At 56.7% G+C, this 42,993-nt stretch carries 33 protein-coding genes, 7 pseudogenes and 1 riboswitch; of the genes and pseudogenes, 6 read left to right on the top strand and 34 right to left on the bottom strand.

Annotated features, from left to right (window positions below; genetic code table 11):
• Positions 1-275 precede the first annotated feature (275 nt).
• Positions 276-912, top strand: a pseudogene (locus tag HJC00_RS29780) (SDR family NAD(P)-dependent oxidoreductase).
• Positions 913-1,103: 191 nt separating this feature from the next.
• On the opposite strand, the pseudogene rpsU reads toward HJC00_RS29780, so the two are convergent.
• The 8 genes and pseudogenes from rpsU to HJC00_RS29740 form a co-directional block, all read right to left on the bottom strand.
• Positions 1,104-1,344 (bottom strand): annotated as a pseudogene (rpsU, locus tag HJC00_RS29775) (30S ribosomal protein S21).
• Between the two features lie 284 nt (positions 1,345-1,628).
• Positions 1,629-2,249, bottom strand: coding sequence for a thiamine phosphate synthase (locus HJC00_RS29770; RefSeq protein ID WP_168302349.1), 621 nt, complete (start codon positions 2,247-2,249; stop codon positions 1,629-1,631).
• Positions 2,246-3,019, bottom strand: a complete 774-nt coding sequence (locus HJC00_RS29765) for a thiazole synthase (protein ID WP_168302350.1) — start codon at positions 3,017-3,019, stop codon at positions 2,246-2,248. The genes HJC00_RS29770 and HJC00_RS29765 overlap by 4 nt, the downstream gene beginning before the upstream one ends.
• Before the next feature lie 3 nt (positions 3,020-3,022).
• The gene (gene thiS / locus HJC00_RS29760) at positions 3,023-3,220 is read right to left on the bottom strand and encodes a sulfur carrier protein ThiS (protein ID WP_128412792.1); all 198 of its coding nucleotides are present in this window, start codon (positions 3,218-3,220) and stop codon (positions 3,023-3,025) included.
• The gene (gene thiO, locus HJC00_RS29755; protein ID WP_168302351.1) at positions 3,217-4,188 is read right to left on the bottom strand and encodes a glycine oxidase ThiO; all 972 of its coding nucleotides are present in this window, start codon (positions 4,186-4,188) and stop codon (positions 3,217-3,219) included. Before thiO ends, thiS begins: the two co-directional genes overlap by 4 nt.
• 1 nt (position 4,189) lies before the next feature.
• Positions 4,190-6,016 carry a phosphomethylpyrimidine synthase ThiC gene (gene thiC, locus HJC00_RS29750; RefSeq protein WP_168302352.1) on the bottom strand — a complete coding sequence of 609 codons (1,827 nt, stop codon included), beginning with the start codon at positions 6,014-6,016 and terminating at the stop codon, positions 4,190-4,192.
• 93 nt (positions 6,017-6,109) lie between these two features.
• A riboswitch (TPP riboswitch) is annotated at positions 6,110-6,221 on the bottom strand.
• A 197-nt stretch (positions 6,222-6,418) separates the two neighbouring features.
• Positions 6,419-7,129, bottom strand: coding sequence for a hypothetical protein (locus HJC00_RS29745; protein ID WP_168302353.1), 711 nt, complete (start codon positions 7,127-7,129; stop codon positions 6,419-6,421).
• 409 nt (positions 7,130-7,538) lie between these two features.
• Positions 7,539-7,850: a hypothetical protein gene (locus HJC00_RS29740; RefSeq protein ID WP_168302354.1), complete on the bottom strand. Its 312-nt coding sequence runs from the start codon at positions 7,848-7,850 to the stop codon at positions 7,539-7,541.
• Between the two features lie 208 nt (positions 7,851-8,058).
• On the opposite strand from HJC00_RS29740, the pseudogene HJC00_RS33230 reads away from it, so the two are divergent.
• Positions 8,059-8,252, top strand: a pseudogene (locus tag HJC00_RS33230) (IS5/IS1182 family transposase); the annotation flags it as partial.
• A gap of 318 nt (positions 8,253-8,570) precedes the next feature.
• Here the strand turns inward: HJC00_RS33230 and HJC00_RS29730 are convergent.
• Positions 8,571-8,804, bottom strand: a pseudogene (locus HJC00_RS29730) (ornithine cyclodeaminase); the annotation flags it as partial.
• A gap of 368 nt (positions 8,805-9,172) precedes the next feature.
• On the opposite strand from HJC00_RS29730, the gene HJC00_RS29725 reads away from it, so the two are divergent.
• Positions 9,173-9,907, top strand: coding sequence for an aspartate/glutamate racemase family protein (locus tag HJC00_RS29725; RefSeq protein WP_221165055.1), 735 nt, complete (start codon positions 9,173-9,175; stop codon positions 9,905-9,907).
• A 179-nt stretch (positions 9,908-10,086) separates the two neighbouring features.
• On the opposite strand, the gene HJC00_RS29720 is transcribed toward HJC00_RS29725, so the two are convergent.
• Positions 10,087-10,410 carry a transposase gene (locus tag HJC00_RS29720; RefSeq protein ID WP_168301779.1) on the bottom strand — a complete coding sequence of 108 codons (324 nt, stop codon included), beginning with the start codon at positions 10,408-10,410 and terminating at the stop codon, positions 10,087-10,089.
• A 647-nt stretch (positions 10,411-11,057) separates the two neighbouring features.
• Between HJC00_RS29720 and HJC00_RS29715 the strand changes: the two genes are divergently transcribed.
• From HJC00_RS29715 to HJC00_RS29705, 3 genes are all read left to right on the top strand, one after another.
• Positions 11,058-11,798: a LuxR family transcriptional regulator gene (locus tag HJC00_RS29715; protein WP_168301778.1), complete on the top strand. Its 741-nt coding sequence runs from the start codon at positions 11,058-11,060 to the stop codon at positions 11,796-11,798.
• 286 nt (positions 11,799-12,084) lie between these two features.
• Positions 12,085-12,780, top strand: a complete 696-nt coding sequence (locus HJC00_RS29710) for a response regulator (protein WP_221114696.1) — start codon at positions 12,085-12,087, stop codon at positions 12,778-12,780.
• A 25-nt stretch (positions 12,781-12,805) separates the two neighbouring features.
• A complete protein-coding gene (locus HJC00_RS29705; RefSeq protein ID WP_246638701.1) occupies positions 12,806-13,864 on the top strand; it encodes a HAMP domain-containing sensor histidine kinase in 1,059 nt (352 codons plus the stop codon).
• 394 nt (positions 13,865-14,258) lie between these two features.
• Here the strand turns inward: HJC00_RS29705 and HJC00_RS33090 are convergent.
• The 24 genes and pseudogenes from HJC00_RS33090 to nifH form a co-directional block, all read right to left on the bottom strand.
• Positions 14,259-14,755, bottom strand: a pseudogene (locus HJC00_RS33090) (transposase); the annotation flags it as partial.
• A gap of 424 nt (positions 14,756-15,179) precedes the next feature.
• Entirely contained in the window at positions 15,180-15,506 is a 327-nt protein-coding gene (gene trxA / locus HJC00_RS29700) for a thioredoxin (protein WP_168301775.1), read from the bottom strand.
• A gap of 563 nt (positions 15,507-16,069) precedes the next feature.
• Entirely contained in the window at positions 16,070-17,272 is a 1,203-nt protein-coding gene (locus tag HJC00_RS29695; protein ID WP_168301774.1) for a cytochrome P450, read from the bottom strand.
• Between the two features lie 96 nt (positions 17,273-17,368).
• Positions 17,369-17,824, bottom strand: coding sequence for a hypothetical protein (locus HJC00_RS29690; RefSeq protein WP_205919223.1), 456 nt, complete (start codon positions 17,822-17,824; stop codon positions 17,369-17,371).
• Positions 17,825-18,597: 773 nt separating this feature from the next.
• Complete coding sequence (locus tag HJC00_RS29685; protein WP_168301773.1) at positions 18,598-19,161, bottom strand: hypothetical protein; 564 nt, start codon at positions 19,159-19,161, stop codon at positions 18,598-18,600.
• 130 nt (positions 19,162-19,291) lie between these two features.
• Positions 19,292-19,954: a transcriptional regulator gene (locus HJC00_RS29680; protein ID WP_168301782.1), complete on the bottom strand. Its 663-nt coding sequence runs from the start codon at positions 19,952-19,954 to the stop codon at positions 19,292-19,294.
• A gap of 846 nt (positions 19,955-20,800) precedes the next feature.
• On the bottom strand, positions 20,801-22,357 hold the full coding sequence (rpoN, locus tag HJC00_RS29675) for an RNA polymerase factor sigma-54 (RefSeq protein WP_168301772.1): 1,557 nt from the start codon (positions 22,355-22,357) through the stop codon (positions 20,801-20,803).
• Positions 22,358-22,674: 317 nt separating this feature from the next.
• Complete coding sequence (ccoS, locus tag HJC00_RS29670; RefSeq protein WP_011649551.1) at positions 22,675-22,833, bottom strand: cbb3-type cytochrome oxidase assembly protein CcoS; 159 nt, start codon at positions 22,831-22,833, stop codon at positions 22,675-22,677.
• Positions 22,830-25,115 carry a cation-translocating P-type ATPase gene (locus HJC00_RS29665; protein ID WP_168301771.1) on the bottom strand — a complete coding sequence of 762 codons (2,286 nt, stop codon included), beginning with the start codon at positions 25,113-25,115 and terminating at the stop codon, positions 22,830-22,832. Before HJC00_RS29665 ends, ccoS begins: the two co-directional genes overlap by 4 nt.
• Positions 25,112-25,597, bottom strand: a complete 486-nt coding sequence (locus tag HJC00_RS29660) for a FixH family protein (RefSeq protein ID WP_097544498.1) — start codon at positions 25,595-25,597, stop codon at positions 25,112-25,114. The genes HJC00_RS29665 and HJC00_RS29660 overlap by 4 nt, the downstream gene beginning before the upstream one ends.
• A pseudogene (gene ccoG / locus HJC00_RS29655) lies at positions 25,594-27,161 on the bottom strand (cytochrome c oxidase accessory protein CcoG). Before ccoG ends, HJC00_RS29660 begins: the two are co-directional and overlap by 4 nt.
• 166 nt (positions 27,162-27,327) lie before the next feature.
• Positions 27,328-27,517, bottom strand: a pseudogene (locus HJC00_RS32890) (hypothetical protein).
• Positions 27,518-27,527: 10 nt separating this feature from the next.
• On the bottom strand, positions 27,528-28,391 hold the full coding sequence (ccoP, locus tag HJC00_RS29650) for a cytochrome-c oxidase, cbb3-type subunit III (protein WP_168301769.1): 864 nt from the start codon (positions 28,389-28,391) through the stop codon (positions 27,528-27,530).
• Position 28,392: 1 nt separating this feature from the next.
• Entirely contained in the window at positions 28,393-28,545 is a 153-nt protein-coding gene (locus HJC00_RS29645; RefSeq protein WP_003568501.1) for a CcoQ/FixQ family Cbb3-type cytochrome c oxidase assembly chaperone, read from the bottom strand.
• An 8-nt stretch (positions 28,546-28,553) separates the two neighbouring features.
• Complete coding sequence (gene ccoO, locus HJC00_RS29640; protein WP_168301768.1) at positions 28,554-29,288, bottom strand: cytochrome-c oxidase, cbb3-type subunit II; 735 nt, start codon at positions 29,286-29,288, stop codon at positions 28,554-28,556.
• A gap of 8 nt (positions 29,289-29,296) precedes the next feature.
• Entirely contained in the window at positions 29,297-30,919 is a 1,623-nt protein-coding gene (ccoN, locus tag HJC00_RS29635) for a cytochrome-c oxidase, cbb3-type subunit I (RefSeq protein ID WP_221114697.1), read from the bottom strand.
• A gap of 1,229 nt (positions 30,920-32,148) precedes the next feature.
• Positions 32,149-33,249: an aspartate kinase gene (locus HJC00_RS29630; RefSeq protein ID WP_221165054.1), complete on the bottom strand. Its 1,101-nt coding sequence runs from the start codon at positions 33,247-33,249 to the stop codon at positions 32,149-32,151.
• Positions 33,246-34,271, bottom strand: a complete 1,026-nt coding sequence (locus HJC00_RS29625) for an aspartate-semialdehyde dehydrogenase (protein ID WP_168301765.1) — start codon at positions 34,269-34,271, stop codon at positions 33,246-33,248. Before HJC00_RS29625 ends, HJC00_RS29630 begins: the two co-directional genes overlap by 4 nt.
• A gap of 326 nt (positions 34,272-34,597) precedes the next feature.
• On the bottom strand, positions 34,598-34,921 hold the full coding sequence (fdxB, locus tag HJC00_RS29620) for a ferredoxin III, nif-specific (protein ID WP_168301764.1): 324 nt from the start codon (positions 34,919-34,921) through the stop codon (positions 34,598-34,600).
• 380 nt (positions 34,922-35,301) lie between these two features.
• Positions 35,302-36,621 carry a nitrogenase iron-molybdenum cofactor biosynthesis protein NifN gene (nifN, locus tag HJC00_RS29615; protein WP_168301763.1) on the bottom strand — a complete coding sequence of 440 codons (1,320 nt, stop codon included), beginning with the start codon at positions 36,619-36,621 and terminating at the stop codon, positions 35,302-35,304.
• A 77-nt stretch (positions 36,622-36,698) separates the two neighbouring features.
• Complete coding sequence (nifE, locus tag HJC00_RS29610; RefSeq protein WP_168301762.1) at positions 36,699-38,096, bottom strand: nitrogenase iron-molybdenum cofactor biosynthesis protein NifE; 1,398 nt, start codon at positions 38,094-38,096, stop codon at positions 36,699-36,701.
• A 54-nt stretch (positions 38,097-38,150) separates the two neighbouring features.
• Positions 38,151-39,692: a nitrogenase molybdenum-iron protein subunit beta gene (nifK, locus tag HJC00_RS29605; protein WP_168301761.1), complete on the bottom strand. Its 1,542-nt coding sequence runs from the start codon at positions 39,690-39,692 to the stop codon at positions 38,151-38,153.
• Positions 39,693-39,786: 94 nt separating this feature from the next.
• Positions 39,787-41,271: a nitrogenase molybdenum-iron protein alpha chain gene (nifD, locus tag HJC00_RS29600; RefSeq protein ID WP_168301760.1), complete on the bottom strand. Its 1,485-nt coding sequence runs from the start codon at positions 41,269-41,271 to the stop codon at positions 39,787-39,789.
• Between the two features lie 95 nt (positions 41,272-41,366).
• On the bottom strand, positions 41,367-42,260 hold the full coding sequence (nifH, locus tag HJC00_RS29595) for a nitrogenase iron protein (RefSeq protein ID WP_003551759.1): 894 nt from the start codon (positions 42,258-42,260) through the stop codon (positions 41,367-41,369).
• Between the last annotated feature and the right edge of the window lie 733 nt (positions 42,261-42,993).

Here is a 42,993-nt window from a genome sequence, read left to right as displayed (position 1 = left end):
TCGCGGCCAACAAGCCGCACCTGCAGTTTAGGAGCATCGTCCATGATTTGGTGTCCACCTGTTTTTGGTGGACACTTCATGCATCAGAGCACTCCGCTTCAAAAGGCGCATAGAAATTCGCGCTTACAGACGCTTTCTCATTTATGAGGCATCATATATCTAGATGTATGAGGGTCTTATGGCAACCGGATATATGCTGTTGACAGGCGCAAGCCGCGGGATTGGCCACGCAACCGTAAAGTTTATTTCAGGAGAAAGGCTGGCGCATCCTCACAGTGTCGCGACAGCCATTTTCAGAGGAATGCGCCTGGCCGACAGCAAAGGAGAGTCACATACAGGCTGATCTTGCAGATCTCTCTCAGGTCGGCACGCTAGTCGCAGCGGTTAGGGAGCGTCTTCCTGATGGGAAGCTTCACGCACTGGTCAACAATGCCGGCATTTCGCCCAAAGGCCCGGGCGGATCAAGGCTGGGCGTTCGCGGAACCGATGCTGAAACCTGGACGAAAGTGCTGAACGTCAATCTGATCTCGACGGCGCTGCTCGCGCGGGCACTCCTGCCGGAGCTTGAGGCGGCCAAGGGTCTCATTGTCAATGTGACCTCGATCGCGGGCTCGCGCGTTCATCCTTTTGCGGGCGTTGCGTATGCGGCGTCAAAAGCAGGCCTCGCTTCCTTGACCCGCGAACTCGCCCATGAGTTCGGCCCGCGTGGTGTGCGTGCAAACGCGATCGCTCCAGGCGAAATCGAAACCAATCCTGTCGCCGGGCACCAACGCATTTGTCGAGCAAGAAGTCCCGATGGCTCGGCTTGGAACGCCCCGCGAAGTGGCAGAAACAATATACTTTTTATGCAGTGACGCCTCCTCGTACATCAATGGCGCCGAAATCCACATCAACGGCGGACAGCATGTCTGATCTGCCGAGGGGAGGGGCGGTCGTGGAATGCGATCGGCGGGCACCGTAAACTTAACGCTGTTCGCAGATAGCCGTATTGGCGCGGAGCCCCCAAGCGAGCGGGAATTGGGTGGAGGCCGGATCACGGTCGATAACGTACGGCCTCGGCCGTCATACCTTCGACAGACGAAACATCCGTCACTCGATCCCCACTAGCGACCAGAAGCTCTCGCCTTCTTTGGGGCCGAAATACCGCTTTCCCGTTCAAGCTTTTTGCGAGCGAGTTTACGGACGCGCCTGATACCCTCGGCCTTCTCACGAGCACGTTTTTTCGAACGGCTTTTCAAAACGCTCCCGAAGTCGCGCCTCCCGGAAAACGCCCTCGCGCTGCAACTTCTTTTTCAAAAAACGGAGCGCTTGCTCAACGTTATTATCACGTACCAAAACTTGCATTCTAAACTCCCTAGGATCACTGACGCGCCTCATTAGATCCATGTGCTTTTACGAGCAAGGCTTGGAAGACCGTTTGCCTAAATTCTTTGTCGTCACTGTTTCATGGCACGATCGCGAATGGGCTAGAGGTAAACTTTGCCAGCGGTTGATGGGTCAGAAGTTCATATCCTTTGAAGACCGATGAGCTTTCGGTGTCCATATTGTTCAAACTCCGATTTTTTGATGGTGCCATTTCCGTGGCGATCTGCTGATTTACAATCCATTGCCAATGGCTTCCTGAGGACCTATTGAAGATTGCGGATTCTCGCCTGCGCTGTCGCGACGATCCATTGCTTTGTCCTCAGTTCCGGATTTTCATGCACCATGACGTCGGTCACGACCGCGACGCTATCCGCCCCGTGAGCAAGGACGTCTTCGATCCGTTCGACATTCAACCCGCCGATGGCGACCAGAGGCAGATCGCCGATGCGCGATTTCCATTCGCTCAGCCGCGTCAGTCCTTGCGGTGCCCATTTCATCTGCTTGAGAATCGTCGTGTAGACCGGGCCGAGTGCGATATAATCAGGCTTTGCTGCCAGTGCGGTTTCCAACTCACGTTCGTCGTGCGTTGAGAGGCCGAGTTTCAGGCCGCTCGCTCGGATCGCGTCGAGGTCCGCTGTCGCGAGGTCCTCCTGGCCGAGGTGTACGAAGCCGCAACCTTCCTCGATCGCAAGCCGCCAGTAGTCATTGACGATCAACTGACATTGATGTTTAGCGCAGACTGCTACTGCGCGACGGATCTCGGCGCATAGTTCAGTCTCCGGACGATCCTTGATGCGCAACTGCACCAGCTTGACACCGAGGGGTACCAGCCGGGCAATCCATTCGGCGCTGTCGACGATCAGGTAGAACGGATCAAGCTTCATGTGAATACCGCCTTTCCGATCACCGGCGTGGAGGGGACGGCCATGTCGCGTGGCTCCAGCATGCCGGCGTGAAAGGCTTGATTGCCGGCGGCGATTGCCGCGGCAAAGGCGGCTGCCATCGCCGCGGGATCTCCGGCGCCGGCAACGGCGGTGTTGAGCAGAACCGCATCGAAACCAAGCTCCATGACCGCAGTTGCGTGCGACGGCCGGCCGATGCCGGCATCGACGATCAGCGACACGTCGGGGAAATGCGCCCGCATTGCTCTGAGCGCTGTCGGATTGAGCGGCCCGGCAGCACTGCCAATCGGTGCGCACCAAGGCATGAGCACCTTGCAGCCGGCCTCCAGCAGTCGTTCGGCCACGACCAGATCGTCGGTCGTGTACGGGAAGACTTCGAAACCTTCGCTGACAAGTGTGCGAGCCGCCTCGACGAGACCGAAGACGTTCGGCTGTAGCGTATCATGGTTGCCGATGACCTCGAGCTTGATCCAGTCGGTGGCGAACAGCTCGCGTGCCATCTTTGCGGTCAGCACCGCTTCCGCGACGCTGTGGCAACCTGCAGTGTTGGGAAGGATACGAACGCCGAGCGCGCGGATCATCTCGAAGAAGGCACCACCGCTGCGGCCCCCCGACATCTCACGACGAAGAGAGACGGTGACGATTTCCGTCGCCGACTGCCAGACGGCCTCGGAGAGGACGGCAGGAGAGGGGTATTGCGCTGTGCCGAGCAGCAGACGGGAGTTTATTTCGGCCCCATAGAGCGTCAGCATCCGTCAGCCTCCCTGCATCGGCGACAGGATTTCGATCCTGTCATTGTCGTTGAGCGAACGATCGAAGCGGTCTTCGCGATGGACAAGCTCACCGTTGACGGCTGTCGCCAGCCAGTCACCCTCGTATTCCATCAGGACTAAAAGCTCCGACAGCGTCTCAGCCGCGACATCCTGGGCCTCGCCATTAACGATCACTTTCATGAGGCATTCCTTCCCGTGGTATGTTGGTTGAAGACAAGTTCAGCCGCCTCGGCCGCCATGGCTGGCGCGAGCAGAAAGCCGTGGCGGAAGAGGCCGTTGAGCGAGATCACCTTTCCCTGACGGCTTGCGCGTGGAAGATTGTCTGGAAAGGCTGGGCGGATTCCGACACCCGTTTCGATTATGGTTGCATCGGCAAAGGCCGGAAATAGCGTGTATGCAGAGTTGAGCAGTTCCATCAGTGAGCGGGCGACTATAGGCCCGTCGAATTCCGTCTCGATCATCGTCGCGCCGACCATGAACAGACCGTTTCCTCGCGGGACGATGTAGACGGGGATACGCGGATGGAGCAGGCGGACCGGCCGGGAGAGATCCACGTCGAAGCTTCTAAGGTAAAGCATTTCGCCGCGGACGCCGCGCAATTCCTTTACCTCGCCGATCTGCGCTGCGCCCGTGCAATCGACGACACTGTCGAAGCTCTCGTGCGGCCTCTCGCCCACGAAGGTGACCCCCTGATCCGTCAGCTTGGTGCGCAGCAGACACAACACTCGCCGAGGATCGAGATGGGCTTCGCGGCGAAAGAACAGCCCGTGCCGGAACCGCCCGGCAAGGGAGGGTTCCAGCGCCGCGATCGCCGGCTCGTCCAGCCATTCATAACCCGTCGTGCGGCAGGCAAAGCGTCGCAGTTCACCAAGATCGCGAGCAGAGGCGACCACGAGCGTTCCGTTTCGTCGCACCTCTCCCGGCACCATTGCTTCCCATTTGTCGGCGGCGGTGAGACCGCGCGTGAGTACTGCGTCATCAGTACTCTCCCGCTCGCACCAAGGCGCCAACATTCCGCCCGCGAGCCACGAAGCAGCACGCAGGAAACCGTCATATGGATCCAGCACGGTGACCTCGGCATCTCGAGCGCGCAGTTCATGCGCCACCGTCAGGCCGGCGACGCCGGCCCCTTTGACAAGCACACGCATCTCATTCGCCCGAATGTTGCAGGGTTTGAACTGGCATATAGAGGTCGCCGCCCTCGCGATAACGCGCTGCCATCGCGTCTAGCCCCTCCTTCTGCGCTTCGGCGCGGATATCGTGCGAAATCCGCATGGAGCAGAATTTCGGGCCGCACATGGAGCAGAAATGGGTCACCTTTTGGGCTTCCTTCGGCAACGTCTCGTCGTGGAAGCTGCGGGCGGTTTCGGGGTCCAGCGAGAGGTTGAACTGATCCTCCCAGCCGAATTCGAAACGGGCACGCGAGAGCGCGTCATCGCGCAGCTGTGCTGCCGGATGCCCCTTGGCGAGATCAGCCGCGTGGGCCGCGATCTTGTAGGTGATGACGCCTACCTTCACGTCGTTGCGGTCGGGAAGCCCCAGGTGCTCCTTGGGCGTGACGTAGCAGAGCATCGCCGTACCGAACCAGCCGATCATTGCTGCGCCGATGCCGGAGGTGATGTGATCGTAACCCGGTGCGATATCCGTCGTCAGCGGTCCAAGCGTATAGAAGGGCGCCTCGCCGCAGACCTTGAGCTGCTTGTCCATGTTTTCCTTGATCTTGTGCATCGGCACATGGCCGGGGCCTTCGATCATCACCTGGCAGTCTTTCGCCCAGGCGATCTTGGTCAACTCTCCCAGTGTTTCCAGTTCGGCGAATTGCGCTGCATCGTTGGCATCGGCGATGGAGCCAGGACGCAGGCCGTCGCCGAGCGAGAAGGAAACGTCATAGGCGCGGCAGATATCGCAGATCTCCTCGAAATGCTCGTAGAGGAAGCTCTCGCGATGATGATGGAGACACCACTTGGCCATGATCGAGCCGCCGCGCGAGACGATGCCGGTGACGCGGTTGACGGTGAGCGGGATGTAGTGAAGCCGCACGCCGGCATGGATGGTGAAATAGTCGACGCCCTGTTCGGCCTGCTCGATCAGCGTGTCGCGATACACCTCCCAGGTCAGGTTCTCGGCAATGCCCTCGACCTTCTCCAGCGCCTGGTAGAGCGGCACGGTACCGATTGGTAGCGGCGAATTGCGGATGATCCATTCGCGGATGTTGTGAATGTTGCGGCCGGTGGAAAGGTCCATGACGGTGTCGGCACCCCAGCGCGCCGCCCAGAGCATCTTCTCGACCTCTTCGGCCATCGACGACGTGATGGCCGAATTGCCGATATTGGCGTTGATCTTCACCAGGAAATTGCGGCCGATGATCATCGGCTCGGCTTCGGGATGATTGATGTTGGCGGGGATGATCGCTCGTCCCGCCGCCACTTCCTGCCGGACGAATTCCGCCGTCACATGGTCCGGAATATGAGCGCCGAAGCTCTCGCCGTCTCGAACCATTGCCTCCTCCTGCGCCTTGCGGCCGAGGTTTTCGCGGATGGCTATGAATTCCATCTCGGGCGTGACGATGCCGGCGCGCGCATAAGAGAGCTGGGTGACTGCACTGCCATCCTTTGCGCGCAGCGGCTGGCGTAGCGCGGGGAATTCGGGCGTCAGCCTTTCGCCGCTGGCAAAGCCGTTGTCTTCGGGACGGACATGGCGGCCCTTATAGGCCTCGACGTCGCCGCGGGCGAGAACCCAGTCACGTCGCAGTGAGGGCAGCCCCTGTTCGACACGGATCTCGGTGCCCTCGATCGTATAGGGGCCGGACGAGTCGTAGACGACAACGGGCGGCTCGCCCGATGTCGGATGAAGGCTGATTTCGCGCATCGGCACGCAAATGTCGGGATGGATGTCCCCCCGACTGTAGATCTTCCTGGATGTCGGCAAGGGGCCGGTGGTGACGGTTGGGGTGATATTCTTTGCGGCGATGTTCACGGTTTGAGGCTCCAAGTTTGAGTTTGGAGACCCAGTCCTCAGCCGGAATGATGGAAAGACGCCGGCACGGATTCCACGCGTGAATCCGAAACCTCTCGAGCGCTTGCACCGTCCCTACGCCAGTATGAACTGGATCAGGTTCAACGGGTCACTGCGCGCGATAGCAGTATCTCAGCCCCTTGCCGGGACCCCCCTGGTGAATGCCAAAAAGGGTAGAGGCTTGCCGAGGGGACTGTCAAGTGACCATCTGCGATGGCTCAGGATCGTGCGTCGCCGCGATCAACGAATCGACAAGTCAGTCGCCCGACGGCACGCTTCCGCAAGGCAGGCGCTTTTGTCGCATGCAGTGGCTGTCGATTTTTATCCCGCGCAATTCAGCAAGTATGCTGAGCTACCGAAGCGCTATTGAGAAAGCAGGCGCGGAACTGGAAAGTCTAGTACTTTGTCCGTGTAGCTTTCGACCAAGGCGCTAAACGGCGTGCCGTCTCGAAGTTTCAGTACGGCACGATGTTCGAGCAGGAACGGCGGCAGGCTGAGGGAACTTGTTTCATGCGCTGTTAAGCCGTCCATGTCCCAGCCTTCGGATAGAGGGGACCAGAGCAACTTGGCAGACAGGTTTGTGCGAGTGAAATTAAGAGCCTGAACGGCTCTGCCAAACGCGATATCGCTGGTCTTCAAAGCCTGATTCATCTCTGCAGTTAATTTTGCGGGTACATACCAGTTGTCGGCTTCCGACAAGACGCGGTCGCCGCAGACCAGGCGGACGCGGCGATAAGCGATCAGCTCACCGGGTCCGACGGTCAGAAGTTCACGGATGTGCTCATCGGCCGGCTTGTCTTGCCCGCCCACACGCTGAGCTACAATCTTAGAACCTTCCGGTGCGAGCTTGTGCGCGGCGCACCAGCGATCAAGGGTCAACGTAGCACTGGCGTTACTCAGGAGATTGGCATTCAAGGTCTGAAGGACCGCAAGCGCTTCCACTCGAGATGTTGGCGAGTTCAGCCACTGAGACCCTATAGACGGTTCTTGCGCAATTGCGATCTGGGTGCCCAGCACGATGGCAGTCGCTGCAAGTGCGGCGATGCGAATGCGTTTCGAAGAACAAAATGACACGGAGAACGAATCCTTTCTGCGGTGAATTTGATGGGCGAACCCTGCGCGTCAAATTTCCTTGATTTTGGCAGGCGAGCGCGCGTTGTCAGCGTATTTGATGCCAGCAGCAAGATTTGAACTGCGCCTTGCGGGTACCGTTTAACGGTCGGGTTCCCGATAGACTTTCTTACCATCTTCCGATGTTCCTGCCGTGCTGGTTCACACCTGTTGAAGCCTGTGTGCCCGAGCCGTCCTTTGCTTGCGTCGCATCAAGGTCGTCCATGATATCCTCCATCCGCTCGCCGACTTGTTGTTGGAGTTTGCAAGCGTTGGCGACTGAGCCGATGCTTCCATCCCGGAATATGGAAACTCAATAGACGTGGATTTCAAAGGAGGAACGTGGCGGCCGGTCCAAATTCTCCCAATTCACTTAACGGTTTAGCGCCTTTGTCGTCCTCTCGCTCGTTGCGAGATGTTCATATAGCTGGATCGGATAAAATAGCTCGCAACCGAAAGCAAAATCCAGGAGCCATTGTTGGAAAAAGGTCTTCTTCGTCGACCCGGAGCCCTCCTGCCGCTCGAGTGACAATTGCAGACCAGGCAGCGACACACCGTCGATGGTTGCCAACTGCAGATGCGAGGAGCCAAGGCGCTTGTCTGATTGCTTTTTCTGATGCATGTCATCGTGCTCCTTGTGCAAGCCTCCCGACGATGATGTCGCCGGCAAGATTTCAGCATTCATAGGAAGTAATCTTCCTGCACTGTGCTGTCGTAGCTCCTATTCAGGACAATTCATGAAATACGTCAGCAACGCAACAGATGAGACGGATATATCTTATAGTATATCGTTTTCGTTCGAGACATGGCAAATATCCGTGTGAAAAGTTCGTGAGTGATATGGTATATTATTGCATATATACTTACATATATTGATTTTCACAGCTTTGGGTGGCTGGATGGAATGGCAGGTCTTTGAAGGCCACGGCAGACGCCCGCTGGTCGAAATGGCAATCGGACGATACAAGGCTATCATCGGGCGGCGTCTGCGGGCCAGGTCGCCCCTAGTCAGCAGATCAACTGCGCCCTTCTCAGGCATGCTTGGCTTTGCGCCCGAAATCCATTCGCCGCACGGCACAATCAGCCGTTCCAAAGATTCGCAAGGACAGCTCGTCGTCGTCGGCGGCGCTCGAAGCTCCACAAGACGTTTAACGGCCAAGCAACAGCGCCCGGCGGATTTCTTACACGGTCTGGCCAAACGTGCGGGCCATGAGCGTATCACGCCGCGGCAATGCTTGGATGTTTGTCTATCGCTCCCCGCTTGGGAATGATCGGTGCATCGCTCCCATGAGCTTCCCTGCCGGGGGTGAACGCTCCTGCCAGATCGGAAGCTGCTTGTGGGCCGTCGCGAGTTGCGCCGCAGTTGGGAGCGGGTTTACTTCCCGTCGGCTGCCATGCAAGGTGTAATGCGGGTCTGTGGCGGATATTCCACAAAGAGGAGGATATCCTTGCTCAGTTCCCTCTTGCCGGGGCATTTGCCACCTACCGCGTTGATGTGGATTCCAGGTCCGACATGGTTATCCGACAGCATGGTCGCGCACTATTTGTCAGCCGTCCCTGTGGTGAAGATGTCGGCTCCGGCTTCTTCGACTGACGAGCACTGCTCGATCGTAAAGCCACGACCAGCGAGATTACGGGCTCATTTCGGCATCGTAGAGCCGATCCCTCCGGCCACCGCGGCTGATCGTCGGAACGCTCGATTGATGGCCGCCCCCAAAGGCTGTCACCTGCCGCAGGGCTATAAAACGTGCAGGCGCTCGCCTCGGTACGCGCCCGCCCCGGACCGCTCGTCCATGATCGCTCCATCAAACGTCCACGGGGCTTGAACTCACTAAGTACATACAGACGGAAACAAGGAGACAACGATGATGACTCACATGGCCTTGAGCTGCCGAGACCAACTAAGAGAAGTTCCGTGGTGACTGGTGAAGAAAAACTTCGATTGCAGTCGCCCACGGTGCCCTCATGTCGTACCAAATCCATTCTACGGCAAGATGAGATGTTCTGATGTCTGATATCAACCCGCAAGCAGATGCCCGTCCTCCCCACATAATTGGGTTAAAAAAGCCGCTTGGAGTGGTAGGGGGAATGGGAAGTCTAGCAACAGCGAAATTTCTGCAGGCTTTGGCTCAAAAAAGTGGCGCGGACACAGATCAAGACCACGTCCCATTTATTACTCTGTCACTTCCAAACATTTCTGATCAAACACACGCGATATCGACCGGTAGCAATGCGCCTTTGGGACAAATTCTGGAACGCGCAAAGTGGCTCGAAACCGTTGGATGTGGAGCTATAGCCATCCCCTGCAATACCGCGCATTTTTGGTCTTCTGAAATTGCAAACGCACTAACAATAAAGTTCATTAGTATAGTTGAGGTGACCCGCGACTTTATTCGTCAGAATAACGGAACCGCTATAGATAACCTGCGAACAATTGTCTTGGGAATGAAGGCATGTATTCAACGCAAATTATATGGAAATTTAACGGCAGGCTGGTGTGTCGAATCGATTCAACGAGACGCAGTAAGTGTCATTGATGAAGTCAAGAATGGAAATATAGGCCGCGCAAGATTTAAAATGGCGTTATTGATAGCGCGAACACGGAGCTTCAAGCCGGACGCTATTATACTTGGGTGCAGTGAGCTTTCTCTCGCATCCAGAGATATTTTCAAAGGTACAGATGTTATAGATCCGGTAGATATTCTTGTGGATGCGTGCATTTCATGGTTTCGCGAAACGTAGGCATCAACAAGCTTAGGAGCGATAGAAAGGGTGGCAAAGGTCGGAACTTCTACCTGGAGTATTGGATCGCTCAATGGCGCCGTCAGTTCACATGCTTTCGGACCAGTGTGCCACAATCGGCCCTCCCCAATCTCAGAGCAGGATTTTGCGGCAACTAGCGACTTCTCAAAATTGCTCGGTCAGATACCTTTAAAGGGCGACACGACGACTGCTGGTGCAAACATCGGATCTTCCCCGAGCACAGAAAGAACCTCAGCTCGCTTTCGGGCGAGCCGTCGCCACGTGAATAATTGCTGCGGCGTCAGCCCATGCCGCCGCGCCACAGAGCACATCGTCACGCCAGGTTCGCAACTCTCCGCAATGACACGCGCCTTCTGATCGTCGCTCCATTCGCTACGGCCATTGCCAATCAACACCTCAAACCGGCGTACCGGCTCATCCTTCGATTTAAGTGTAAGCTCTGAAATCGAGATATGTCCAAGCCCTCTTTCGAGGTTGAACATTAATGATCAAGTGATGATCCGGAAGGTGGATCAGCACAGCGTCTCTGATGTCCTATGTCAAGGTGTCGGCCATGAGGAATCCCACGCTCCAAAGTACGTCCAACCAGGATGATCGAATGGATGGAGGCGGAACTCAAGGACGTCGGTGATCAAGCTCTGATGCGCGTGCTGGATACCGCATTCCCGATAATCTGTCCGGGGCTGTTCCTATCTCACTACGGGCGTCGGTCGGTACCGGCCACAAAGCGGCTGACGGATACCTCCCGCTTCCAATCAGGTCTTAGAGCTTCCGCAAATGACGTCCTGCATCATATCGCGGTCCAGCGTCAGATCTGCGACGATCCGTTTCAAGCGACCTCAATTTGCTCTGTATGCATGAAAACTCCATGCAGCCTCCACGGAATCTCCACCCGTACGCGAGAGATAGGCCTTGTTGAGGAGACACTGATGCGGATTCGGGGCCTTAAGCTGGTTTATGGCCGCACCACTTTAGCATGCTGGTCCAATGCTGCCGTGCAATCCGCGACACCATCCGCGTGCCACCCAAAGGCTTCGCGAACAACCGACGGCGCGATCGCGATCAGTGTGCCCAACCTCGGGCAGAAGGCTCCGGTCGGCTTAGCTCGATACCGAGAGAGATTGCTCAAATGACGACGCAAGCTGATGCTGATTTGGCCTTTGGTACTTTTTTTCACCAGATGGACGCTCTCTTCCGTGTTGAACAGATGTTCGAGTGTCTATCTGATTTCGCGAAAATCTTGGGTCACCCTTTGGTTGCCTATAGCGCTTCGACGTACGTCCATAATCCACTTAGAAAAAGCGGAAGCAAATTGCAAACAATGTCGAATTATCCAGCGGCTTGGCAGGAGCATTGTTTAAAAGAAGGCTATGACAGGCTTGGCCCAATCGTAGCGAGCCGATCTCAGTCGTTGCCGCTGCGCTGGGACGAAGTGTATGCCGATCCAAAAACCACGGATAGAGAACGACGCATCTTCGATGACGCTAAAAATTTTGGTTTGAAGGCGGGCGTTACTGTTCCCCTCCGCGGGCAGGGCGGCTTTTTCTCGACCATGAGTTTTGTTCAAAAAGAAGCGAATGGACTGAAGGACTTTGAAATCAACTACCTCCAATTCGCCGCGTGGTTATTTCATTTGAAGATCGTGAACACTTTTGACTGCAACGACGAACGTCCCAGCCTGACCGCACGTGAAAAGGAGTGTCTTTCATGGGTCGCAGAGGGAAAGTCCTCTTGGGACATCTCAGGTATACTCGGAATTTCCGCAAATACAATCAATTACCATATCAAAAACGCTATGAGGAAGCTGAAGACTGGGAATAGAATAGTTGCGGTATTGAGAGCAGCAAGATTCGGATTGATTGAGGTGTAGCAGTAGTAGATTTGAGAGAAAAACCGTTCACATAATCTTCCGTGTGAAGCATATGTGATAAAAAATGTATTTAAGAGTCATTAGCGGTGCCTGCGGAAGTATTATATAGTAAAAGATATTCACGGGGAGGCGAAGTCGTCGCCATTCTTCCTCCCTGGGTTGGTGTCCACTTTATGACCGGTCACATAAGCTAACTGCTCAATAATGTTGCAGCGATTCGAATTTATGGTTTGACGCGAGGCGTCGCGAAAACCTCTTTCGCATCACTACTTTTAGGGGGCACGCCATGCGCAATGAATTGATTCTTATCATCGAGGACGATCGGGAAATTCGTGCTTTGTTAAAAACTTACCTTGAGAGAGAAGGTTATCGAACAGTGGAGGCTTCCGATGGAGAAATAGGCCTTGCGCACCATATGAAGCTGAAACCGGATCTCGTCATTCTCGACATCTCGTTGCCCCGCCGGGACGGCTTTGAAGTATTGGCTGAAATCAGGCGCCGCGGCGATACGCCAGTGATTATGGTGACTGGCCGGGGCAAGCTTATTGAACAACTGCAGGGCTATCGATGCGAAGTAGATGTTTACATTGCCAAACCGTTCGAACCGGACTTGGTGGTGGCCCATACCAACGCGGTGCTACGGAGGGTCGGTGGTCGCACCGCCAATAGGCCAATCCGCCTTGGAAAACTGACTATCGATAAGTCAGCACATGCCGCATGGGCAGATCAACAGACTGGACGAAAAGACCTGAAGCTAACTCCAACGGAGTTCAGGCTTATCTCTCGTATGGCTAGTTCCCCCGGCCGCGTGTTCGAGCGTGCTGAACTGATTGACGAGTGTTTTCCACAAGATTTGCCGCTCGAGCGGACCATTGATTCTCATATGTCCAATCTGAGATCCAAACTAGACGCGGCAGACCTTCGCGGCATGTTGGTCTCCCTCAGGGGCATTGGATACCGAATGGACAACCCAGATGGTTAGATACCGGACCAGAAATTTGAAAACGATGATCGTTCGGGCTTTGAGCGTGCAAACCTTCATATCTTTAGCGGCATTTAACTTTGGAGTTACAATATTTTTCACGATACTGGATCGATTGCAGTCTTTGGGCTATTTTCGGGAAACCAATTACTACTCGTCCTGGATGGATGTCGCGGTACTCAGTTTAATAGTAACAATGGGTCTTATTCCCGCCGTCATTGTCGGCCGTCGGCTAGCCCAAGGCATAGTGGGCGCTCTGCCACCAATTGCAGCTGCAACCCGTTCTATAGCCGCCGGTGACTATTCAGTGCGTGTCACGGCGCCCCCGAACTCGTTCGAGGAGACCTATGCACTTACTGCCGATATTAACGCTATGGCCGAACGTTTGGAGGAGTTGGAAGCAGATCTCAGGTACCGGAATTCAGCGATCGCGCATGAATTCCGCACGTCCCTGACCGTGCTATTTGGCAATCTGCGTGGACTTTCGACTGGAGCCATCGAACCAAGTCGGGAGCTCTTCGCTCGCATGATTCCCCATGTCAGCTGTCTTGTTCCTATGGCCGACGACTTAGAAAATCTTCGATTATCGAGCGCCAACAAGCTCGCTCTTAACATGAAAGAGATCGACCTGGCGGTGGAAGCTGAGACGCTGACCGCCTCGATGGAGCACGATTTAATCGCCGCCAGCATCACAATTGAGCGACAGTTCGATCGTGCAGTTTGCATCGCCGATCCTACGGGAATGCACCTTGTGCTGCGCGCGCTGCTCGATAACTGCCGCCGCTACGCAACGGGGAGTACCGTGACCATCCAGACCTATCAGGATGAAGATTCGGCCATGATACTTTGCGAGGACACAGGTCCTGGCTTGCCGGCCGACGTGGCAGATAAAGTCTTCGATACCTTCTGGCGCGGCAATGACTCGCAAGAGCGCGTTCCCGAAGGCAGCGGTCTTGGCCTTACAATTGTAAAGAGGATAGTAAGTGCCCATCACGGCGAAGTCGCCATAGATACTGATTGCGGACGAGGCTTCAAAGTCAAGGTCCGGCTGCCAAAGAACGCCTCCAACGTAAAGAGGATTTAGTGTTGGTGGACGTGAACTGAAGTGACGGGCCGGTGGGTACTTTCCTCCAGATTTTATTAGAATCCGGCCTGCTGAAGTACGGACAATGAAGGAGGAGAGATTTACGGAAGAGCAGATCATTGCGGTGCTGAAGGAACAGGAAGCTGGAGCGTAGCGGTTGATGTTTGCTCAAAGCAAATTTAGAAAGCGACCTCTCACATTTTGGAAACCCAGATATGGCGGCATGAAAGTTTGCGAGGCGAAGCTTCTGAAGGCGCTCAAGAGGACAACGCCAAGCTGAAGAAGCCAATCGCCGAGCAGATGCTGGTGCCGCCGCACTCTGCGAGCGTCCTGCAAAAATGTATGTCCACCTCGTCCGCGCAAGGGTTCGCGACAGGCGAAAGATGCGCGTCGGATTGACGAGCCATCCGTCACGCTTGAGCAGCACGTGCACGCGGCGGTAGCCGTAGCGCACCTGTGTTTGGCAGACGTCCTTGCTTCTCAGCTTCAGTTCGGCCTGCTCGCCGCGGCTGGACTTGTAGACATAAAGCGACCGCTCGATCTTCAACACCGAGCATGCGCGCCGAATCGAGACCTTCCAGTCCGCCTGACCGTGTCGACAAGCTTGCGCTTGCGGGTAGGCCTCCGAGCTTTTTTGATAGGACGTTCTGAAGCATGGCCTTGTCCAACGACGGGTCGGCGACGATCCGCTTCAGCTTGACATTCTCGTCCTCGAGTTGGCGAAGTCGCTTCATCTCCGGAGGGCATGAGACTGGCGTATTTTCTTGCGCCAATTGTAAGAGGTCGCGTCTGAAATTCCCCCTTGCGGCAGACCTCACCGATCGGCGTATCGTCCTCTGTCTGCTTCAACACGAATGCTATTTGCGGTTCCGAAAAGGTCGAGGCCTTCACGGGGTTCTCCTCTTCTTCCCCGCGGGGATCATAAGTGGATGCTTCAATTCCAAATGGCCTAGTTTGACGGGGTACGTCAGTGCAGGAGACGCTGAAGAGCGATACGCATAGCGGCTAATTGTTCAGCTTTCGACGGCGTCAAGGCGGGTGATTAAGGTGATCTGGCACGACGGCCAGGGCGCCAGCCTGTTCACGAATGACCGCCGTTCATACTGCATCTCTTTCCTCAGCAGTTGATGTTCTTGCTGGGTTTGGATAAGCGGTATCGGTGTTGAGGAGATTGCTGAGTTGCGGCGGTATAGTTGGTATTTCGTCGAGGCTCTGCAGGTAGGATGCGCTTGGAGGGCGGCCGCTTGTGCTCTATCGCCCCAGGGTAGCAGGGGCGAGAGCGCAATCGACGCTTTCCGACCCCTGTCCTATTTTGTCATTTAGCCAACGCTTGATGTATCCAGTTTAAGATAGCGGTCTTCGGCTTGGCGCCGACAGAGATGCTGGCCACTTCGCCCACCTCGAAGATCACGAGCGTCGGGATCGAGAGGACGCCGAATCGCCGGGCGATCTCCGGATTTTCGTCGATATTCAGCTTGGCCACCTTGACCTTTCCTTCCATCTCAACCTCGATTTCTTCGAGGCTCGGAGCAATCGTTTTGCACGGAGCGCACCACTCAGCCCAGAAATCGACGACTACCGGCACTATGGATTCCAGAACTTCCGACTGGAAATTGCTGACATCGACCTTCTTAACGCTCACGGTTGCTCCTCATTGAAATTGTGGGTAGCGCAGCAGCCAATTGTGGTTCGGCTGCCATTGCGTACTGTCATACTGGCGATAGGTATTGGAATTGAGGGTTCCTCCTCTTCGTCTCCCCCGCCAGAGGTGTTGGCGAGGTCAAAATTAATTAGTAACTATTCGTGTTCTCGATCGAATAGGATCAAATATCGATGGTAGCACGTAAGATCCCAAACGCTGGTCCGGTTTCCGTGCAACAGCCGAACGCATCTGCGGATCATGTCTCACTGAAATCTGTCCTACCATTTTCAACAGAGCACGAAACCTACAATGTCGAGTAGGGTGGCGCATTCGCATGTGGCGCACGAAAGCGTTGATACAGGGCAAAGCGTGGTCGCATTGATCGTCGGAAGAGGAGTTACCCTTCAGGCCGGCGACGCTAGTTCGGCTAAGACGTCTCGGCATGTTGTCGTGATTTCTTGCACGTTCATCTTGGTTACCTCTTGGTTGGCTGATTTGAACGGTGCGAGACAGGAAGGCCGGCAAATGCGGAAGAGCTCGCGATACCCGGTATTGTCCACGCATCACCAGAGCACCGGAAACTCCTCGAACCCGCCAGTGATAATCTCTTTGCGCAACTTCAGTTCTTCGGGCGCCACGGCCAGGCGTAGAGCAGGAAAGCGCTGGAAGATCGAACTGAACACCACTTTGAGTTCCACTCTGGCCAGCCCCACGCCGATGCAGTAGTGCGGCCCGTATGAGAAAGCCAAGTGCGGCTTTCTGTCGCGTTCGATGTCGAAGATTTCCGGGTCGTCAAAATGGCGGGGGTCGAATGACGTCGCCGGCAAGCCGACCAGCACCTTGCTCTCCGCGGGAATATGCATGCCCGCGATCGTCACGTCGGTCCTCGGATAGCGCATGATGCCGTCCCAGCCCGAGCCCGGCGGGTACATTCGCAGGATTTCCTCCACCGCCTTGTCCACCAGGGATGGATCGCTGCCGAGGCGTTCGCGCTCTTGCGGATGGCGGAACATGGCCAGCAGGCCGAATTCGATCTGCGCGACGGTCGTCTCATGCCCGGCCACCAGCATGCCGGCCGCCAGGCCGACCGCCTCTTCCTCGGTCGCTTTGCCTTGGTCAACCGCTGTGAGCAGATCCGTCAGCAGGTTGCCACCCGGATCCTGCCGCTTGTCTCGTATCTTGCCGCGAATGTAGCTGCGCAATTCTTCCCAGGCCGAGCGCGCCGCGTTACGCGGGCCGCTTTCATGTTGGTGCGTCATAACCTCGTCGGACAGCCTGGCGAAAAAGGCGTGATCCTCGTAGAGCACCCCCATCAGCGCGCTGATGACCATGGCCGGAAGGGGAAACGAGAGATGGCGGCGCAGGTCCGCAGGCTGGGGCTGGGCCGCCAGCGTTTCGAACAACTGTGCGGCGATCGCCTCGACCTGCTGCGCGAGCAGCTTCAGCCTTCTGCTGCTGAACGCCGGCGCCACGATCGTGCGTAAGCGGGCATGCTCGCTCCCCTCGTGCGAGCCGAGCCACCCCGGGGAACCGAGAATTACCGTGGCCGGGGTGACTGCCTCCGGAGGCATCCCCGAAGGCCTAAACGCCGGATCGGACAGGACCGCCTTGGCCTCGTCGTAGCCTGTCACCCACCAGCCTTCGTGCCCCGAGGGGAAGCGCACGCGGTGGATCGGACCGTTAGCGCATAGCGTCAACATTTCGGGTGAGGGCTCGATGTGATCGACGCGCCACATCGGCAGCGTCGGCAATGATTGTTCGGACATGGTGGCAACTCACTCTTTACGCGATGAAGGGGCGGAACGTGACACCGGCAGGCGCTGCCGGCAGCGAAATGACTTAAGAGGCATGTAGAAGACTTCTCAGCGGCGATTGTCAGTCCGCAATACTTTACCGCACGAACAGCGGGGGAAGGTGCCGGCGTGAAGCACTGGACGCCTTGCAAGCGTCAGCAGCAACCGCAATCGCCTTGCTCGATGATGTGACTTTTTCCAGTTTCTCATATCCATCGAGGGGCTGCGCTCTGATTCAGCGAGAGAAAAGACTACCTCAACGTCCTCGCCTGAGACGAGCGACCCGGCTTCCCTAGTAATCCTCCGTTGGGCGAGACGGCGCACCATTTCCTTGATGTAAGCGGCGCTGCCGCCCTTTGAACGCGAGACGGCTTCGGCCAAAGCTTCGCCCTGAAATTTCAGCGCATGACCGAATCGTTCAATCAACCGCTTGCGGCAATCGTCATCAGGGAGCGGAATATCGACAGCCACATCTATCCCCGTCGCGACAGAAAGACGCCGGGCCATGATGCAGATGGAAGTCATTCAAGAATTCCTGTTAGTCGTGAACACCGATTATGCTCCTCCGCGTTAGACGCCGCGGGGTTGTGCAAGCGACGCTTGTAAGTCAGGTGCCGGAGGTTTAGCCTCTTCGCAATTGCGGTTCCGAACTGGCGCCGGGTCGCCCTATCGGAGCACCACTCGTGCCAATTAGGTTGCGCCGGTAAGCCTTCCAGATTGCACATCATTCGTTGTCACTATTCGGAGGTTCCGTAGGGTTGTCGACATATAGGGTCGCAATCCGCCCGCGATCACTACCACGTTGGAGAGGGCGGTCCGATAGGCTCTAGATCGGATATGGGGGCGAGGTGATCGTTCTCACGATGGGGCCGCCCGTGGCGGAGCAAGCGCAACGCAAAGCTACTCCTATGGCTAAGATCGCGGCGGACGATTACAAAGATCCGGTCGCACGCATTGCTTGGACACCAGACCCAGGAAGACGATGCCGGGCCGGCTGCCACTGGATCAAACGCTAGGCGCGGGCCCCCCTTAGTCAAGACGAACGACTCTCTGCGCCCGAATTGCTTCACCATATTGCGTTTCATCTCCAGACAGAAATGGACGTGAATTCGGATGGGAACTAGGTCGATTCGAAAGGGTCCAGATCATACTGTTGATAGCTGGAGTTCGAGTGTAGGCGCGGTTTGCTCCTTACGCGGCACTTCACCGGGCGCCAAGTGCGTTTTGGTCGAGCTTAGCATCAAAATGTGTTGACACGCTGCTCAAGCCCGCCGTCCGTTGGTCGTGCTTGGACACGTTCAGCGTTCGAACCGCTCCAGCATACGCTTCAAGTGCGCATTTTGCATTCGAAGCCTGCGCGCCAACTGATCCCGGAGCAGCCTGATCTCGCCATCGAGGCTGATTGCATCGTCAGAAGCAGTGGGAACGCTTGGAGGCCGTGGGAGAACGGCCGCAATAGTTTTCGCCTTCTTGCCCCGCGTGCTGCGCTTTCCCGTTTGACCTTCACCAAGTTGTCGAAAGGCACTTGGTGCGGCATGCGCAGCTGTGGCGGCTTCATCGGACAAAGCTGGATCAACTGCTTCCTCCGGCCTCGTGCCTTCGATATCTGCGGGACCATCAACAGCGCTTTCCGCCTCGTCGGCATGATCTGGGTCGACTGCCACCGCCGCGGAATGATCGTGAAAAACTGCCGTATCGTCCATAGGACGGTCTGTGGCGCCCAACTCCTTTTTGGCTGCAGTTTCAGATGGCTCGGCGATGGCCAATGCGTCCGACTTCACGTCATCGGTCGAGCGGTGCTCTTGCCTCTGCTGCCGTTGCGGAGACACCAGCCGGGCAAGAAGTTTCCATGCAGACGCCATTTTATTCGACCTCGAATTCTACCCCGTATGCAAACTACGCACAAAAGTGTTGGCGGCAGAACGAACCGCCGCCAAAATCTTCACTTCAATAAGCATGAGAATGCGGCCAGCGCTTGACCGTCTGCTGCGATCAACCGAGGTTGAGTCGCTTTCGCAGATCGGCATTTTCAGCACGGAGCTTCTCCGCCAGCAGCTTGCGCAGCCTCTGGTTTTCCTCTTCGAGCTGCAGAAGATCCGCAAACTCGTCGACTGCAGCCACCGACGGTGCCGTCGCTGCCTGCACCGCCCTCGGAGCACGCTTGATAGGTGCCCGTCTGGCGCTTGTCGCGCTTTCGTCAGACTTTGCTTTGCGTCCTCTCTTCTGCTTTCCGGCGGTGGCATTCGAAGCCAATGCTGGCTGCACAGAAACCGGGGCGGGGGCCGTTTCAGGGACTGCCTTCTTAGCGCGAGGTTTGCGCACTTTCTTAGATACATCGGACGCGGTGGCGGCCGGCGTTTCAGCATTGATCATCGTATCGTTTTCGTCGGCCATTGTGATCTCCTGTAAAGCCGATGCATTTGTCTCCTGCTCGATCGGCAGTGTCAATAAAGACCCGGCCTGTTCTTCTCCGGATACAAGCATCTCGCTGCTTTTTGCCTGAGGAGTTAATGACATAAATGGCATTGCCTCGTCCTGCAGATCTTGAGCAACGGACTTGAGATCGGTGTCGCCCCAGATTGAGTTCGGTTTGAAATCGAGTTTTCGGCGACCGGATTTATATTCGACGGCAAAGCTGCGTTGGACTTTTTTCATCTTCAAGAAGCCTCGGGTGTCTGATTCGAAGGTTCGGCGACGTCTTCAGCATCGCAAGCCTTTCAGATAGCGACTGCAGTCCATCCGGTCTATATTTTTTGAATTTTGGCTCACTGGGTCCAATCGAAAACAAGCAACAGCTGGGATATAGTTACGTTGGCGCCGCTCGACGATTGCGAGCCGATCTTCGCTGGTGTGGCCCTTTGACGTGGCAATACGGCCTTATCGGATGTTCGTATTGCGCGTAACCGTCGCATAGACGACGACCAATAGCTGACGCGCCGAACCCGATCACGGTTGTGCTAATGTCGGCCGAATAGGCGAATGTTACGCGCAATTGGCCGGCTTTCTGCGCCAGCGCAAGTTCATCGTCCGTCAAGCGAAAATGATCGAGCCCAATCAGGTCATGGTCCTCCGCAATCAGGGTATAGCCCACGGCCGCGGCCTAAGCGGCTCGGGTAGGCATATCCGGCAATGCCTTCTCCTCGATCAAACGTTGGTTCTGCGGTCTATCAGTTGCGCCGCCATAGTAAAGCCGCAACAATTTTGACTTGATCTACGGCGCTTCAAATTCAGACGGTCAGCGCTGCCTCAAGACCGCGGGAGCTGCCGCCATGCGCCCATTCGGGTTTCCGCGTTTGGCTGCGCACTCGGGCGGTGATGGCGTTCCGCTGCCAAAATCCCAGAGCAGCGGTTTTGTGGTCCGTTCCGCAGTCAGATGGATTCGCAGCGGATCAGTGCAACCTTTGAGGATCAAGGCGAGGGCGTGACCCACGAAGAACTAGCTTTCAGAAAGAACTCGCGGCCGCTTGGAGCAGGACAATTCGATCCGGGTTGAAGACAGCTTCAGAAGCCCGCGACCTTGGCGAGTGCCCGCTTCTCGCGGCGGCGCTGGACCGAAGAGGCGATGTTCATCTGCTGCCGGTATTTCGCAACCGTGCGGCGGGCGAGATCGACGCCGCCCTTCTTCAGCATCTCAACGATATCGTCATCGGAAAGTATCGCCTCCGGGCTCTCCTGCAGGGTCAGTTCACGGATCTTGTGACGCACCGCCTCGGCCGAATGGCTGTCGCCGCCGGCGACGGCGCTGATCGAGACGGTGAAGAAATATTTGAGTTCGAACAGGCCGCGCGGCGTCAGCATATATTTGTTCGACGTGACGCGGCTGACGGTGGATTCATGCATCTTGATCGCCTCGGCGACCGTTTTCAGGTTCAGCGGGCGCAGGCGATCGACGCCGTGCAGCAGGAAGGCGTCCTGCTGGCGGACGATTTCGATTGCCACCTTCATGATGGTTTTTTCCCGCTCGTCGAGGCTGCGCATCAGCCAACTGACCTTCTCCTCGTAACCGGCAAGGAAGGCGCGAGCTTCGTCGTTCTTTTTCACCAGGGAAGAATAGGACTTGTTGACCAGCGGGCGCGGCATCGCATCCGGATTGAGCTCGACCAGCCAGCCGCCATCCGAGGAGGCTCTGACGACCACATCGGGTATGATCGCTTCGGAAACAGCTGCCTCGAAATCGCTGCAGGGCTTGGGATTGAGCTGACGGATCTCGCCGAGCATGTCGAGAAGATCTTCTTCGTCGACGCCGCAGAGCCGCTTCAACGAGATGAAATCGCGCCGAGCAAGCAGTTCGAGGTTTTCGACCAGAGCCTGCATGGCCGGATCGTAGCGGTCCTTCTGCCTGAGCTGGATGGCAAAGCATTCGGCGAGGCTGCGGGCGAAAATACCCGGCGGATCGAGGCTCTGCAGGGTGGCAAGCACGCGCTCGGCCTGCGCGAGGCTCGTGCCAAGCCTCTCGCTTGCCTCGACAATATCGGCCTGCAGATAACCGCAGTCGTCGAGCTGGTCGACCAAATTCTGCGCGATCAGCCGGTCGGCCGTGTCAGGCAGGGCGAAGCGGATCTGCTGGGCGAGATCATCGCGCAGCGACACCTGGCTGGCGCCGAAATCGTCGATATCGTAGTCGGCGCCATCGCCGCTGCCCGGCATCGACTTCCATTGGCTGACGAGCTCCGGCGCGTCGAGGCGCTGCGGGGCCGCGTTGTCAAGAGAGAAATCGGTGTAGTTGGTGTCGAGCTCGTCGTTCAGTCGGCTGGTGCTGGCGCTGCCGCCATTGTCATTCCAGTCGGTGGAGAGCGCCTGGTCACGATTGTCATAACCATCGTCCCCGCCGGCATCCTCCGGTTGATGAGCATACTCACCATCTTGGGTTTCGCCGCATTCGCCACCCGCCACGTTGTCGTCCTGAAATTCGAGCAGAGGATTCTGTTCCACTTCTTGAGCGATAAACTGGCTGAGTTCGAAATGATTCATTTGCAGCAACTGGATGGATTGAATCTGTTGCGGTGATATCACCAGGGACTGGGTCTGACGCAGGATAAGATTGGCGGAAGGTTTCATGATAAAGTTCCACTTAATTCTCGGATCCATGCCCGATCATGACCTCAGGGCACGAGATCGATGCCATCACGTGAAATTGGCACGTGCTTGGCATCATGAACCACTTGGGGCAACTTGGAAGCCCCGTCGCTTAGTAGCTTTCAAGAAAGCCCTCCAAATCATCGAGTGAATTCCGAAAAGAATATTCTTAAGTTTTAGTTATTTTGGCGAGCCGTGAACTCGGTTAGGAAAGGGCATTTGTCGCGGAGCCGACAAACGACGACAGTGCAGATTGTCGCAATTCTGTATCTACATTTCCTTTTTGGACCAGTGTTTGGTCAGGGTTTTCGTTGATCGGTTTCGTCCTCGGCGAGGATTCGCCAGGCGGCGCCTTGAAGGTCGTCGTACTGGCCGCTCTTCAGCGACCAAAGGAATGCCAGGAGTCCTATTCCTCCCATCAGCAGCGCGATCGGTATGAGATAGATCAACATGTTCATGCGGCTTTGACCTCCGCGCTCCTGCCGATCCGCCCTCGAATGTGCATACCCGGACGCTTGCTGAAGGCGTTCAGGCGCAGTGCGTTCGTCACGACGATGATCGAAGATGTCGACATTGCCACCGCCGCTATCAGCGGCGTCGCTAATCCGGCGATGGCGATCGGCACCGCCAGCACATTATAACCAATCGCCAGAACAAAGTTCTGCCGGATCAGCGTGGCAGATCTTCTCGCAATGGCGATCGCTTCCGGAACAGCGTCAAGGTGATCGTTGAAGAAAACCAGGTCGGCTGCCTGTCTGCCAATATCGGAGGCAGTGGCCGGCGCCATCGAGACATGCGCGGCTGCAAGCGCCGGGGCGTCGTTGATCCCGTCGCCGACCATGAGCACGCGACGACCTTCGCCATTCAGCCTCTGGCATTCCTCGACCTTCTGTTTCGGCGTCAGAGAGCCCAAAGCCCTCCCGATGCCCAGAGCATGCGCCGTATTGTCGACGACGATCTGACGGTCGCCGGACACGATCAGCGTTTCAAGGCCGGCTGCGTCGAGCTGGCCGATGGCCTCGCGAGCGCCCGGGCGAAGCGTGTCATCGAAGAAGAAGCGGGCAAGATCGACGCCGTTCTGCGACAAGACCACTTCCGAGAACGGACTATCGGCGGTGCGGGGCACGAAGCTGGTTCCGCAGGCAAACGCCGTGTTGCCCAATCGATAGACGTCAGCGCCCTTCCTGGCTTCCAGTCCCCCGCCGGGGATTTCCGTGACGCTGTCGAAGGAGATGGGGGCGGTTTCGGTGCCCCGCACCAGAGCCTGAGAAAGAGGATGCCGTGAATGCACGGCCAATCCGCGGGCGATTGCCGTGGTGTTCTCTTCCATGGCGTCCACCTCGACAAGGCGCAGCCTGCCCATCGTCAAGGTGCCCGTCTTGTCAAAGGCCACGGTGTCGGTCTCGGCCAGTCTTTCGAGTGCTGAGCCGTCCTTCACCATGATGCCCTTCCGGAAAAGCTCCCCCGCGGCGACGACCTGGACCACGGGCACGGCAAGGCCCAATGCGCATGGGCAGGTAATGATCAGGACCGCTACCGCGACCAGCATTGCCTGTTTCCAGTCTCCGCCGAGGAGGCCCCAGGCAAGAAAGGAGACCAGCGCCAACAGATGCACGGCCGGCGAATAGAGCGCCGCAGCGCGATCGGCGATCCTGCGATAGCGAGCTCTTCCACCCTCGGCGGCTTCCATCAGGCCGATGATCTCCGAAAGAAGCGAATTCTTGGCAATGCGCGTCGCGCGCAGGACGAGCGAGCCGGTCAGGTTCATCGCGCCCGAACTCACCTCGCTGTTACCGGCGACGGCGACGGGGCTGCTCTCGCCGGTGACGATGGAGAGATCCACGTCGCTTTCTCCGCTGACGACTACGCCATCGACGGGAACCCTTTCGCCTGCCGCTATCGAGATTTCATCTCCCACCGCGATCTCTTCTACCGCAATGTAACGTCGGGACCCGTCCGGATTGATCAGCAAGGCTCCGCGCGGCGCCAGCCTTGCAAGTCCGTTGATCGCCGCCCGAGCCTTTTCCCGCATGATATGATCGAGGGTCCTGCCGATCAGCAGGAAGAAGAGCAGCGAAACCGACGCGTCGAACCATGCATGTTCACCGTGATGGATGGTCTCCCACAGTGAAACGGCATAGGAGAGCGTCACGGCGAGAGAGATCGGAACGTCCATGTTGGTGCGCCCGTGGCGGAGCGCATTCCAGGCCGATTTGAAGAAGAAACGCCCGGCATAAACCAGCGCGGGCGCTGCTATCATCGCCGAGATCCAATGAAACATGTCGCGTGTTGCGGCATCTGCGCCAGACCAGACCGATACCGAGAGCAACATGATGTTGGCGGCCGCAAAGCCGGAAACGCCGATCGCCAGGAGAAGCTGATTTCTGGTTCTGTCGTTTTCGGCGGCCGAGGGGGTAAACAGATGCGCGCGATATCCGGCCGAGTTGATCGCTGCGAGGATCTCGGACGGATCGGCGGCATGTGTCTCCATCTCCTCCTGGTAGACGCAGGTTACCCTTCGAGCCGTAAGATTGACGCGCGCCGTCTTGACGAAAGGAAGTGTCAGTAACGCCCCTTCTATGGTCGAAATGCAGCCACCGCAGTGAATATCAGGAACGCTCAAGTCCAACTGGCGCAGTCCGCCGCCGAGCGGCTGGCTGGCAAGGCGGACCTCTTCGGCACTGGATGACGTCATGCTGAGAGCAAGCATGCTTTCCGCGTCCATGGTGCAGCAGGTCATCGGTCCAACTCCTTGGTATCGATGCGTTTGGCCTCATGCATGACGACCAAGCCGTCGTTTCGCGAGATGGCCTCGACGATCCAGTCACCCTCGGCCAGGTTGTGATCTGCTTCGAACCGTCCCTCGGCTGTTTTTCTGAGCGTGAGGTGGAAGTCTTCGTGATCTCCGACGGGTCGCTTGAAATTCAGCACGACGTCGTCGACGGCCGCAGGCGCGCCGCTCTTGTCGTGAATGTCGTAGCGGATCTGATGCCCTCTTATGGAGAGATCGCCCGCGACGCCGGAAGCGGCCATTGCCTTCATCGCCGCCGCTTTGCGGTTGAACTCCTGACTGGCGACATAGGTATTTTCCACGACCAGACCGCTCCAGCTGGAGGAAGCATAGAAGGCCATGGTGACATTCACCGCGATCACAACAGCGAAGAAAGTCGAGGTCGCAACCAGCATGTGCAGGCCTGTAAAACCTTGGGCAGAGGTCTTCATTTGGTGTCTCCCGGTGCATTGAACGCCGCGCGGTAGGCTGCCCGATCGGCATGATCGGTATCTTCGATAACGAACAGAAATTCATTGATCGGGGCTCCGGTAGGCTTGCGCGTAACGAAGACCTTGAGCGTCGTGGCCGCGTCGGGTTCGGCATAGACTGTAAAGCTGCGAGCGTCTTCCTTGCCGAACTCGGGAATACGCATCGTCGCCCCCTCCAGCCCGACCAGGCTTATGTTCACATCCCTGGGCTTCGGCACCATGTTCAGGATACGAAGCGTGTAACCATTCCGCAGCGAGCCGTCGCTTTCCAGAACATACTGGGGGTTTCGGTCGTGAACGACGTTGAGTTCAAGGCGCTCCCGAAAGGTGAGATGGACGAGCATGGCCACGCCGACCGACGCCCAGGCGACTGCGTAAAACACGGTTATCGGACGAAAGATGATGCGCCAGTTGAAGTGCCGGATCGCCGGAACGAAAGTCCCATCATCGTTTCGAACCCTCGACGGCTGGACGGCTGTTCTCCCTACCCTGGTGGCAAGCGACATGTTGCTCGAGTATTCGCTCAGGGTGGCGTAGGCTATCAGGCCGCGAGGCTTCCCGCGCTTCTCCATACGACCGTCGCAGGCGTCGATGCAAAGCGCGCATGTGATGCACTCCATCTGCTGCCCGTTGCGAATGTCAATTCCCATCGGACACACGGCCACGCAGGCATTGCAATCGACGCAATCCCCGACCGGGATGCCCCTGGCTCGCGCGCTCTTGGGATACCGCGACCGCTGCTCGCCCCTCCAGGCATTGTAGGTGACGACGAGAGAATTTTCGTCGAGCATCGCACCCTGGATGCGTGGCCAAGGGCACATATAGGTGCACACCTGCTCTCGCATGAGACCGCCTAGCACATAGGTGGTTGCGGTAAGGATGGCGACGGTCGTGTAGGCGGCTGCAGGAGCGTGGCCGGTGAACAGCGAAACAAGCAGGCTCGGCGCGTCGGCAAAATAAAAGATCCACGCTACCCCCGTGACTACGCCTATCAGCAGCCAGATCGAATGCTTGACGACGCGCTTTCTCAGCTTGGCAAAGCTCATTGGCCTAGCGTCAAGCTTCATTCGCGCGTTTCGATCGCCTTCGATCGCACGCTCGACGACGAGAAAAAGATCAACCCAGACCGTCTGCGGACAAGCGTAGCCGCACCATGCGCGGCCAACCGCGGAAGTGACGAGAAACAGGCCGAGGCCCGCCATGACGAGGAGACCCGCTACATAGTAAAATTCCTGAGGCCAGATTTCGATGAAGAAAAAGAAGAAGCGCCGTGAGGAAAGGTCGATGAGGATTGCCTGGTCAGGCGCGTAAGGCCCGCGATCCCAGCGAATCCATGGCGCGAGATAGTAGATGCCGAGCGTAACCAGCATGACGATCCACTTGAACCGACGGAACCGTCCCTCTGCACGCTTGGGAAAGACCTTCTTCCGAGGAGCGTAGAGAAGCTGCCGGTTGCGACGGGCGTTGACTGGCTCGCCACTGAGCCTTTTGATGTATCGGGATCTGGTGCGGTGCGGAGGTTCATGGGGCCTAGCGGACTTCATCTGCCGTTGTCCCATCTGCTGCGCATCTGCCCTTGATGCAGATCAAGAGACAAGGCCTTCCCGCGAAAGGAAAACGCCATGGAGAGAGGGCGTGGCTTTGGGGGGCTGCGGGGAACAAGCAACCACGCTGGAACGTCCTCGACAAGGCTATTGCAACCGGCTTGTCTGCTCGTGGTCTTTGAGGCAGGTCCAACTGATGATCGACCTGCCGATCTTTGCCGGATCTTCCTGATTGGAAGGGGGCGGCGTGGCCTTGCCGCGTCGTGCCGCGTGATCGTATCGTGGCGCGCGGCGTGCCATAGAGATCGAGGATCGGGTTGTGGCCGTGAGCTGTCATGGTTTTCTCCTCACGTCCCGCCGCCGAGCGAATGGACGAAAATCGTAAGTTCCTTGACCGTCGTATCGCCGAGGCGCCCTTCCCAGGCAGGCATGACGCCATGCTTGGGAGCGGCCACCTGACGGATGATCGCATCCTCGCCGCGTGCCTTCAGCCAGATCGCATCGGCGAGATCCGGCGCGCCCATTTCGGCTTTTCCTTTGGCGTCGTCGCCGTGACATGCGGCACAGTTATCGACGAAGACCTGTTTTCCGGCCTCTGCGAGACCGGGGTCCGACGGTGTATTGGTCAGTCCCCAGACGTAAGCCGCGACCTGCCTTGTCTGGAGGGGATCCAGAACATCGGCAAAGGGCGGCATCTCGGAAGCATGAGTGTCCGTATCCTCGTTGAAGCGAATTCCATGCGCGATCGTCGCTTGGATGGCATCCAGGTCTCCACCCCACAGCCAATCGTCGTCGTTGAGGTTCGGAAATCCCGGGCCGCCGCTTGCTCCCGAGCCATGGCACGGCGCGCAGTTCACCTTGAATGCAGATGCGCCGCCGGCGACCGCGAATTCGCGAAGAGCAGAATCGGAATCGATCTCGTGCACCGTCTTGGCGGCGATCAGATCACGCAGCGTCGTCTGCGATGCTTTGGCCTGATCCAGGTTCTGCTGCAACTCGGCGCGGCTGGAGAAACCCAGCATGCCCTTGGTGGCGTCGGTAACCATCGGGATCGCGGGATATGCGATCGCATAACCCAAGGCCCAGACGATGGTGGCGTAGAAGGTCCACACCCACCAGCGGGGCATCGGATTGTTGAGTTCGCGGATGCCGTCCCATTCATGTCCGGTCGTTTCGACGCCGCTAAATTCATCGATATGTTTTTCCGACATCTCAATCGTCCTTCAAGGGAATATCGGCGGCTTCTTTCGCCGTTTGCTTGCTGCCTGGGCGAAGGGTGAACACAACCGCGCCGACGAAGAATGCCGCCATTGCCAAAAGGCCCCAGCTGTCAGCGAAGTGTCTCATTGCAGTGTAGGTTTCCATGGATCACCTCATCGGTAGCCGGTCGCGTCGTCGTAGGTCGAGAAATCGACCAACGTTCCGAGCATCTGCAGGTAGGACACCAGGGCATCCATTTCGGTCAGCGCAGCAGGATCGCCGTCGAAATCGCCGGTCTTCGCCTTCGGATAGCGGGCAAGCAGGGTCGTCCTATCTGCGTTCGGATCGGCTTGGGCCTTCATGTCGGCCTCCGCATTCGCCAGCATGTCGTCGTTGTAAGGCACGCCCACGTCCTCGTTGGCCTTTAGGTCCATTCCCACGTCCTTGACCGTCACCCTCTGCTCTTTGAGGAAGGCGTAACTCGGCATGATCGACTCCGGCACGACCGCCCGTGGATCCGCGAGATGCTGGACATGCCATTCGTTGGAGTAACGTGCACCGACACGCGCCAGATCCGGCCCGGTTCGCTTGGATCCCCATTGGAAAGGATGATCGTACATGGACTCGGCCGCGAGCGAATAATGGCCGTAACGTTCGACCTCGTCGCGGAACGGCCTGATCATCTGGCTGTGGCAGAGGTAGCAGCCTTCGCGGATGTAGATGTTCCGGCCGGCCAATTCGAGCGGCGTATACGGCCGCATGCCTTCCACCTTTTCAATCGTATTCTGCAGGTAGAACAGCGGTGCGATTTCGACGATGCCGCCGATGCTCACGACGAGCAGCGAGCCGACGAGAAGAAGCGTCGCGTTCTTCTCGAGGATCTGATGTTTATCTAGTATCGATGCCATGTCTCACCTCATTCGGCAGGCTGTGGTTGGGGCACGAAAGTGGTTGGGATTGCAGCTTCGTCGCGCAAGTGGCCGCGGATCGTCATGAACACGTTCCAGGCCATGACGAGACCGCCTGCCAGGTAAAGCGTTCCGCCGATCGCGCGCAGCACGTAGTAGGGGAACATCGCCGCGACTGTCTCCGCGAAGGAATAGACGAGGAAGCCCTGAGAATTGTACTCGCGCCACATCAGCCCCTGCTGGATGCCGGCAACCCAAAGCACGGCGGCGTAGACGACGATCCCGAGGGTTGCGAGCCAGAAGTGCCAGTTGACCATCCGCAGGCTGTAGAGACGCTCGCGTCCCCATAGCTTCGGCGTCAGATAGTAGATCGCCCCGAAGGTGATCATACCCACCCAGCCGAGGGCGCCGGAATGCACGTGGCCGATCGTCCATTCGGTATAGTGGCTGAGCGAATTGACGGTTTTCACCGACATCATCGGGCCTTCGAAGGTCGACATGCCATAAAAGGCAATGGCGACGACCATCATACGGATGATCGGATCGGTGCGGATCTTGTCCCAGGCGCCCGAAAGGGTCATGAGGCCGTTGATCATGCCGCCCCAGGAGGGCATCCAGAGCATGATCGAGAAGACCATGCCGAGCGTCTGGGCCCAGTCGGGCAGTGCCGTGTAGTGCAGATGATGCGGGCCGGCCCAGATGTACATGAAGATCAGCGCCCAGAAGTGGATGATCGAAAGCCGGTATGAATAGACCGGTCGGTTGGCCTGCTTCGGCACGAAATAATACATCATTCCCAGGAAGCCGGCGGTGAGAAAGAAGCCGACGGCGTTGTGGCCGTACCACCATTGGGTCAGCGCGTCCTGGACACCCGAGGAGACAGAATAGCTCTTGGAGCCAAGGAACGAGGTGGGAACCGCTAGGTTGTTGACCACGTGCAGCATGGCGATGGTGATGATGAAGGCAAGGTAGAACCAGTTTGCTACATAAATGTGCGGCTCTTTGCGCTTCAGGATCGTCCCAAAATACACAGCTAGGTAGGCCACCCAAACGATGGTCAGCCAGAGGTCGACGTACCACTCAGGTTCGGCATATTCACGGCCTTGGGTGATTCCGAGAACGTATCCGGTCGCAGCCATCACAATAAAAAGCTGGTAGCCCCAGAATACGTACCAAGCCAGGCTGCCGCCGAAAAGACGTGCGCGACAGGTGCGTTGCACCACGTAGAACGATGTCATGATGAGCGCGTTGCCGCCGAAGGCGAAGATGACCGCCGACGTATGAACGGGCCGCAGCCTCCCGAAATTGAGATAAGGGGCGATGTTGAGGTCGGGATAGGCAAGTTGCAGCGCGATGATCACGCCAACCAGGAAGCCGACCACGCCCCAGAATACCGTGGCGATCAAGCCATACCGTATCACCTCGTCGAAGTAGCCGGACTTATCGGCGTTACGCTGTTGGCCTGCCGGCGAAAATTCAACCTTGCTGACCATCAGCACAGCCCCCATAACGAGGCAGAGGCAAAGTATGCCCATATGAACCGCAAAGAGATGATCATGCGCGAATGCGGCTAGTAGCAGCGCTAGAAACGCCGCGACCGCGATCACCATCGTTTCCGTTGTGTAATTCATGATGTCGTCCCCAGTACGCCGACGACCGCGTCGCGGCCGTCTTTCTCGCCAGGACTGTCATGAAGCCGCGAATTGCGCCTTGATCTGCGTCAACGAGAGGTCGGGAAAACGGGACTGCGCTACGATTATAATACAATGGGTCGTTTAGTCGTTCGGCACATTGCAACTGTCCTGACATCACGCTGGGTGTGTTAGATCACGTTTTTGTGGTGGATCAGTTCTCCCGGATTGGCGGAACGCGTGATGGGCCAGGTGTTATAGACGAGCGCACGACGACAGATGCAGCCCATCAAACAATGTCAGAGTTTGCTGACGCGCTATAGGATCAACCTGAGGAAGGTGGCCGGAAGAAAAATTATGTTTTTGGCCGACATGCCGTAGGAAACGCCGAATTTAGGGCGCTGCACCCTTGAGGTGAGATGTCCAGAAGGAGGGCTTAGGAAATCGTTGCTAACATCGGCTGGGATACATGTTTCGAGCGGCAACTTGTCGACGGCGTGCAAGCCCGGCGTATAATCAATGAAACACGAGCCGATTGGAAGCAAGCTGCGCGCTTCGCTCGATCGTGTCAGAAACGCCGCTACGGGTGAGCGGCATTATTGTTCCTCTCTATGTTGGTTGTCTGGTCAAAAAGGGGGCCGCCAACACCTGGTTCGCCAAGATAGGTGGAAGTCTCCGATTCGATCAGAGCGTTCCGCAGGGAGCGTTCTCCTCTCGTCGTACAGGGCTGCGCGAGTCGTCCGGCGGCTGGAAGTTGCGCCGAAGACCAACCGCAATGCCATCAAATGGAGGCGCTAGTCATATGCCACCGCGGCGCGGACTGCCGCCAGCCGCATCAATGACCGCGAATGCGAGCTCAATACCTTGCGATGGGTTCTGGCGACCAGCAAGCACTTCATGATCGAGCCTGAGTCAGACAACGATATGCTGGCGCACCGGAGTCGAAGGCTATCAACGTCAGCCGCATTGGACTGCCTCGTCTTCAATAACGGGAAAGCGCCGATCCGGAACCTACAACCCTATCCGTATTCACCGGTCGGGTCTGTCCGCGCCCTGTCCGTGCGATGAAGACTGCATGTTGAACTCGACGATGTGCTGGGTTATCAGAGCGGTGGAACAGGCGATCGCCGCCAGCGATCAAATGGCTACCAAGTCGACGCGTCCCTGGGCGATGGCCAGATCAAGCGATTTCGCCGCCGCCTCCATTCGGGCGTCGCTTGTGGCGCTGTTTAGTCGTTCTCTATCACAAGATCGCCAATGGCTGCAGGATGCATTTGTTCGTGGATGTTTTGCGCATGTGCCATGGCGCTCTCGTAGTCAACGTGAAGGTGGACGCGCGACATCGCGCCATTAAGCTCGGTCACCACGACCTTTGATCCGATGGCGACGGCGCGCGTGCCTCCCGTTTCGACGAGGCGCATCGCGAAATCGATGTCGGTTATGATGCAAAGGCAGGGCCTGCCGTCCTCTTCAAAGCATATCGAGCTAATATCGTGTTGATCAAGAAAGACACAGAGAGCATCGCGTTCTGCAACACTCGCGACAGCTAATACTGCTGTGTCGCGTGCTACTGTCACGGATCTGGAGTATTCGTGGCCTGTGATGACTGTGCCCGTCGCCGCTCCGTTATTAGTCAGTGCTTTGCACACTATGGTGACTGCGTGCTTATTAGCATAATCCACTGCCCTGTGGTGCAGCACCTTTGCGCCCTGTCGCGACATCTGCGCGATTGTCCCATACCCAATCTTCGGGATTAATCGTGCCCCTGGTACAAGATGAGGATCTGCCGTGTAGACGCCCTTAACATCTGAATATATTTCGCACACTTGCCCTCCCAACATAGCCGCGATCACGACCGCTGTCAGATCGGAGCTGTTTCTGCCGAGAAACGTTAGTCTGCCAGACTCATCAACTGCCTGACCACCCGCGACAACGACAATGTCATGCTCCTGAAGTGCAGCCCTGATTGGCTGAGGATCGACGCTTTCAACTGAGGCGCGACCGAAGTCCGAATTTGTGCGTATCCCTAGGACATAGCCGTTCAACGACGTTACGGGAATCCCAAGGCGACTGACCGCAGCTTCCAACAGGCACGCACTCAGCATCTCGCCGATAGCAAGCGTCGCATCGAGATTCGATGGCGTTGCTTCCCTATTGACGCCAAGCACGGTTGATTTCAGCTCGTCGGTCATTCCAGACATTGCGCTGACCACGGCAACTATCTTGCTTCCTCCTTCAGCTCGCAGCTCAGCTAAATACCGAGCAACTCGGGCATAATGGCAAGGGTCTCGAAAACTCGAGCCCCCGAATTTGACAATAGTCGTCTTCATGATTCACCGATCAAATTTTTGGCGATCGCAAGCTGTGCGATGAGGAGTGCGTTGAGTGCGGCCCCAACCTGAACGTTGTCGGCTACAACCCACATCCACAGCCCGCGCGGGTTCTCTGGATTAACTCGGACCCGTCCGACGTGAACATCTGCAGGATCTCCCAGATAGCGCGGCGTTGGATATCCGTCAGCATAAAGTCGAACACCTGGTTCATTTGCCAGGAGCTCATGGACCTGTTCTAGTCGAACATGTTCGTCAAACTCGACGTATACCGCCTCGGAATGACCCGTCTTTACCGGCACTCTGACGCAGGTGGCGGCTAACTGCAGATGAGGCATACCGAAGATCTTCCGTGACTCTTGAACCAGCTTGCGTTCCTCAAGAGCCACGCCTTCGCGGGAAATCTGTCCGATCTGCGGTATGACGTTGAATGCAAGAGGGACAGGGAAGCTCTCCGCAGCGGGTCCGGTGCTCCCCTCGAGCCAGGCTTTGACACCGTCTTCCAGCTCCTTAATCCCGCGCAGGCCAACTCCTGAGGCGGCTTGAAAGGTGGTCAAAAGAACCTGGCTAATGCCGAACGTCGCTATCAACGGTCGCAGTGCCCGAACCAGCTGTATCGTGGAGCAATTTGGATTTGCTACTATTCCAGACGGTGGACGAACCGTAAGTGAACACGCGTTAACTTGTGGTACGATGAGGGGTACGTCAGGCCTCATTCGAAAGGCATTCGAGTTATCAATCACCAAGGCTCCTTGGGATGCGAACCGAGGTATCCATACGCCGCTTACGTCGCCGCCTGCAGAGAAGAATGCAATGTCGGTTTTGGTATCACCGATATCGCTAATGTCGCGGAGTGCCTCAACCTGGTATGTTTGGTCTCGAAACTTGAATTGGCGCGCACCCGAACTGGAGGCGAACATCCGCAGTCGGTTGACCTTAATCTCACTTTTTTCCAATAACTTGATCAGGGCCGTTCCGACCGCCCCGGTTGCTCCAACGATAGAAATATCTAATGGTCTCATGAGTACCTCATTTAGACGCTCGTGGTTGGATCTTGCTTTCAATATTCGAAGCTCGCTTCGGCCGCCCAAGGATGTAACTGGAAGTCTGTCGTCGCGGCTTGATGCACAGTTCAATGCCTCCTCTCTTCAGATCGTTGGACTTTCGACCTGGTGTTTCCTGCAATAATTGCCTCCGAATGGCAGATTGGACGCCTAGAAAGGTCTTCGCGTCGCCAGCCGGATTTGCTTTCAGGAAGCTGCCATGCGGCCTTCTCCACGTCTTCGAACCGATGCGATAGTCTCGCAATTTGGACGGTGCCGGCGGCTTCTAGCGCTCGGAACGGAATTCAAGATTCGTGCGGTGAAAGATGATCAACGGCGATATGAGTCTGGCAGTTCTTTGGACAGACGCGGGCGCACGCTCCGCAGCCGATACAGCGGCCGGGATAATCAATGACCATGATGACCCGACTGAGTTCACCATTAAAGTCGTCCTCGCCATCGCAGGCACCGAGCATGTCGCCTGCTTCATCGATGCCGTAGGGATGCATGACCTCGCGTGAGCAGACCTTGAAGCAGCGACCGCAGCCAATGCAGGTCGCAGGGTTGATCGAATTCAAATATTCCGGCATCCATTGGGATCCGTCGCGAGTCACGCATGAGCTTGTCATAGATTCCTCCAATTTAGCGAGTTCTGCCGATGGCAAATGTGACAGCCGAAGGCCCCCCGATTGCCAGACAAAAACGAGTTGGCAGCTGTCTACAATCTTTGCCCAGCGCAGCCTCACCTTCGCTTCGATGTCTTTCGATCTTGTCGGAGATATTCTCGATCCCGGCGGCTTCCACGAAGGTCCGCGTGTCGCTTGTCTCGTCGTAGGTGGCAAATAGTCTGACCGATGCAAACCGCGCTGTCAGTCCCTTCATATCTTGCGTGACGATCGCAATTCGCAGAGCGCCTGCCGGCAGTTTCGGCCGCTGTTGCTGGAGTCTCCCATTGAAGAGTGAGAGGCGACGAATTGATCTCATTTGCGATTCCCGCCTGTCGGTTGGGTCAACTGGACCGTGGGTTCGGAGGGTGGTTGGCCTGAATGATGTTTGCGAGGTCAAAGATCACATCGCGGGTTCCCCGGTATAATATTGTAAGCTTTTGCTGGCTGCCGACGCGGTCGAAAATTGGCAAACCAAGCCGCATCAGCGGAACGCCGAGGCGTTTGGCAGCTTCCCGGCCGTGCGAGTGTGTGGCGATAAGATCGGCCGTTGCGGCGAGACTCTCCAGATCGCTGAGATCACCGACTTTGACGGTGTTCGCCGGTACCATCTCGAGTGCCTTCGAAGTGCCGGTCGTGGCGACTGCGACCGCAATTTCCGCACCCATGGCAGTAAAAAGATTGGAGAACTGGAAAAGCTGATCCGGCTCGGAGGCGATTGCGATCTTCTTGCCTGCCATATGGAAATGTCCGTCGAGCATCGCATCCTGCAGCTGCATTCGATTGCGGCGGACGTTGAGCGGCGCCTGTTTCCGTGACAGAGCGGCAAGCACGCGAATAAAGCGATCGACGTTCTCTAGGCCCGTTAGCGATCTAAACAGGACGTATGGGACGCGGGTCAGTCTCTGTAGCGCTTCAGCCGGTCGCCGCATATGCTCACCGATTGCGATACACTGCATCGCAGTACCAAGATCGCGGATTTCCTGCACTTTCGTGCCGCCATATGTGGTCGGCATCCATTCTTCGGGGATGGACCCGTCGAGCGCTCCCGACACATCGGGAAGGATAACCGGATCGAGCCCGAAGCTTACGGCCGTCTCGCGCAAATGTTCAATATCAGCAACTGTTAAGTTGCAGCCAGGCAAGATCGCGATCTTGCCTGCATCTCGATACTGCTTTTCAGGTCGTGTTATTGCCTCGATCATGGCGGTAACAGCTTTAGACCAACCTTCCTCTATGGCGCCGTCAAAGTCCGGCGTGTTGGCGAGTACCACTTCGGTGCCCACAAGTTCTATCGCCCGCTTGCGTTTTATGTTTTCGACGTCACCGGCGACATCCTCGTCGCGGGCCTCTACCGATGCGGTCGTGCATATCCCGATCAGTCGTGGTCTTGTGCGGGCTTTGAGGCTGAGAATTGCCTCTTCGAGACGATCCGCGCCGCCGACGATTATCGCGGTTTCGTTCATCGCCGTCGTTTGCAGCGGGATCGCTTCATTGAAATGCCTCACGAGCAGTGCGAGCGCGAAGCTCGTACATCCCTGGCTGCCATGGAGCAGAGGTATTGCGCCGTCGACGCCGAGAAAGGCGAAGGCAGCACCAAGCGGCTGAGACGACTTCAGGGGGTTGACCGCCGCCGACTTATTTTGAGATACGACGCGTGCCATAGTACGACCTCAACATTTTTTGCGAGTGATCTCGCGGTTTTGGTTCGACGCGCTTACGCTTCTCTTTTAGCTCGTTTTTAAACGACCAAGGCCGGCTCCCATGGCGCCGGCTCGCGCACCTGCGGCCACATCGGATTGTGGATTGCCAGGTCAATTTGTCGAGCAAGTTGCACCATTCCCTCATAGCCAGCGTAAGCGTGATGACGCTCCTGGTTGATGTCGAGCCAGGGCAGTTTTGCCTTTAGCGCTATATACTGGGTGCGTCCGCCCGACAGCATGATGTCAGCCTTTCTCTCGAGTAGAAGCGAGAAAAGTTCGCGCGGCGACATCGAATCGAACAGGAGGTTCTCCTCCTTCAGGGTCTGTTTCACTCGCTCTCTATCTTCGAGCGTCGATTTCTTGACTGATGTGCCGACGATCTCCATGCCGATCTCCATCAAGGCATGGACGACCGACCATGATTTCACGCCGCCTGTATTTAGAAGCACGCGCTTGCCCTCAAGGCGAGGTCGGTAGGCTTCCAGCCTCTTCCACACTTTTTCCTCTTCTTCCGCTACAAGGATTTCCGTGCGACGCAAAAGCGAGGGGTCGGCACCTTTCCTTACAAGCAGATCGGCGATCCGCCGGAGCGCCTCCGAGGTGCCGGAAATGCCATAGAAGGAGCCCTCAAAAAATGGAATGTCCCAGCGTTCCTGCATCTTACGTGCCAAAGCAACGAACGCTGTCGAACACACCGTCATCGCTGCGCGTGAGCGGTGGGCGGAGGCGACGTGCAGGTATCGCGCGTCTCCCGGGATACAGGCGCGGACGCGGATGCCGAGCTTATCCAAGAGCGGCTTCACCAGCCAGAACTCACCCGAGAGGTTAAATTCGCCGAGTATGTTGATATCGCAAACGCTTGGTTCATCGGCCTCCACGGTACCAATGACATGCTTTAGTAGCGCCTCGCCCGCTAGCTTGTTGCCGAGGTTCTTAGATCCGAGGAAGCCTGGCGCATTGACCGGCACCACTGGTAACGCAAATTCGTCCGACGCTCGCTTGCAAAGAACCTCGATGTCGTCGCCGATCATCGCCGTTATGCAGGTTGAATAGACGAAGATTGCCGCGGGCGCATACCCCTCCTTGATTTCCCGGATTGCTTTAAAGAGCTTCCGTTCACTGTGGCCCATTACGATGTCGATTTCCGTAAGATCAGTCGTGAAGCTCGTGCGCCAAAGTGTTGGACCTGACGAGGCAGTGCCACGGTTGTCCCAGGAATTTCCCTCGCAGGCGAGCGGTCCGTGAATCAGATGCGCGACATCGGTAATCGGCTGCAGTGCGACCTTGGCGCCGTCGAAAGCGCAACCGCCGACAGCCGTTCCCGGGGCCATTGGCCTCGCGCAATTCTTTCGGCGCGCCTTAGGACCCTTGCCGCCGCTCCTTTCACTCGCTAGCTCGTGGAAGGCATCTTTGATTTTGGCGTTGGGCGAGGACATTCGTCTGCCTTCATATCTGGTTTGAGAGATAGGCCGCCTGGCCGGCCGCCGCTCTTAGCGAGTGAGGTCATACGAATAGTCTGTCACACCGGCGTGCATTGTTTCGCGATCGAGGTTGTCGAAGATCTTGTCGAGGATCGCGGTCAAAAGACGCAGTCCGCCCTGGTAGCCCATGAGGGGGAATCGATGATGATGGTGCCGGTCAAAAATTGGAAAGGTCAGCCGAACCAGTGGGGTACCGGTGTCCCGTTCGAGATACTTCCCATAAGAATTGCCTATCAGGAGATCCACGGGCTCAGTGAAAAGTAGCGAGCGCAGTGCCCAGAGATCTTTGCCTGGCCAAACCTGTGCATTCTTCCCGAAGGGCGAGGATGCGAGGAGTTCCTTCATCTCGTCCTCCCAAGCTGAGGTGCCGTTAGTGGCAAGGCAGTGGGTTGGCTCGCCGCCGGTTTCCATGATGAAGCGCGCCATCCCATAGACGAAATCTGGATCGCCGTAGATCGCGTATTTTTTTCCATACAGCCAAGCTTGGCTGTCCGCCATCGCGTCGATGAGTCGCCCGCGCTCCAGACGGATCACCTCGGGAATTTCTCTCGTGGAAATGTCAGATATCGCCATCAGGAGTTCGTCGGTAGCTTCGACGCCAAGAGGATAGCGGAAGGAGGTCGTCGCTTGTCCAACGGCTCTGCAGTAATCCAGCGTCTTGCGAGTGTTGTAATATTGCAGGGACAACGTCCCCTCCGCGTTCAACGCCGCCTTCACGTCATTGATTTTGGTCCCCCCGTCATACATACGAAAGTTACCATCGGAGGGGGTATCGAACTGATCTGATGCGTCCTGGATGAACATGTAAGTCACTTGCATCAAGTCGAGCAGGCGTTTTAATTCGCGATTGTTCCCAACGCAGAAGCCATCAAATCCAGGAATGATGTTAATAGAAGCGGTGGCTTCACTTCGCGCGGTGCCCTTCCAGAAATTCTCCAGCACACCTTTTACCATGCTGTCGTAGCCATCGACATGGCTGCCGACAAAGGCTGGTGTGTGGGCAAAGGGGACATCGAAATCGCGCGGGACCGAACCTTCACTTTTGGCATTTTCGATAAAACCATGCAGGTCATCTCCGATGACCTCTGCCATACATGTGGTCGACACCGCGATCATCTTCGGGTTATAGAGCTTGTACGTGTTGGCGAGACCGTCGACCATATTTTTCAGGCCACCAAAAACAGCCGCGTCTTCTGTCATCGATGACGAGACCACCGATGACGGCTCCTTGAAATGGCGCGATAGGTGCGATCTGTAGTAGGCAACGCAACCTTGGCTGCCATGGACGAACGACATCGTTCGCTCGAATCCCGCCGCTGCGAACACCGCACCGAGGGGCTGGCAGGCTTTGGCTGGATTGACGACAAGGGCTTGGCGGGCCAAGTTTTTCTCTCGGTATTCCCAGCTCTTCGTGAATTCGCGCTGGTCCGACACGACCTGATCCGGGTGTGGGCACTCGAATTTCAGCTTTTTTTTGGCCAACATCTTCCTGTATTCCGGCTCGCAGAATAGGGGCGCGTGGTCGAGAGTTTTCTCAGCTGACTGCGGCATAGGGTCACCTCTTTCGATCTGGCCGCGGCTCAAGGGCGGTCCAGAAACATGCGTCGTTTAAGCCGTTGCGCGTTTACGCGCGAACGCTATGTTCTCACCCAGCAACCGCCGCCAAAATGCGGTCATTTTTCCAGGGCGCGTCGTAGAGACCCCAAACTGGATTGTTGATGGCCATGTCCATGTCCCGAGCGAAAATTGCGAAGCCGTCATAACCGTGATACGGACCAGAATAGTCCCAGGAGTGCATCTGACGGAATGGAATGCCCATTTTCTGCACCGGGTATTTTTCTTTAACGCCGGACCCGACGAGATCGGGCCGAATTCCCTCAATGAATTTCTCAAGTTCATAGCCAGTCACATCGTCGTAGATCAGCGTGCCATCTTTTACATAATGGCCAGTGCGCTGATAGTCGTCGCCGTGACCGAATTCGTAACCGGTTCCTACGATTTCCATCCCGAGGTCCTCATAGGCGGTGACGACGTGACGAGGACGCAATCCCCCGACGTAGAGCATCACCCGTTTGCCGGAAAGGCGCTGCCAGTATTTGTCGATTACGGCCCAAACGAGGGGTTGGTATTTGGCTATGACCTTTTCGGCTTTTTCTTGGATCTCCGGCCCGAAGTGTTCGGCAATGTTGCGCAGCGAGGCATCGATTTGGGAGTGTCCAAAGAAATTATATTCCATCCAAGGGATGCCATATTTTTCCTCCATGTGCCTGGAGATGTAATTCATCGACCGATAGCAGTGAATGAGGTTGAGTGCCGCTCTCGGCGCGCGCTCCACTTCGGCGAGAGTTGCATCTCCGGACCAGTTGCCGACCACGCGCAATCCGATCTCCTCGAGCAGGATGCGTGAGGCCCATGCGTCGCCGCCAATGTTATAGTCGCCTATGACATTTACGTCGTAGGGACCTGGATCGAATTTTATGTCTTTCTTGTCGAAGACCCAATCTCGAATTGCGTCGTTGGCGATGTGGTGGCCAAGCGATTGCGACACGCCACGGAAGCCTTCGCAGCGTACTGGCACGACGGTCGTCGCGTGTTCTTTGGCCTTCTTTCGCGCTACGGCCTCAATATCGTCGCCAATCAGACCGATCGGACATTCCGATTGTAGGGTGATGCCATTGCTTAGCGGGAAAAGTTCAGCAATCTCATCGATGACCTTTTCCAGTTTCTTGTCACCACCGAAAACGATATCTTTTTCCTGAAAATCAGATGTAAATTGCATCGTCACGAATGTGTCGATGCCTGTCAGACCGACGTAATAGTTGCGACGTTGCGACCAGGAATATTGACCGCAACCCACAGGCCCGTGTGAAATGTGAACCATATCCTTGATTGGTCCCCAGACGACACCTTTTGAACCGGCATAGGCGCAGCCGCGTATCGTCATCACGCCTGGAACAGACTTGATGTTCGACTTTACCTCGCATTCGCTGATCGCGTTTGCGTCCGTTTCGCTCGTTGCAACGCTAAGGTGTTTACTGCGGCGCTTCGCTGCTTTGCCCGGATATTGCGACAGCACGTCTGCAATAAGCTTCGCATGGAAGTCACTGTCATTGTCGTATTTGAGGCTCATTGACACTACCCCTTAGAAAATCCGGATGTATCCTCACGGCGAAACCTCCCTCACGAGACGGCGGGCGCCTTGCGTGTCGCTGCGCGTCAGTGTGATCACTGGGCAGCTATCAACTTGGCATCCCTTGCTTGAAGTTCGGCAAGCATCTGCTCATCGGTTTTCATGATCCCGAAATCGAGCAGCATGTCCTCAAGTTCTTCCATGGTGATGGGGGTCGGGATGGTGCCTTTGCCCGAATTGTCATGTATTCTTTGGGCAAGTGTCCGGTACTCGGCCGCTTGCTGAGAGTCCGGCGCATATTGGATCACCGTCATCTTTCTAAGTTCTGCATGTTGGACAATGTTGTCGCGTGGCACGAAGTGGATGAGCTTGGAATTGAGTTTGGCAGCCAGCGCTTCGGCGAGGTCGAGTTCGCGGTCGGTCTGACGCTCGTTACAAATTAGGCCACCTAGGCGCACGCTGCCGCCTGCAGCATATTTCAGGATGCCCCTGGCGATATTGTTGGCGGCATAGAGTGCCATCATTTCGCCGGACATGACGATGTAGATTTCCTGAGCTTTGTTTTCACGGATCGGCATCGCGAAGCCGCCGCACACAACGTCACCGAGCACGTCATAAGACACGTAGTCGACATCGTTGTAGGCGCCGTTCTCTTCGAGAAAGTTGATCGACGTGATAACGCCGCGTCCCGCGCATCCGACGCCTGGCTCCGGGCCGCCAGACTCCACGCATTTGATACCTTTATAGCCTACCTTGAGCACGTCTTCGAGTTCAAGATCTTCAACCGAACCTCTCGTTGCTGCGAGATCAAGAACCGTATCCTGGGCCTTCGAGTTCAAGATCAGGCGCGTAGAATCGGCCTTAGGGTCACAGCCGACGATGAGGATCTTCTGCCCATGGTCCACAAGGGCGGCTAGTGTGTTTTGGGACGTAGTGGACTTGCCAATTCCGCCCTTTCCATAGAATGCAATTTGACGCAGAGCTGCCATGTCTGGCGTTCCTTCATGTGTTCGAGGCGGTGCGGTTATCCTGCAACGCGGATGCCGAGGCCGTCCCGCGGCCTCGCAATAGCTCTCAAGATTCGTGCCAAGCGGGCCGATTGAGCTGACGAACAATAATTCGCTGCGATTCCAGTTATGTGGACGTAAAATACGGGATTGAGAACAAGAACGCTTGTCACGTAACCGACAAAGGTGATGACAATGTCGAAATAGATTGTCACCGTCTAAGGGCTAATGAATGGTGGCCCTTTGTGCAATATCTGACCAACCGACAGGATGTCTCTTTTTGGGTAGCTTCTAGAACTATTGTTAGAGCAGCTGCTATCCCATCACCAGACCGGCCGTAACGAATTCTGATCGCCCCCGTAAAGAGTTGTCTTCGGTGAATATTGATGATGATCATGCCATCTAAGCTCGACTGCGCTACGGCGAGTGGGCTACTTGACAAGGAAGACGTCACTCGCGCCTCGACTGGTCCCCTACATAAGGCTAACTTCCTGCTCTGCTGTCGGTCATGATAGTGGCAGTGATGTCAATGAAGCTCTCGCCCCTGCTCACGCGGTCAGCAATCATGACCACTCGACGATGAAGAAGTGAACCGCGCCGGGTTTGCCGGAGGCTCCAACTTCTGAGAAAGTGGAGCCGATATGAGCAAGACAACGAACAAGTTTTCACCGGAAGTCCGCGCCCGAGCCGTGCGGATGGTTTTGGATCACGAAGG

The organism is Rhizobium sp. NLR22b, from assembly GCF_019685295.1.
GTDB lineage: Bacteria > Pseudomonadota > Alphaproteobacteria > Rhizobiales > Rhizobiaceae > Rhizobium.
This window is presented reverse-complemented; position numbering and strand designations above follow the sequence as displayed.

What these genes read in the sequence shown, in the direction of transcription:
- nifH (WP_003551759.1), bottom strand. Translation starts at nt 42,260, where the DNA reads ATGGCAGCTCTGCGTCAAATTGCATTCTATGGAAAGGGCGGAATTGGC.
- HJC00_RS29725 (WP_221165055.1), top strand. Translation starts at nt 9,173, where the DNA reads ATGTCTGATATCAACCCGCAAGCAGATGCCCGTCCTCCCCACATAATT.
- nifN (WP_168301763.1), bottom strand. Translation starts at nt 36,621, where the DNA reads ATGGCACGCGTCGTATCTCAAAATAAGTCGGCGGCGGTCAACCCCCTG.
- rpoN (WP_168301772.1), bottom strand. Translation starts at nt 22,357, where the DNA reads ATGAAACCTTCCGCCAATCTTATCCTGCGTCAGACCCAGTCCCTGGTG.
- HJC00_RS29740 (WP_168302354.1), bottom strand. Translation starts at nt 7,850, where the DNA reads ATGAATGCTGAAATCTTGCCGGCGACATCATCGTCGGGAGGCTTGCAC.
- HJC00_RS29630 (WP_221165054.1), bottom strand. Translation starts at nt 33,249, where the DNA reads ATGAAGACGACTATTGTCAAATTCGGGGGCTCGAGTTTTCGAGACCCT.
- ccoS (WP_011649551.1), bottom strand. Translation starts at nt 22,833, where the DNA reads ATGAACATGTTGATCTATCTCATACCGATCGCGCTGCTGATGGGAGGA.
- HJC00_RS29680 (WP_168301782.1), bottom strand. Translation starts at nt 19,954, where the DNA reads ATGAAAAAAGTCCAACGCAGCTTTGCCGTCGAATATAAATCCGGTCGC.
- nifK (WP_168301761.1), bottom strand. Translation starts at nt 39,692, where the DNA reads ATGCCGCAGTCAGCTGAGAAAACTCTCGACCACGCGCCCCTATTCTGC.
- HJC00_RS29645 (WP_003568501.1), bottom strand. Translation starts at nt 28,545, where the DNA reads ATGGAAACCTACACTGCAATGAGACACTTCGCTGACAGCTGGGGCCTT.
- thiS (WP_128412792.1), bottom strand. Translation starts at nt 3,220, where the DNA reads ATGAAAGTGATCGTTAATGGCGAGGCCCAGGATGTCGCGGCTGAGACG.
- HJC00_RS29720 (WP_168301779.1), bottom strand. Translation starts at nt 10,410, where the DNA reads ATGTTCAACCTCGAAAGAGGGCTTGGACATATCTCGATTTCAGAGCTT.
- HJC00_RS29765 (WP_168302350.1), bottom strand. Translation starts at nt 3,019, where the DNA reads ATGCTGACGCTCTATGGGGCCGAAATAAACTCCCGTCTGCTGCTCGGC.
- HJC00_RS29715 (WP_168301778.1), top strand. Translation starts at nt 11,058, where the DNA reads ATGACGACGCAAGCTGATGCTGATTTGGCCTTTGGTACTTTTTTTCAC.
- HJC00_RS29710 (WP_221114696.1), top strand. Translation starts at nt 12,085, where the DNA reads ATGCGCAATGAATTGATTCTTATCATCGAGGACGATCGGGAAATTCGT.
- HJC00_RS29685 (WP_168301773.1), bottom strand. Translation starts at nt 19,161, where the DNA reads ATGGCGTCTGCATGGAAACTTCTTGCCCGGCTGGTGTCTCCGCAACGG.
- HJC00_RS29705 (WP_246638701.1), top strand. Translation starts at nt 12,806, where the DNA reads ATGATCGTTCGGGCTTTGAGCGTGCAAACCTTCATATCTTTAGCGGCA.
- nifE (WP_168301762.1), bottom strand. Translation starts at nt 38,096, where the DNA reads ATGTCCTCGCCCAACGCCAAAATCAAAGATGCCTTCCACGAGCTAGCG.
- HJC00_RS29625 (WP_168301765.1), bottom strand. Translation starts at nt 34,271, where the DNA reads ATGAGACCATTAGATATTTCTATCGTTGGAGCAACCGGGGCGGTCGGA.
- thiO (WP_168302351.1), bottom strand. Translation starts at nt 4,188, where the DNA reads ATGCGTGTGCTTGTCAAAGGGGCCGGCGTCGCCGGCCTGACGGTGGCG.
- nifD (WP_168301760.1), bottom strand. Translation starts at nt 41,271, where the DNA reads ATGAGCCTCAAATACGACAATGACAGTGACTTCCATGCGAAGCTTATT.
- ccoO (WP_168301768.1), bottom strand. Translation starts at nt 29,288, where the DNA reads ATGGCATCGATACTAGATAAACATCAGATCCTCGAGAAGAACGCGACG.
- ccoP (WP_168301769.1), bottom strand. Translation starts at nt 28,391, where the DNA reads ATGTCGGAAAAACATATCGATGAATTTAGCGGCGTCGAAACGACCGGA.
- HJC00_RS29690 (WP_205919223.1), bottom strand. Translation starts at nt 17,824, where the DNA reads ATGACTTCCATCTGCATCATGGCCCGGCGTCTTTCTGTCGCGACGGGG.
- ccoN (WP_221114697.1), bottom strand. Translation starts at nt 30,919, where the DNA reads ATGAATTACACAACGGAAACGATGGTGATCGCGGTCGCGGCGTTTCTA.
- HJC00_RS29660 (WP_097544498.1), bottom strand. Translation starts at nt 25,597, where the DNA reads ATGAAGACCTCTGCCCAAGGTTTTACAGGCCTGCACATGCTGGTTGCG.
- HJC00_RS29770 (WP_168302349.1), bottom strand. Translation starts at nt 2,249, where the DNA reads ATGAAGCTTGATCCGTTCTACCTGATCGTCGACAGCGCCGAATGGATT.
- fdxB (WP_168301764.1), bottom strand. Translation starts at nt 34,921, where the DNA reads ATGACAAGCTCATGCGTGACTCGCGACGGATCCCAATGGATGCCGGAA.
- HJC00_RS29695 (WP_168301774.1), bottom strand. Translation starts at nt 17,272, where the DNA reads ATGTCCGAACAATCATTGCCGACGCTGCCGATGTGGCGCGTCGATCAC.
- HJC00_RS29665 (WP_168301771.1), bottom strand. Translation starts at nt 25,115, where the DNA reads ATGACCTGCTGCACCATGGACGCGGAAAGCATGCTTGCTCTCAGCATG.